General features: G+C 49.2%; 31 protein-coding genes and 1 tRNA gene (1 of these 32 cut by a window edge). 13 read left to right on the top strand and 19 right to left on the bottom strand.

The window, feature by feature from the left end:
• Positions 1–22 precede the first annotated feature (22 nt).
• Positions 23–178, top strand: a complete 156-nt coding sequence (locus tag ACOJUO_RS01060; protein WP_422134857.1) for a hypothetical protein — start codon at positions 23–25, stop codon at positions 176–178.
• A 20-nt stretch (positions 179–198) separates the two neighbouring features.
• Here ACOJUO_RS01060 and ACOJUO_RS01055 read toward each other — a convergent pair whose 3' ends face one another.
• From ACOJUO_RS01055 to ACOJUO_RS01045, 3 genes are read right to left on the bottom strand one after another with little or no spacing between them, the layout of a single operon-like run.
• Complete coding sequence (locus ACOJUO_RS01055; protein WP_422138694.1) at positions 199–837, bottom strand: sugar transferase; 639 nt, start codon at positions 835–837, stop codon at positions 199–201.
• Positions 838–869: 32 nt separating this feature from the next.
• Entirely contained in the window at positions 870–1,769 is a 900-nt protein-coding gene (locus ACOJUO_RS01050) for a hypothetical protein (protein ID WP_422138693.1), read from the bottom strand.
• A complete protein-coding gene (locus tag ACOJUO_RS01045; RefSeq protein WP_422138692.1) occupies positions 1,744–3,846 on the bottom strand; it encodes a putative bifunctional diguanylate cyclase/phosphodiesterase in 2,103 nt (700 codons plus the stop codon). The genes ACOJUO_RS01050 and ACOJUO_RS01045 overlap by 26 nt, the downstream gene beginning before the upstream one ends.
• 455 nt (positions 3,847–4,301) lie before the next feature.
• On the opposite strand from ACOJUO_RS01045, the gene ACOJUO_RS01040 reads away from it, so the two are divergent.
• A complete protein-coding gene (locus ACOJUO_RS01040) occupies positions 4,302–4,634 on the top strand; it encodes an STAS domain-containing protein (protein ID WP_422134853.1) in 333 nt (110 codons plus the stop codon).
• Positions 4,635–4,658: 24 nt separating this feature from the next.
• On the opposite strand, the gene ACOJUO_RS01035 is transcribed toward ACOJUO_RS01040, so the two are convergent.
• From ACOJUO_RS01035 to ACOJUO_RS01010, 6 genes are all read right to left on the bottom strand, one after another.
• Entirely contained in the window at positions 4,659–5,429 is a 771-nt protein-coding gene (locus ACOJUO_RS01035; protein WP_422138691.1) for a substrate-binding periplasmic protein, read from the bottom strand.
• A gap of 13 nt (positions 5,430–5,442) precedes the next feature.
• On the bottom strand, positions 5,443–6,111 hold the full coding sequence (locus ACOJUO_RS01030) for a SanA/YdcF family protein (protein WP_422134851.1): 669 nt from the start codon (positions 6,109–6,111) through the stop codon (positions 5,443–5,445).
• Between the two features lie 58 nt (positions 6,112–6,169).
• Positions 6,170–7,345 carry a hypothetical protein gene (locus ACOJUO_RS01025; protein ID WP_422138690.1) on the bottom strand — a complete coding sequence of 392 codons (1,176 nt, stop codon included), beginning with the start codon at positions 7,343–7,345 and terminating at the stop codon, positions 6,170–6,172.
• Positions 7,346–7,470: 125 nt separating this feature from the next.
• Positions 7,471–8,556, bottom strand: a complete 1,086-nt coding sequence (trmA, locus tag ACOJUO_RS01020; protein ID WP_422134849.1) for a tRNA (uridine(54)-C5)-methyltransferase TrmA — start codon at positions 8,554–8,556, stop codon at positions 7,471–7,473.
• Between the two features lie 74 nt (positions 8,557–8,630).
• Positions 8,631–9,923 carry an NCS2 family permease gene (locus ACOJUO_RS01015; RefSeq protein ID WP_422138689.1) on the bottom strand — a complete coding sequence of 431 codons (1,293 nt, stop codon included), beginning with the start codon at positions 9,921–9,923 and terminating at the stop codon, positions 8,631–8,633.
• 483 nt (positions 9,924–10,406) lie between these two features.
• Complete coding sequence (locus ACOJUO_RS01010) at positions 10,407–11,417, bottom strand: hypothetical protein (RefSeq protein WP_422138688.1); 1,011 nt, start codon at positions 11,415–11,417, stop codon at positions 10,407–10,409.
• Between the two features lie 290 nt (positions 11,418–11,707).
• On the opposite strand from ACOJUO_RS01010, the gene ACOJUO_RS01005 reads away from it, so the two are divergent.
• Positions 11,708–13,069, top strand: a complete 1,362-nt coding sequence (locus tag ACOJUO_RS01005; protein WP_422138687.1) for an RICIN domain-containing protein — start codon at positions 11,708–11,710, stop codon at positions 13,067–13,069.
• On the opposite strand, the gene rimI is transcribed toward ACOJUO_RS01005, so the two are convergent.
• The 3 genes from rimI to ACOJUO_RS00990 form a co-directional block, all read right to left on the bottom strand.
• Positions 13,059–13,514, bottom strand: coding sequence for a ribosomal protein S18-alanine N-acetyltransferase (gene rimI, locus ACOJUO_RS01000; RefSeq protein WP_422134845.1), 456 nt, complete (start codon positions 13,512–13,514; stop codon positions 13,059–13,061). The two genes, ACOJUO_RS01005 and rimI, sit on opposite strands and share 11 nt — an antisense overlap.
• 93 nt (positions 13,515–13,607) lie before the next feature.
• Complete coding sequence (locus tag ACOJUO_RS00995) at positions 13,608–14,429, bottom strand: hypothetical protein (protein ID WP_422138686.1); 822 nt, start codon at positions 14,427–14,429, stop codon at positions 13,608–13,610.
• 5 nt (positions 14,430–14,434) lie between these two features.
• Complete coding sequence (locus tag ACOJUO_RS00990; RefSeq protein WP_422138685.1) at positions 14,435–15,982, bottom strand: 2-isopropylmalate synthase; 1,548 nt, start codon at positions 15,980–15,982, stop codon at positions 14,435–14,437.
• A gap of 569 nt (positions 15,983–16,551) precedes the next feature.
• Here ACOJUO_RS00990 and ACOJUO_RS00985 point away from each other — a divergent pair.
• From ACOJUO_RS00985 to ACOJUO_RS00975, 3 genes are all read left to right on the top strand, one after another.
• A complete protein-coding gene (locus ACOJUO_RS00985) occupies positions 16,552–17,121 on the top strand; it encodes a YajG family lipoprotein (RefSeq protein ID WP_422138684.1) in 570 nt (189 codons plus the stop codon).
• Between the two features lie 244 nt (positions 17,122–17,365).
• Complete coding sequence (locus tag ACOJUO_RS00980) at positions 17,366–18,064, top strand: hypothetical protein (protein ID WP_422138683.1); 699 nt, start codon at positions 17,366–17,368, stop codon at positions 18,062–18,064.
• Positions 18,065–18,423: 359 nt separating this feature from the next.
• Complete coding sequence (locus ACOJUO_RS00975) at positions 18,424–19,434, top strand: hypothetical protein (protein ID WP_422134839.1); 1,011 nt, start codon at positions 18,424–18,426, stop codon at positions 19,432–19,434.
• Positions 19,435–19,681: 247 nt separating this feature from the next.
• Here the strand turns inward: ACOJUO_RS00975 and hemH are convergent, their stop codons facing one another.
• The 4 genes from hemH to hemA all read right to left on the bottom strand — a co-directional run bounded on the left by hemH (position 19,682) and on the right by hemA (position 24,198).
• Positions 19,682–20,704, bottom strand: a complete 1,023-nt coding sequence (gene hemH / locus ACOJUO_RS00970; protein ID WP_422134838.1) for a ferrochelatase — start codon at positions 20,702–20,704, stop codon at positions 19,682–19,684.
• 155 nt (positions 20,705–20,859) lie between these two features.
• A complete protein-coding gene (prmC, locus tag ACOJUO_RS00965) occupies positions 20,860–21,729 on the bottom strand; it encodes a peptide chain release factor N(5)-glutamine methyltransferase (protein WP_422138682.1) in 870 nt (289 codons plus the stop codon).
• Complete coding sequence (gene prfA, locus ACOJUO_RS00960; RefSeq protein ID WP_422134836.1) at positions 21,722–22,813, bottom strand: peptide chain release factor 1; 1,092 nt, start codon at positions 22,811–22,813, stop codon at positions 21,722–21,724. The genes prmC and prfA overlap by 8 nt, the downstream gene beginning before the upstream one ends.
• 98 nt (positions 22,814–22,911) lie before the next feature.
• Positions 22,912–24,198 carry a glutamyl-tRNA reductase gene (gene hemA, locus ACOJUO_RS00955; RefSeq protein WP_422134835.1) on the bottom strand — a complete coding sequence of 429 codons (1,287 nt, stop codon included), beginning with the start codon at positions 24,196–24,198 and terminating at the stop codon, positions 22,912–22,914.
• Positions 24,199–24,947: 749 nt separating this feature from the next.
• On the opposite strand from hemA, the gene ACOJUO_RS00950 reads away from it, so the two are divergent.
• The 5 genes from ACOJUO_RS00950 to ACOJUO_RS00930 all read left to right on the top strand — a co-directional run bounded on the left by ACOJUO_RS00950 (position 24,948) and on the right by ACOJUO_RS00930 (position 29,678).
• Complete coding sequence (locus tag ACOJUO_RS00950; protein WP_422134834.1) at positions 24,948–26,720, top strand: tetratricopeptide repeat protein; 1,773 nt, start codon at positions 24,948–24,950, stop codon at positions 26,718–26,720.
• Between the two features lie 68 nt (positions 26,721–26,788).
• On the top strand, positions 26,789–27,436 hold the full coding sequence (gene lolB, locus ACOJUO_RS00945) for a lipoprotein insertase outer membrane protein LolB (protein WP_422138681.1): 648 nt from the start codon (positions 26,789–26,791) through the stop codon (positions 27,434–27,436).
• Between the two features lie 81 nt (positions 27,437–27,517).
• A complete protein-coding gene (gene ispE / locus ACOJUO_RS00940; RefSeq protein WP_422138680.1) occupies positions 27,518–28,402 on the top strand; it encodes a 4-(cytidine 5'-diphospho)-2-C-methyl-D-erythritol kinase in 885 nt (294 codons plus the stop codon).
• Positions 28,403–28,442: 40 nt separating this feature from the next.
• A tRNA-Gln gene (locus ACOJUO_RS00935) sits at positions 28,443–28,517 on the top strand.
• A 219-nt stretch (positions 28,518–28,736) separates the two neighbouring features.
• Positions 28,737–29,678 (top strand): ribose-phosphate pyrophosphokinase, encoded by a 942-nt coding sequence (locus tag ACOJUO_RS00930; protein ID WP_317145524.1) that lies wholly within the window; start codon positions 28,737–28,739, stop codon positions 29,676–29,678.
• Between the two features lie 75 nt (positions 29,679–29,753).
• Here the strand turns inward: ACOJUO_RS00930 and ACOJUO_RS00925 are convergent, their stop codons facing one another.
• Together ACOJUO_RS00925 and ACOJUO_RS00920 are read right to left on the bottom strand one after the other, a co-directional pair.
• Complete coding sequence (locus tag ACOJUO_RS00925) at positions 29,754–31,178, bottom strand: HlyD family type I secretion periplasmic adaptor subunit (protein ID WP_422138679.1); 1,425 nt, start codon at positions 31,176–31,178, stop codon at positions 29,754–29,756.
• Between the two features lie 4 nt (positions 31,179–31,182).
• A complete protein-coding gene (locus tag ACOJUO_RS00920) occupies positions 31,183–33,330 on the bottom strand; it encodes a type I secretion system permease/ATPase (protein ID WP_422134830.1) in 2,148 nt (715 codons plus the stop codon).
• Between the two features lie 250 nt (positions 33,331–33,580).
• Here ACOJUO_RS00920 and ACOJUO_RS00915 point away from each other — a divergent pair, with 250 nt between their 5' ends.
• Entirely contained in the window at positions 33,581–34,969 is a 1,389-nt protein-coding gene (locus ACOJUO_RS00915) for a hypothetical protein (protein WP_422138678.1), read from the top strand.
• A gap of 213 nt (positions 34,970–35,182) precedes the next feature.
• Here ACOJUO_RS00915 and ACOJUO_RS00910 read toward each other — a convergent pair whose 3' ends face one another.
• Positions 35,183–37,240, bottom strand: coding sequence for a hypothetical protein (locus tag ACOJUO_RS00910; protein WP_422138677.1), 2,058 nt, complete (start codon positions 37,238–37,240; stop codon positions 35,183–35,185).
• A 282-nt stretch (positions 37,241–37,522) separates the two neighbouring features.
• Here ACOJUO_RS00910 and ACOJUO_RS00905 point away from each other — a divergent pair, with 282 nt between their 5' ends.
• Positions 37,523–57,671, top strand: the 5' portion of a protein-coding gene (locus ACOJUO_RS00905; protein ID WP_422138676.1) for an anthrax toxin-like adenylyl cyclase domain-containing protein. The gene runs 9,752 nt beyond the window's last position; the window shows 20,149 of its 29,901 coding nt (coding positions 1–20,149); the start codon lies at positions 37,523–37,525; its stop codon lies off the right edge, out of view.

Raw genomic sequence — 57,671 nt, 5'->3', positions numbered from 1 at the left:
CACAAAAGGGGTCTATCCTCATGTGCTCTTGTGGCCAAAGGAGCGTGAAGCACTGGAAGGGATAGGGTGTTCACTGCTTCAGAAGCCTCTGGCCGACCCTTTCCAAACTGAGGTGCATGGCCGGGAAGGAATGCGCAGAGCACTGGACATACTGGTAGCGAACCATCTGAATTATTGAGGTCATTAGTTTGATGGTGGTTACCGCTTGCCCGTTGCCATAACCCAAAGAGTTTTGAGCAGGATGCTAACGTCCATCTTTAGCCAGTCAGCAGGGTTGCTCAAAGACAGCGCATAGGCATGGTCATAAGCGACTCTGTTTCTCAGATCATAGAGGGTTTCGTCGCAACTCAGGTTTACCTGAGCCAGTCCGGTCATTCCGGGGATAACATCATAGGTTCTTTCGGTATAAAAGGGGATGTTGTCTTCCAGCTTATGGCAGATTCCAAGGCGCTCAGGTTTGGGACCGACGATGGACATATCGCCCATGAGAACATTCCAGAGTTGAGGTAATTTATCCAGACGGGTCCTGCGAAGAAAAAGACCTGCCTTGGTGACTCGGAGTTCATTCTTCGTCGTCCGGACAGGATCACTTTGGGCTTCTTTATCGACGCTCATGGTTCTGAACCGGTTCATCAGAAAGAGACAGACATAGTTTTTGCTCTGATAGCCAATACGCATCTGACGATAAAAAACCGGACCAGGACTGTCCAGTTTGATCATTAAAGCAATGAAGGGGTAAAGAGGCAGTGTAAAAATAATGCCGATCACTGCTAAGGCCAAATCCATTGCTCTTTTACCGAGAGTGGTAAGCGGGTGAACATAGGTGACTCCTTTCACGGTTCGACTCCCTTTTAGCTTCGGCTTTCATTTCATACATCGTAAATCGAGGGGGCCGGATAAACGTGCACAATCACAGAAAAGGTCTTTTCTCTTCGGGCATTAAATAGTGCATCGAGATTGACTGCTTTGACGGGCTTGTCACAGTAAGTCACGGTCAGGCCACCAATTTTAAGTCCCAGGTCCTGCGCGACTCTTACAGTGCTCTTGCCATTATGGGTGGTTTCCAGAAAGTCTTTGCGAAAGCTTTCGGTGCTGTAATCCTGATGATGATGGCGCAAAACATCGAGAGTCACATTATTGACAATTTTGCAGCGTTCAATGGCTGTTGGCAGTTCCAGAAGCCAGCGTTTGTCCAGAAAAGTCCATTCAAGCTGGTACGTAATCACGTTACTCATGAAAAAATCTCTGGCGACATTAGTTCCACGTTTGAAATTGCTCATGAATTTCCAATGCGTCCGGGTAAACTCATTACTGAAGTGATAATCCCAATCTGCTATACCATAGATTGACCCGCAACCACCGGTTTCGGTCTCTCCCTTTCGGCCCACTTTCGTTTCGGTCCGTTCGTGCATGATGGCAAATTGAGCGGCATAATCAGCCTTCAAAGTCTCTAACCTATTTCGGATTTGCCGGTCCCGACGAATCTTCTTCTTATATTCACCCAGGGTCTGAACGCCAGTTTTTAGTGCGTTCTCAATCATCCGCTCCCTTATCGACTGATCTAACTCCGGGGGCATTAGCGTTCCGAGCTGTTGTTCAAGCATCTGATGCAGTTCCAGCCGTTGGCATTCATCATGCTCGGCCAACCGGACAATCCGCCCATCTGCCGTCATGCCAAGTGCATTCAGTGACTCATCGCCAGGGTTGTCGGTCAGGTAGCGCTCAATGGCACGAGTGGTTTCTTCAGTGCTTGTCGACGTCGGGTTCATTGGGGAATGTCCTTTTCCTGGAGCTAGCAGATTTGTTTTTCCAGTTTCTTAAAAATTCAGCAAATTCCTGATCCGCAAGGGGTTTGCTGTAAAAGTACCCCTGGCCTTCTGTGCAACCTGACTTGATAAGGTGTGTTTCCTGCTCTTTGTTTTCAACACCTTCGGCGATGACTTTAATGCCAAAGCTGCGACCCAGTTGAATAATGGCTTCAACGATAACGGTGTTTTCCTTATTTCCTGGTAGCCCTTCGACAAAGGATTTATCTATTTTCAATTTATCGAATGGAAACTGTTTCAGGTAACTTAATGAGGAGTAGCCTGTGCCGAAATCATCCATTGCAAGGGTAATGCCCGTTGCCTTGATGTTATTGAGCTGTTCAGAGGAAAGCTCAATATCTTCCATTATGGAGGTCTCAGTCACTTCAATTTCCAGCAACTGGGGGGGAATCTGATATTTTTTTAACAGGTATTTGATGCGATCAACGATATTTTTGTCTCTTAGCTGAATGGCAGAAAGGTTCACGGCGATTCTCAGATCATGGAACTCTGTTTTATGCCATTCATGGAGCTGTTGGCATGCCGATTCAAGCACCCAGTCACCTATAGGAATAATTTCCAGATTATCTTCTGCCATAGGGATAAACATTTCCGGTGAAATAAGTCCCTTCTCAGGATGTTTCCAACGAAGTAAAGCCTCTGCACCCACCATCCGGGAAGTTTTGAAATCAATCTGTGGTTGATACACCAGACTGAGTTCATGATGCTTCAGAGCTTCATGAAGATCCCTTTCAAGTTTCTTGCGCTGCCGGATCTCGGTATCAACGGAGGCAATATAAAATTGGTAGCGGTTCTGATTTCTGGACTTGGCCATAATCATGGCGAATTCAGCCTGCTGCAAGAGATTATCCACTTGCTGACCATCGTCAGGAAATAACGTGATACCAACAGTTCCGTTAATGGTTATCTTTTCATCATTCACTGTAATGGGGGTTGCCAGCTGTTTCAGAAGTGCCTGAGCCGTTTCAGCCGCTGTATACGGTTGGGCGATTTTAGAAAGAATGATTGCAAACTGATCCTCTCCAAGCTTACCGATGAAGCCTCTATTACCAATATGGTTTCTCAGACGATCTGCAATTTTGACCAGTGCATGCTCTGCCGCATTGAAATTGAAATGGGCATTTAGTGATTTGAAATCATCAAGGCCGAGACAGAGAATGGCAATATTGTTATCAGAGCTCCCGGGTTTATTGATCATGCTCTGCAAGTGCTTCTGCAAGGTTCTTCTGTTTGGCAGGCGGGTTAAATAGTCATACTGAGACAGTCTCATGATCTGAGCCTCAGCTTTCTGTCTCAGGTTCAGGTTTCGTTCTATTGATTCCAGTAGCTGATTGGCTGTTCTAACCCAAAGACCGAGCTCATTGTTCTGATGGCCATTTGGGATGCGCAGTTTATGAGAGCCGGGAGCGTCCGGGTTAATCTGAGACAGGTTTCTGATCAAACGGTTCAGAGGTTTAGTAAGAATCAATGAATAGATCAGGTAGAGCAAGAATGCCATTGCAATAGCTCTGAAAATACCGCTGACCATTACTATCACTGAGCGCTGAATGAACTCCTGGCCATGGTGAGCCGTATCAATGGCCAAAAAGAGCTCGCCGTAATGTTCATGAACGGGTTCTTTTTTGTACAGAGGAATACGATAAATTCGAACAGGTTCAAATAGATAGTCTGAAAAATAGCGATACCCTGATTTGGATAGGTCACGCTTTATAACAGCAAGTTCAGGTTCATTGGGTATTTTGATCGCCGCGATGTGAACTGCCTGATGCTCCATTAACCCGAAAAGAATCTCTTCGCCCATTGTGGGTTCCATTCTGTGGGCGGCCTGAATGGAGGGTTCCCTGATCATAGACAGCATTTGCCAGGCTTCCGAGTCAATGCTTTTGCTGGACTGGCGGGCATCAAAGAAAATCTGAACACAGCTGATCGAAATACCCAGCACACAGGCTGCCATTAGAACAGCTTTTAGCAATTTGGCAGATAAGCGTTGCTTAGCATCAATGCTTGTGCTGGTTTCCATATTCTTTGACTTTTTTGACGCCATCCATAGAACGTTTTCAACGACAGACTTCAACGAGGTTGGCTATGTATTAAAAAAAGAGGAAAGCAACTAGTGAGCAAACAAATGTTGGCTTAAGAGTTTTTTATTTCCTTGTGAAATTAACTATAGGAAGTTGAGAGCAGTTTACTAATACAAAATTGTAATCCTTAAACACAATTTTAATTAGCTTTTTATCAGGTAAAATAATTGTCGGAAGGTTTTTTATTTGTTTTTTCTTTAAAAAAACGATGGCAAGTTGGCAAAAGAGTATTTTGATTGGGAAGTGTTATTTTGAGCTTGTTTTGTTATTGCCAAAGGATATAGATGTGTTCATCTTTTAGGCTACGGCTTGTCTATTATGAGAATAGAACTTGTAAAAAATGTCTGGTTCTTCGCTGTTGAAAGTCAGGAGTAAAGTTAAGGAGTAGGAAGTAATGGATTACTCAATCTCGCACGCTCAGTCATATGATGTCATCTCACTGAAAGGTCAATTTAATGCTGAAACCGTTAATGGTTTAAGATCTCAACTCGATCACCTGATCAAAGATTGCTCAGGTGATTTGATTATAGACATGAGTTCTGTTGAAAAGTTTGATTCTTCTGGTATTGGTGTATTGGTCTTTCTTTATAAGCGTTTAAAAATTGAAAAAAGAAAGCTTACCTTGGTAGGTGTAAATGCTAAGACGGACGAGCTTCTGAGCATGTTACAAATTAATAAAACGATCAGGCAATTTAGTGATTTAGACGATTACTTGTCCAATCTCTAAGGAATTTTAGGACGTCGTTATCCTTTATCGATACATTTTTATTATCTGATCTATGACACCTTCTGACTTTAACTTTTGAAGAATCCTGTTGATCTTTATTCCGTGCTTTTCAGCAGACTTACTGAACATGAATGTCACAGGAACACAGTCGAATGTTTTCCCTGTCACAAACAAACCCGCGAACCGGGTTTTAATGAGGTGGCGTGCTACCATTTCGTCCATCAGTGCTGCATCATTTCGGCCTTTCTCCAGAAGCTTCAGAGCGTGCACTTCATCCCTGGAGTTGTGGCGAATCACTTCTCCGGATTGGAAGTAAGGTTCAAAAGTCTTAAAGGTATAGTTCTGCACCACCCCAAGTCGCTTTCCCTGAAGGTCGCCAGGTTGGTTTACTTCCAGTTTACTGCCTTGTAACTGCACAATGATTTCACAGTGCTCTGCAAAAGGTTCGGTAAAGTAAACTTTCCCGGAAACGCCTTCTCGCCACTGGGGGGAGCTCCAGGCTTGCAGATCCAGGCTGCCATTGCCTACCTTGTAAATGATACGGTTGAAAGGGTAGTACTCTTCCGTGAAGTCAAAGTCGCTCCGCTCGCTGATGGCTTCAAGGGTTTTCTGCACAATGCCTTTTCTTCCATCTTTCCATGAAAGAGGAGGGTAATCTGTCGGATACATCCCTGTTGAAATAGTGATCCTGTTTTGATCGGCCAGAGCGAGAGTGCTGGGTAGAAGCAGGCAGAAAGCCAAAAAATGTATGCCTGTCTTTTTTTTGTTGTTTTTTTTGTTGATAATCAGTCGCATTTCAGGTCTGGTTCTATGTCGGAGGTGTATTACCAATATCGATCGTTGGGCCCAGGTACTTGGGGCCAGTGTTTAACCAGTGAACTTCCAGGACGGCCAGAACTCTTGCAAGGATCTCTCTGGCCTTATTGCTCAGGTCACTATCGGCCCCGTCACCAGCGTTAAAAGCAATAGCATTAATTTCTTTATTCTGGGCGATATAGAGTGCCCGTTTATTGTGATAGGTCTGGGAAATTATGGTGAACGTATCAAGCCCGAAGACAAACTTTGCCCTGATAATGGAGTCCAGGGTTCGAAAACCTGCATAATCCCTGTAGATCCTTTCGGCAGGAATGCCCATTTTCAAAAGGTCCTTTCGGATGGTGCTCGGCTCATCATAATAAGGTGTTCCATTGTCGCCGCTGATCAAAATATAATCGATCTTGTCCCGGGTGTAGAGAAGATAGGCAGTCTTGAGCCTGAGAGCATAATGGTTGTTAAACCCGCCTTCACGAGAGTACTTACTGGTGCCGAGCAGAACACCGACTTTATTGTATGGAATGCTTTCTACATTGTTATAAAGCCGCGAGCTGGTTTTGGTATTGACCAGCCAGTTGGCGATAGCGATCAGGGAAATGAGTCCTATCACAGCTCCAGCAAACAAGCCAGTAACAACCTTTAGGCGGGTCGGCCTGCCCTGCATTCGGAAGTCTCCGTAAAATAAGGAATTCAGAGACAGTTAACCATAATCATCCTGCTGGTTAAAGTGTATCGGACTCTGATCGTCTCATATCCTCCAAAATAGTCTCGATTTCGATGGCAATAGACAATGAAGGCTGATCGGGTATACCCAGCGACTCCAGTGAGGGAACCTGGTTATCGCTGGCAATGGCAGACTGAAACTTTTTGACCACTTCTTCCGGAGTAGAAGCCAGAAAGGCTGCCTTTTCGCGGATCAGAAAGTTGTCTGTTCCTGGTTCAGCAATGTAAATAACAGGTTTTCCCTTATAGCGTGCCATCGTTCCAATAGAGGATTTATGGACCATAACAGCAACAGACATTTTTGTGAGAGCAGCGGTAGAATGGCGATTATTTTCCACTAATCGAACATTCCCGGTACCTCTTTCCTTAATCCAGCGTCGCTCGACCTCACCACTGGTCTTAGGGTGATGGGTGACCAGAAAGGTCACGGACGGCAGCTTTCGGGTGGCTTCAATAAAGATTCTGAAATACTCTTCATAGGTGTCGTCATAACCACCGGCGAATACTGCAACAGGCTCATTGGGACCAATGTTTAGTTCAAGGCGGACAGATCGGTTATCCGTTTGTCGGTAAATATCATCCCAAGCCTCAAGCGCCGGTTGCCCAATTACTACATAGAGGGGATTGGGGCAAAATACAAGATCTTTGAAGCTTACTGCGGTTGCAGAAGTGGGAATATGGAATTCATCAAGCGTTCGAATTGTTTCCAGAAATGCCTGCACATATTCCTTGTTGGTAATGGGATCAAAATTATCATAGAAAGCCAGAGTGAAGCTGCCACCTTGCTTCATATGATTGAGAATCTGGGCCTGTACAGCACTGGCCATTCCGGAATAAACGATCTTAGGCCTAATACGTTTCGATAACTCAATGAGAGCGCTTTTGGGCCAGACTGTTTCCCGATTGTTCCTGAGCTGCTCTGGATCAGGTACAGAAATGGTAAGGTTGAGCGGGTGATTCCGGAAGATTTCTGCGGCCCTGCCAATCGATAAAATGCGGTAGTTAATACCTCGCTTCTTCAGGGCTTTTTCAAGCTGTTTAAAAGCATTACTTTCCCCTTGATCATAAGCGACCAAAAGAAGATCAATGTTTTCTGTTGCCAGTGCATTGGAGCTGAAAATGTTTATAAAGAAACAAACAAACAGCGCACAAAGAGAGTCTGCATAGTTTTTCATTCTGTCTCCGTTAGAATCCCCGTTACTGGTTTTATCTGCTTTTGAAACAGGGAGGCTAACAGTCTGGTACAGAATTCCGTTTAAGGAAAGGTCAGCAGCTGGTTGCTTTTTGGCCTTTCAGGGAATTATTTTCGCATCAGGAATACACCCATTTCGCGATGATGGGTATAAGGGAACTGATCAAAAAGGGCTATACGTTGCACACTATGAGTTAGGGTGATCTTTTCCAGATTCTTCTTCAGTGTGTCAGGGTTACAAGAAATGTAGACAATATTGTCGAACTTTTGAACCAGGGCTTCAGTGCCTTCATCAAGGCCAGCCCTGGGAGGATCTACCAGGATGGTGGATACGTCATAGCTGTCCAGATCAATGTCTTGCAAGCGTCTGAACAATCTCTCACGATTCATTGCCTGAGTGAACTCTTCGCTGGATAAACGGGCTATCTGAACATTCTCGATGGCATTAAGCTCAAAGTTGTCATGAGCAGAGTTCACTGATGTTTTGGATATCTCTGTTGCCAAAACTTTGTCAAAGTGATTGGCCAGGACACAAGTGAAATTGCCGTTTCCGCAATAAAGCTCGAGCAGATCCCCTTTCAGACCACTACAGACATCACTGGCCCAGCCAAGCATATGCTCATTAACTCCGGCGTTGGGTTGAGTGAAACTATTCTCGACCTGAGTGTATTGGTAGTTTTTACCCAACACATTAAGGGTTTCGACAACGTAATCCCGATCCAGGACTATTTTCTGCTTTCTGGCACGACCGATGATGCGAATATTGTGAGAAAACTGTAATTTCTCCGCCGAAGCCCTCCACTCATCATTCAGCGGTTTGTGGTAAAGCATACTGATCAGAGCCTCACCGGTCTGGGTTGTCAGAAATTCCAGCTGGAAAAGCCTTTTTCGCAGGACCTCCTGCTGCTCGATGTCTCTCATCAGCGGCATCATTAATTCATTGATACGCTTTGTGCCTGCAGGAAACTGGTCGACGTTGAAAGGCTGTCTGGTCTCAGGGTCAAACATTCGGTAGTAGCTGCGTTCTTGCTCATGCCAGATGCGAAACTCTGCCCGCATTCTGTAATGCTGAGGCCGGGATCTGAAAACTTCCAGTTCAGGAACATCAAAAGTCTTAAATTCTTCTCGGGTAAGGCTTACCTTCTCGCTCAGCTGGGCTTCGTACTTTTCAGGCTCTACTACGGCTAATGACATGATGCTCTTCGATAAATAAAAACGGCCCATATTATGGGCCGCTTTCGAAGAGATGAAAACTGGTTTTCAGTTCATTAATTGAATATCACCAGCTTAGCGGTGAACAGCAGAGATAGAACAATCAGTGCACTATTAAGGTCTTTTGCACGACCACTCAGGAGTTTGATGGCGGTATAGGAGATAAAACCAAAGGCAATACCGGTTGTGATCGAGTAACTCAGAGGCATGGAAACAGCTGCAATAACCACTGGAGCAGCTTCTGTCAGATCGTCCCAGTCAATCTGGAACATACTGTGAGTCATCAAAACGGCTATGAAGATCAGAGCAGGGGCGGTTGCGTAGGCAGGCACTACGGCTGCCAGAGGGGAAAGGAACAGGCATCCCAGGAACAGTATGCCAACAACAACAGCGGTCAGGCCTGTCCGGCCACCCACTGAAATCCCGGCAGTACTTTCAACATAGCTGGTAGTGGTTGAAGTACCCAGTCCGGCCCCTGCCATACTGGCCATGGAATCTGCCATCAGAGCTCTGCCCAGACGAGGGAATTTACCGTCTTTGTCCAGCAGGTCGCCTTTTTGCGCTACGGCAACCAATGTGCCTGAGGTATCAAAGAGGTCAACAAACAGGAAAGAGAAAATAATGCTGATCATGCCGACTTCCAATGCTCCGGCAATATCCAGTTGCAGAAATGTCGGGGCGACGCTGGGAGGCATGGAAAACACACCATTCATCTCTACTTTGCCGACTACAAGGCTGATGACGGTAATGGCCAGAATGCCAATCATGACTGAGCCGGTGACATTGCGGTAGTAAAGAGCCACAATCAGGGCGAAGCCAATGGATGCCATAATGGCGCTCCAGGAATTCATATCTCCCAGTGTTACCAGTGTGGCCGGGTCGCCAACGATAATGCCGGCATTCTGCAGAGCAATAAAGCCCAGGAAGAGCCCAATACCCGCAGCAATACCACCTCGCAAAGAGAGAGGAATGCTGTTGATAATCCACTCACGAATCTTGAAGACACTCAATGCGAAAAAGCAGACACCTGAAAGAAAAACCGCCCCCAGTGCTACCTGCCAGCTATAACCCATTTGACCTACAACGGTGAAGGCGAAGAAGGCATTGAGACCCATACCAGGAGCAAGAGCAATAGGGTAATTAGCATAAAAGCCCATGATCATACAGCCGATAGCAGCAGCCAGACAGGTAGCAACAAAAACGGCCCCCTGATCCATACCGGTGGTGGCCAGCATGCTTGGGTTTACAAAAATAATGTAAGCCATGGTCAGGAATGTAGTAATGCCTGCCAGCACTTCTGTCTTAACATCGGTGTGATGTTCTTTCAGTTTGAATAGCCGTTCTAACATGCTGAGGTTTCACTCGGGAGTAAAAACCCCCGATGATAACGATTTTTACGGTCGGTTAGAATATGGGAGTGGTATCGTTATTTTTTCGATAAATCACGGTTTATGGTGGAGATTTCTTAGGTTGATCTTTGTGGGTAAAGTGCTGTCTTGTGCTCGTTTTCTTTTATACCCCCATATCTGGTAGTCTGGATTTTTTGTGAGCAAATAATGCCCACTTTGCTGGAAGGCCCGTGACTGACGGGGTTAGTTCAGGATGATGTGAGCAATTAACAGGGTTATCCACAGAAGTTGTGGTTAAATTGATAGTGCCTGCCCTGAATATCGGATATTCGATATGGCGCAAATTTGACCAGTCTTGTCACTATATTTTGAAGTGTTTCAGGTATTTTTACGGGCGAGTTTGCAGAAACCGTATTGAATTCTCTGCTGCCGTTTCAAAAATGACAACCGAGTCGACCCCAATAGAGTCGACTCTGGTAGCGATCAGGCTACTGCTGCCAGCTTCCCTGTTTGCATTTCCTGAATTCTGGCATTGAGTTTTGCCAGGGTTTCGGCCATTTTTCTTCTTTCGTTCTCCTGACTTTCAGCACTGCGTTGTGCGCGTTGTTTTCTGTGGCGTTCAATAGCCTCACGTATGCGAAGCTCTTTCGGGCAGATGGGGTCAGCAGCAACGACCTCTGTTTCAATAATGGCTGCTGGCTCTGGCTCAGTGGTTTCTGGCGGTTGAGAGCTTTCTTTAACTGCAGGTTCAGACTGAACATCCAGTTGACTCAGGGCGTCGCTGTCACCGGCCAGGCAGGCGTCGGCAGCGGCAGTAATCGCAGCCAGCTGGGCTGTGATGTCATCGCTCATTTCAATGCTGCTCAACTGAACCATCGCATTGGCCCTGGAGCCCGCAGACTGGGTTGGTTCAGGCTTTGGCTTTTCTTTTTCGGACTGGACAACCTTGATCCCGGTTGAGTCTGGAGTCGGGCTGGGTACAGCTGGCGCAGACACAGGCTCAGCAGCTGAGTGTTGAGCGGCCTGAGCAGGCGCAGTCGAACCGGCTTCTGACTGTTGAGCAGAGTCATCATTCGCTTTATTGCCAGCATTGCCGGATTTCATGGCAAGGCTTGGAGGTGTATTGGAATCACCTTCATTGATTTCTGCAAAAATGGAGGCCAGCTCTTTTTCAATGTTGGACTTGCGCTGGCGCCGCTTCTTTTTGGGCAGGATTTTTACCGTGCTGGTCTTATAGCCTCTGAGGCTATGGGCACCAAAGAAATCGATCGCGTCCTGCTCGAGCTCAGCCAGTTCCTCACGGGACTCGGCCCTATCCCACTCCTCCACGGTAAATGCGTCTTCGCCGTGGATACGGATTTCTCTGTAAAGCGGGTAGTCCATATCCTGGTGTGCAGCTGCCACCATTTTTTCCCACTGGCTTTCAAGGTCATTGCGAGTGGAGCCTACAAAAATTTGTTTTGTTACTTTATTAGTGACGGTGAAGATAATCAACGCTGGATGACCTTTCTACTGACGGTGACAGGCGCGCAATTATACCTGCCGATTTCCTTCTGTGTAGTGGGGATTGTGCGCTATTCAAAAACTGTTTTAAGGGATACCGGGCTGAGGTGGCATTGTAATGGTAAGAAAAGTAGGAAAATCCCGAAGCTCAGAGGGTTACTACACTTTTTTATCGGGCTGTAAAAGCGGCTGTTTTGTGGCTCTGACCGGCAGTTAGCATTTTGACAAAGAAGGGTAATCAGCTAATGTCAAAATAATTAATAAATAGAGTGGCGACAGAGATGGCAGGTAAGTGGAACTACAAAAATGGACTGGTAGTTGTTCCTGTTTCATTATGGGGATTTTTGCTCTTCGGAGCTTTTAATCTTTTATCTGTTTTCTTCGTTTTTTTTCCGCTCCTGTCCGGGGCAGATGTCTCAGACGATCATCGGCCGGTTGCACATTTTGCCAATCAATTCTTCCTCCAGAAAGAGGGCGCTTCCTATTGCCTGGGGCTGGATGTTGAAGGGGATGAGTCTACTACCTGTGTGCATCAGAACCCTGAGCAGAAAAGGCTCTGTTATCCCGGAAACCGGGCAGTGATCAAACCCTGCGACGACAATAGCCCATTCCAGAAATGGTATTATGATTTCCAGAGAAAAACGATCCATTATCAGGGCTTTGCTGCCAGTATCTGTCTATCCAGAATGATAGACACTCTGGCAATGTTGCCCTGTATAGAATCGACCAGCGCCCAGATCTGGCTATTTGATGAGCAAGGCAGATTGTCGAACGCAACTGATCGACAACAGGAGAACGGATATATCGCGCTGCTTGATAAGAGTGAGGATCCTGCACCTTTGCTTTATCGGTATCTTGAGGCGGATATGGGAGAGCGGCGCTGCTATAAGAATCTGCATACGGGACAAACCGTCTGTGAGTTTGAGCGGGAACCTGTAAATGACCAGGGGCCCGAACCTGGTGAAGAGAAAGAGGCGTCTGAGCAAGAAATCAAACCTGAAAAGCCCCTTCCTCCTGAAGAGACAGTGCCACCGGAAGAAGCGCAACCTGAGGAAGAAAAAGTCCCACCGGTTTTGAGCTGGGAAGAGCGGCCTGAGAGAGCTTTCTGGGTCTCTGAGCGTTTGACAGAAGATATCCTGCTGGTGAATCAGAACCTGAGGCTTTGCCTTGGTGTTAGCGCCGCAGAAAGCTGTTTGTCCGAATCTCCTGACATGAGTAGCTGCTATTCATCGACATCCATTGAACTGGGTACTTGCGATAGCCAGAACAGCCAGGTTTGGCGCCATGACTTGTTAACCAAGCGAATCTTTAATCGTGCTGCAGGTTACCGATATTGCCTGACCTGGCTGCCGGGAAGCTTTTCACTATTACCCTGCTTTCCCGGAGGAAGTCCGTCTCAAAAGTGGTATTTTGCCCGTGGCAAGACTCCTGCATCCCCGGAAAGAGGGCGTCTGAGAACTATGTTGAACGGGGGCCTTGATCCTTATTCATACACTGAGGCATTGACGTTGCCCATCACAGTGAACGAACAGAAGAAAAAGAAACCAAAAGAGCTAAAAGTCTACTTCGAGTGGCTACTTGGCAGATGTGGCAGACATCCTGTCACTGGCGTTTGGCTGGATGACTGTCCGGTCACTCCCTGACGCTGAGATCCAGAGCCATAACAATAGCATCCTCGGCCTTATGGTCTTTGTTTGCCGGGTAGTAGTTTTTACGGCGGCCAATTTCACTGAAACCAGATTTAAGATAGAGGTTGAAGGCTTTTTTGTTGGATTCGCGCACTTCAAGAAACAGGGTTTCTGCCAATTTGGCTGAAGCATCGATGAGTTGATTCAGCATGGCAGTGCCATAGCCTCTGCCCTGCTCACTGCGAGAGACGGTCAGAATCAGCAGGCTGGCTTCTCTTGCAGCCAGCATGACGACTCCCTGGGCAACAATTCTACCCTGGTGTTCGGCTACCATGCAGAGATAACCCGAGTCGATACTGTTCATGTAGTGCTTTTGATTCCATGGATGAGGTCCGGCTTCCTGCTCGATAGCCGCCAGTTCCGGAAGATCCTGGTGAGTCATTGTTCTGAATGACAGCATATAAGTTTTCTTTATCGTGATAACTGAGGAATATCGGGCGTCTGGCATCAGCACAGGCTGCTAAGCGTAATCGATTTTCTGCTCATGAGGCGGTTATGAAGGGGTCAGCTCCCTGATTATCGGTGAAATATCCTGCCAGACTTCTGACTTCAGGGCTGGAAGTTTCATCAACTCATTAAGACCGTGAGTGACAATGAAGTATTGATTGGAGTGAAGGCCCGTCTGCAAACCTCTCAGGTCGTTGAACTGTCGGCTTGGATCTATCACAAAACGGGCTGCTGCCTGACCGAAGAGCAGAACTACTTTTCGTCTGGCCAGGCCAAACTGGTTACTGAGGTAGGCGCAAACTGCGTCGGCAGCAGCGGAGTCGTCCTGGCTCAGGTGCTCCATCAGGCCAGCATTGCCCAGTGGCCAGACGAACTCACTGAAAGGCAGAGTTTCAGACCCTGCAAGCAGTTGAATAGCACGAAGAATATCGCTGAGTAATCGAAGGTGAAAGCGTGAAAATTGATTCAGTCCGGAGTGAGGCATTTCGGCGACTACCAGACAGTGTTCGTTGGCGGCCAGAGTGACCAGCCTGAACTTGCTGATTTCTATTGGCCGGGGTTCAGAAATAATGTTCTGTTCTACAGAGGTTGCTGGCTCCGGATCCTGTTTCGTTTCAACACGACTGGAGATGCCCAGCAAATCTTTTGCTGAAGAAGCACCTGTGGCACCTTCAGAAAGTGGAGCTGAAGATGGGTGGGAAGAAACAGTTAATTGTCCGGGCTTATACGCTTCAACCGGCTCTTCCTCTGGAAAGTCAAACGCCCTGGGGGGCAATGCATTAGGCAGGATTTGGCTGGGAAACCAGGTCTGGATACCCATGGCATCGAGGTAGTGCTGCCGAGTTTGCTCGCTGATCCTGCCTTGCATGACTGTTAGAGGTTCCCTGTCTGTGGGTTGGTTTTTGGATGGTCAGCATTCAGCAGGTTCAAAGCATTGATGTAGGCTTTGGCAGAAGCGACCACAATATCGGTGTCTGCTCCGGAGCCATTGACAATGCGACCCTGCTTTTCCAGACGTACGCTGACATCGCCCTGAGAATCAGTACCGCTGGTAATTGCGCTAACGTTATACAATGCCAGACGGGCACCGGAATTAGCAATACTTTCTATGGCCTTGAAGACCGCATCAACAGGACCGTCTCCTGCACTGCGTACTTCAATCTCATCAGAGTCTACTGCAATAACCAGACGTGCTTCTGGTGTTTTACCGGTACTGGAGCCCGCTTCCAGCTCAAGCAGACGGTATTTCTCTTCTTCATTAGCGGAGCGAACATCACTGACCAGTGCCTGCAAGTCGTCATCGAAAATTTCAGATTTCTTGTCAGCCAGCACCTTGAAGCGGTTAAAGGCTTCGGTCAGTTCGTTACGATCAGCAAAAGTAATACCCAGCTCTTCCATCCGGGACTGAAAGGCGCTGCGGCCGGATAATTTACCGAGGGTCAGACGGTTAGTGTTCCAGCCAACGTCTTCAGCCTTCATGATTTCGTAGGTTTCGCGGTTTTTCAGAATGCCATCCTGGTGAATACCGGATTCGTGAGCAAAAGCATTAGCACCGACAATGGCCTTGTTGGGCTGAACCGGGAAGCCGGTGATACCGGAGACCAGACGGGACGTAGGAACGATATGCTGAGTGTTGATGCCCGTTTCGACCTTGAGTTCGTCCTGGCGGGTACGTATAGCCATAACGATTTCTTCAAGAGAGGCATTACCCGCCCTCTCTCCAAGGCCGTTGATGGTGCATTCAATCTGACGAGCACCGTTAACCACGGCTGACAGGGAGTTGGCTACTGCGAGCCCAAGGTCGTTGTGGCAATGAACCGAGAAGATGGCTTTGTCTGAATTGGGAACACGCTCAATCAGCTGGGCAATCACGTTGCCGAATTGGTGAGGCAGGGCGTAGCCAACCGTGTCCGGAATGTTAATGGTGCGGGCACCGGCATCGATAACGGCTTCAATGATACGGCACATAAAGTCGATGTCAGATCGTCCAGCGTCTTCCAGAGAGAACTCAACATCGTCAATGAGGTTGCGGGCCAGCTTAACCGAAGCCACTGCCTGTTCCAGCACCTGCTCAGGCGTCATACAAAGTTTGTGTTTCATGTGCAGCGCAGAGGTTGCAATAAAGGTATGAATACGACCTTGAGCAGCTGGTTGCACAGCTTGTGCTGCTGCTTCAATATCTTTGGGCAATGCCCTGGAAAGACTGCAGACAGTGCTGTCTTTAATGGTTTCAGCGATGCTTTTGACCGCTTCAAAATCGCCTGGGCTGGCAATGGCGAAGCCTGCCTCAATGACGTCCACCTTGAGTATTTCCAGAGATTTGGCAATCCGGACCTTCTCATCCCCGGTCATAGCAGCGCCGGGACTCTGTTCACCGTCTCTCAGGGTGGTGTCGAAAATAATAACCTGATCGTTGCTCATGGTTGCTGCTCCCGCTGTTCTTTTATCAGTTCAATGTTTTTTGACGCGCTTTTTGTGCAAAAGGTTCTATTTGTGCAAAAGGATTTTTGAAAGTGCCGACATAGAAGATGCTGCTTGCAACAGGCGGCATTTTCTGCACTTGTCAGTCGGAATTCGTACAAATGTAATCATTTTTCTGACTTTGGGGTCAGAGGGCCAGACGGCCGGGGTCGAAGGTGAAATTAAATAGTCTGCTCAAGGCAGTAGGAGTAGCAGGCGGGAAGGACGAAAGATGGACTTGGGAGTGAACACCACAGACTCACGGGCAGCTGTTACCTGCGCATTGGTGTCGTTATCAGAGTCCCGGAAGATTTCGGGCTGTTGCTTATCGTTCGCTATAGGCATTGTAATCACGCTCAGCGTTCTGAAATCAGCGTAAGATTGTTTAATGGATTATGTGGAATGCACTATATCCTCTATAAGTCGCTTTGCCAAGCCGGTTGATCCGGTTTTCGAGACTGGATAGGATTTGTGTCGACCCTATTTTCTTTCGCCAAGGGCGCCCCGCCCATCACAGGATAGCCGGACTCATGAAAAAAATGTCACTTATTTTATTGGCCGCTCTCGCCCTGGTCGGCTGTGCCCTGAGCCCTCAGGAAGTGGATGTAACCCCCAGAATTGCTGTGGAAAAGCCAATTAAACCATTGCAGGGAACGGTCAGTGTGACCGTCTATGATGAGCGCTTGTCCCGCTCTCTTGGTCATCGTGGAGGGGTTTATTCAAATACCAACGCCATTACGACCAATGACCGCCTGACTCTGGCTATTCGCTCGGCAGTGGAGCTGGGTCTGAGAGAGATGGGGCTGACAGTTACTGAATCTGAAGATGTATCCCAGTTCCAGGTTTATCTTGATGATCTGGAGTACAAGGTACCAGAGGGCAGTTACATCACCCAGGTGGACCTGAAGGCAAAAGTCCGGGTCAGGGTTGTAAAAGGCGATCAGCGTTTCGAGGGGGTCTACTCCAGCGAAATCAGTGAGCGTGTACCCAAGGCACCCTCTGATGAAAAGAACGAAGAGCTGATCGATAAAGTGCTCAGTGATGTGCTGAGCAGAGCCTTGGCAGACCCAAGGTTGAGAGGTTTTCTGAAACAGGCCTGAGTCTTTATCATTTAATCCTGTCGATCGAACACCAGGTAGCCTGAAATCTGATGTTCTCACAGGCAGAAAAAACGCCTTGAGGAGCAGTCCCTTAGGGAATTTTTCCCTGTAATCATTGTCCAACCATGAAGAGGTTTTTCAATCGGGCGCTATTGCAGCCTGAATGGCAACATTTTTGCGAATAACAATGATCTTCGTAGAGTCCATGGGCTTTACGATAATCTGTTTAAATGGAGAACAGATTATGTATACATTTGGTTCTGATAACGGCGCTGGCCAAACAGCGCCCCCGCTCCGTCAAGAAACTGCTGCCACTGACCAGCCGCCCAGCTATGAGAGCACGGTGCAAGCCATTAATGCAGAACAGGCACAGTTTCATTCTCGCATGGTAGCCCTTCAAGAGCAGACTGTCAGGCTGATCACAACTCAGTCGGAGGAGCACCAGTGTCGGCCAGAGCTATTTGCCAGACAACTGGCTAACTTTTTGATAGAGCGTTTTGGTTTGACAGATACGCGACTTTCACCAGCTGCCAGTGTTACCAGTAGCGCTGATAGCACCCTTCAAAACCCTACCGAACCGGATCTATGGGACTGGGATGCCTGGCAAGCAGAGCTGTATAGCCTCCCTTACTACAATCGCAATGACGAGGAAATATATTTAGTTGAAAAGGAAGAAATTCTGGGGGATGTTGAAATCAAACTCGATGTTTATTTACGTAAACCGGAGCTGTTAAATCACTTTAAACTTCTACCTTCAGTCAAAAAGAGTGTTGGCGCCTGGAATCTTTCAGTTATGAATAGTTTTTTGCAAATGAAAAATGTGATCCGTGATAAATGCTTACCACTGACACCCATCATTAAGGACTGCATCAGTAGTGGCCTGTTTCCGAGAGCATTCATTGATAAATTGCACAAAATGGCAATCCCGGGCAGCGCCAGTTAGCAAAATCGTCGTAAACCCTCGCCCAATCGGGCCGGGCCGCGCAGGCGGGGATATAAGACGGGAACGCAGAGCGTTCCGCTTGCGTGTTTGTACGTAGCTGGCTATATTCTCTATCGGTCTGTCCCTATGCAGGGACTCACGGTGACGAAAACCAAGCACTGTTAAAAAAAAATCCGTAGCAGAGTTAACTGCTTGTTGGGCTAGAAGACTTTCGAAAGTCGTTATTGCAACGCATCGACTGGAACCGTATAGATACTCAACAAATCAAACAAAAGACCAACAAAATAACCGAGGGGCACCCGGTTACTGCTGATGGAGGCTTCTGTGTAAGTCCAGTCGCTATAGGCTGGCTGTAGCCCGTGAAGTCAGAAGCCTCGCCTGACAAGGCGGGGAGTGTCACCAAAGCAGAAAAACTCTCATGCATCTGTCGGCAAACGCCAAAGTCATTGGCTACCCAAGGCTGTTTTCTGGATTTTTTGGGTACACAGGCTACTCTGATCAGTCCAAATGAAATGATCACTTGTTGTGGGGCTGACTTAGTGCACAATTTATTTTTTGTCATAGCGATGTTTTTTTTATCAACTGAAGTAAAAACGAAAGAAATAAACAAAGCAGAGGGTTGCTACAGTGTTTTTGCTGTTCAATTGATAAGTGCATTGGCTGAAGCTCCACTGTCTTTAGCTTTTTATACCAGTCCGTCAGAATACGTGCACAAAATAAAGCTTACCGCATCTAAGGGTGTTGTTTATGAACAAGATATTGGAATTAATGATTTAGAATCCATCAGGAGATATATTACCCGAGATAGACATGGTGCGATTGTATATGCGGCCAATGCACCTGAAAAATTTATGGGTTGTTTACGGCCAGAGCCTGTTGAATTAAAGAGCATAATTGACGAATTCGATATGAGTGAAGGCCTTTATCTTTTTCGAGGTGGTCTCCTTAGTTGTATTTCGCTGGCTGCATCATTAAGTGAACGTGTGTCGGTCTATAACGAGTTTGGAGCTGATCATCTAAAATCAAATGAAAATGAGTTTATTATCATCTCTCTGGCTGCAATGTTACTTTATCAGGGAACAAAAAACAGACTGTTTTATATTTTTTCAGACAGTAATGCTCTGGCATCTTTCCTATCCGTTACTGTTAGATATTATGGGAATCAGAGTAAACAATTAGACATAAGCGATATCTCAAAAATGGTGATATTAGCTATGCCTGTTATTGTTGGAAGCTCATATGCAGGAATCAAGCATAATAACTATGTTCTAAAAACAATAATTCTTCTAACGCCGGTAATCATTGATCGCATTCTCAGTTGGCCAGTTCTATTGTATAACATATGGCAAAAACCAGATGCCGCGCAATAAGTACTCAGCCATACGGAATCGAATATTTCTGGCTTATTGGGCAGGTGCTCTGTAAGGCGCAACGACGGGAACATAGCAAGCTATGTGACCAGAGTTGCAACGCATCACGACTGCATGGATGCAGGAGCTAGAGCAACGCAGGAGCAGTTGCCGCGAGTGCCTGAACAATAAGTCAGAAAATATGATTTCGTATGGTTGAGTACTTAGGCGCAGGCACCTGAGAAAGCGTGTCGGGCTCATCCCGTGATCAATTATGGAGCGGTTTCTCTAGCCATTGACTGACCAGCTTCGTCCAGGCAGGGTGGCTGTTCAGGCAGGGAATGAGTTCCAGGGATACACCGCCAGCTGCAATAAAGTCCTCTTTCGCTTCCATGCCAATCTCTTCAAGGGTTTCCAGACAGTCAGCCACGAATGCCGGGCAGATGACCAGAACCTTTTTGATGCCCTGTTCTGCCAGTGATTTAATGGTACTGCTGGTGGCCGGTTCCAACCATTTGTCCCGCCCCAGTTTTGATTGGAAGGCGACGGAGTATTTGTCCACCGGGATGTCGGCTTTCTCGACAAAGCAGGCGGTGGTTCTGTAAACCTGATGTCGATAGCAGGTAAGGTGAGCAGGTGATGCTTTCTGACAACAGTCCTCGGATTTCAGGCAGTGGGAACCTGTGCAGTCATCCTTACGGATGTGTCTTTCCGGAACACCGTGATAACTGAACACAATGTGATCATAATCTTTTTCCAGATACTCTTTTGCACTTTCTACCAGTGCCTCAATGTAGGCATCGTGATTATAAAACACGGGGTGAACTTTCAATGTCACCGGCAGTTTGTAGTCTTTGATGATTTCTTCCGCTTTCTCTACCACTGTCTTGACGGTTGACATGGCGTAGTGAGGGTAGAGAGGGAACAGCAGAACTTCCTTGATCTCCGGCTTGCTTGCCAGTCTGACCAGAGCGCTCTCCATGTCTGGCCTGCCATAACGCATGGCTAACTCTACTGGCATGGAAGTGAGCTTCTGGACTTCTTCATGAAGGTCTTTACTGTTGCTGATTAGAGGTGAGCCCTTCTCAGTCCAGACAGAGGCGTAGGCTCTGGCGGATTGAGCCGGTCTTTTGGGCAGGACAAACAGACTGACAATCATGCGTCTTACGAGCCAGGGCATATCGATGACATTAGCATCCATCAGAAATTCATTCAGATAGTGTCGTACATCTTGTTCATGCGGACTATCGGGCGAACCCAGATTAACCAGCAATGCTCCGGTATTTTCCATCCCTACTTCCTGCCTACCTTGTGAAATCTTTGATTGTCAGATGCGAAAAATATCCTCTATCGCACACGACTGTTTAAGGGTTTACTGCTTCAGCTAAGAGCAGAGGAGTATAACCAAACGTAAGCATAGGGGAAATGCAGCTATCAGGCTCCGGTTCAGGCGGTTTTTTGCGCCAGGGTGACACGGTCCTGACCAGACAGGTCTTGTTGTGTGCTAATGGCGGTAAAGCCATTGGACTCCAGAATGATCCGGATATCTCTGCCCTGATCATAGCCGTGCTCAAACAACAACCAGCCACCCGGTTTCAGCTTCCCGAAGGCTTGTCGGCTGATGGTGCGTATATCATCAAGACCGTCTTTGCCTGCAGTCAATGCTGATCGGGGTTCAAACTGTACATCCCCCTGAGCAAGGTGCTCATCGTCTTCACGAATGTACGGCGGGTTGCTGACAATCATGTCCAATGGGTCGGATAAGGGTGAGCACCAGTCACCTTCTACAAAGGTTACATTGCCTATCTGGTTCAGGGCGGCATTTTCTTTGGCGATGGCGACTGGCCCGGACAGTCTGTCAACGCCAATCACTTGCCAGTGTGGCCTCTCGATAGCCATTGCCAGAGCAATGGCACCGCTGCCTGTGCCAAGGTCGGCAACGGTTGCCTGGTCCGAAACGGGCATAGACAAGGCGAGCTCAACCAGCCTTTCAGTGTCGGGTCTGGGAATCAGTACGGAGGGTGAAACGTTAAGCTTCAGACTCCAGAACTCTTTCTCACCCGTTATATAAGCGACAGGGGTTCCCAGTATCCGTTGTGCCAGCATGGACTCAAACTGTTCAGCCTGTTCGGGCGTCAGCTCTCTTTCGGGCCAGGTGAAAAGGTAGCTGTATGGTTTGCCCAATACATGGCAGAGCAGAACTTCGGCATCAAGACGGGCCGTGTCGCTTTGTTCTTTTCTGGCTGTATGACTATCAGTGAGGCGTTGAGTGGCCTCACTGAGGGTCTGATCAATCCTGCTCACTAGTCTACTCATCGGACAATCCTGTCAACAGGTCCGCCTGATGTTGCTGAAGGAGGGGGTTAATCACAGGGTCGAGGTCGCCTTCGATAATCTCTGGCAATTTATAAAGCGTCAGGTTGATGCGATGATCAGTGACCCGCCCCTGAGGGTAGTTATAGGTTCTGATACGCTCGGAGCGATCGCCACTGCCCACCAGACTTTTACGGGTTTCGCTGATCTCTTTGGCGGCAGCCATCTCTTGAGCATCCTGCAGTTTTGCAGAAAGCAGAGCCATGGCCTTGGCCCGGTTCTTGTGTTGTGAACGTTCGTCCTGACATTCAACCACAATACCGGTAGGCAGGTGGGTCAGTCGAATGGCCGAGTCGGTGGTGTTTACATGCTGACCACCGGCACCCGATGAACGGTAGGTGTCGACTCTAAGATCTTCCTTTTTGATCTCGATGGCTTCCTGCTCATCAGGTTCTGCCATGATGGCGACAGTACAGGCTGATGTGTGTATACGCCCCTGGGATTCTGTTTCAGGCACACGCTGGACCCGATGGGCACCGGATTCAAACTTCAGATGACCAAAAACATTATTGCCGACCACGCGGGAAATAATCTCCTTATAGCCACCGTGTTCACCGTCATTGGCACTGATGACTTCGATTTTCCAGCCACGTTTTTCAGCGAAGCGGGAATACATCCGGAACAGGTCTCCCGCGAAAATAGCAGCCTCGTCACCACCAGTACCGGCACGAATTTCCAGGAAAGTATTGTTGTTGTCCCTGGGGTCTTTGGGTAAGAGCAGTAGTTGCAGCTCCTGAGCCAGGGCTGGCAGCTTTTCTTCGCAGCTCTGAATCTCTTCCTCAGCCAGATCAGCCATTTCCGGGTCGTCTTTCATGGCCCGGGCGTCTTCCAGATCTCTCTGAATCTGGTCGTAATCCCGGTAGGCATTGACGACGGGTTCAAGTTCAGCGTATTCCTTGGAGAGTCTGCGGAACTGGTCCTGGTTACCGATGACTTGCGGGTCACTCAGTAAAGCACCGAGTTCCTCAAAGCGTTCCAGCAGGTTTTCAAGCTTGGCGCTCAGACTGTCCAGATTGGGATCTTTCATTTGGATTTAATCAATGCTTGTTTCAGGTGTGAACCTGATGGGTTATACAGGTATCCGGTGGCTTCTGGCTGAATTTCAGCCGGTAATGGCTGGCACAGCTAGGAGTGGCTCGGCTCTTTAGCGCGGTCTTCATAACGGCGATGAATGCCCAGCAGTTCTTCAGCCCATTCCAGTCGGTTGTTCTGACCTTCTGCAGCGGCTTTTTTCAATTGCACGCTGGGGGTATGCATGAGCTTGTTGGTCAGTGAACGTGCAAATTGAGTCAGAACCTGTTCCGCCGGAACACCATTGGCCAGAGAAAGCATGGCTTTTTCAAGCTCAAAATCTCTGAGTTCCTCGGTATTTTTTCGATAGCTCCTCAGCACATTCACTGCATCCAGTGAGCGCAGTTGGCTCATGAACTCAAAAGCACCGGTTTCGATCAGCAGCTCAGCTTCTTTTGCAGCATCCTGTCGCTGTTGCATATTGTCCTGAATAACGTCATGCAGGTCGTCGACGGTATACAGGAAGATGTCTGGTAGCTCAGTGACCTCGGGTTCGATATCCCGGGGAACAGCGATATCCACCATAAATATGGGGCGGTGTTTGCGTTTTTTAATCGCTCTTTCAACACTGCCTTTACCCAGAACGGGAACCGGGCTGGCCGTTGAGGAGACGACAATATCAGCGGCTGGCAACAAGTGAGGAATATCTGAAAGCAGGGCCGGCTTGCCGTCAAATTTGTCGGCCAGCAGTTTCGCCCGGCTCATGGTCCGGTTAGCGACAAAGATGTCTTTAAGGCCTTGTTGATGAAGGTGTCTGGCCACCAGTTCAATGGTTTCACCGGCACCAATCAGTAAAGCGGTGTTTTCAGAAAGGTCGGCAAAGATCTGCCTGGCCAGTGTCGTGGCTGCATAAGCGATGGAAACAGGCTGTCTACCAATAGCGGTATTGGTTCGAACTTGTTTGGCGGTAGTAAAGCAGTACTGGAACAGTCTGGAAAGCAGTGAGCCAATAGTACCGGCTTCCTGGGCCTGGGCGTAGGCTGACTTCAGCTGACCGAGAATCTGGGGTTCACCGAGAACCATGGAGTCAAGGCCGCATGCCACTCTCATTATATGGCGAACAGCGGCTTTATCGTGATGAATATAACTGTGCTCGCTAAGCAGCTTCTGATCCAGGTTGTGATACCCTGTCAACCATTCAAGCGCTCTGTGATAATCGGCGTTGCTGGCACAGTAAAGTTCTGTCCGGTTACAGGTGGACAGAATGGCCACTTCATTGGTGTGCATGAAATGACGGGCATCCTGTAGCGCCTCGGGCAGTTGCTCAGGTGAAAAAGCAACCTGCTCCCTGAGTGCGATGGGTGCAGTTCTGTGATTGATACCGGCGGTAAGATACCCCATAAAGTCCTGTTGCCTTTTCTTACGCTCTAGCCAGCCACAAGTAACCCACTGGCGAGGTACTCAGGGCTGTCTTTTTACTCTGGAGGTTCATTTATCTAATCCAGTCTCCGTGCCTTTTGACGAAAGATTGGGCTGTCTATTTGAGAGCCACTGCTATTATTGACCGTACAGTATTCTACAACACTGGACAGCAGACTGATGCCTGTGCCCTTAATTATGTTGCCCGAAGCAGATCGAAACTTCTGTTCCAGACATTCGGGTAACTGGTTTGACTTTTTGTCTGTCCATGGTTGTCTCAATACAAGTTGTTTCAATGGAAGCTGAGGGAATCCCTGTCATGCCAGGCAGATTTTTAACACCTGATAATTCGCAGTTTGTTGTCAGATCTTCGTTCAGTGCGAGGCCCCGGTGCTGTTTAAGTACTACAGTCAGCAAACAGTGATACGCTCAGGTCAGCGAAGAATCTTGATCTTCACTCTGTTTTAACAGCACCTTCTTTCGTTATGGACATTCTGGCCGATCAATTCTCCTATGGAACGGCAACAACTGCAAACCCGGATGTATCCAGTCATACCCATAGAAAAAGAGAAATATTTTGTCCGGCCTTTCTTTGCAGGCTCTGTAGTAAAATGTTTTTCACAATAATTTGCGTATGTCATGATAAAGAAGGCCACAGTTCAAAGCTGATCCATCCGGGACTGCAGAGTTCAGTGCAGAAATTATTTCCAACGGGTAAAGGCATACCATTCATGAAGAAACTTAATAGTTTCTCTATAGTGCTGACAGCCATGCTGGTATCAGGTTGTTCTTCAGTTCAATATTCATGGCAGCCCGGGGCGGCTGAATCGGTTCCTGCCCAGGTCAGTCACGAGCCGCAAGAGCCGGTAGCTTCTTTTGAACCTGATACCCTTTACGATCTGCTCGTGGCCGAATTGGGCGGGCAGCGTAAGCGTTATGATCTGGCGCTGGGGTATTATCTCAAACAGGCTCATAAGACGCAGGACAAGGGGGTTGCCAAACGGGCCTATCAAATCAGTCAGGTCGTCGGGGCTCGCCAGGCATCTCTGGATGCGGCGTTACTCTGGGCCAAGCTGGATGATAAAAATGCTGCCGCATTGCAAGCTGGTGCTATTGAACTGATCAGGGCGGGTCAACTGGATCGAGCCGTTGAGCAGATGAGAGACGTTCTGGCTTTGGAAGGTGAGGCTAATTTTGATTTCCTCGCAGCCAGTGCCCTGGAGCTTCCTGAAGATGAAAGGGTGCAATTGCTGAGCACCTTTGACAGCATTCTTAAGGATTATCCCGGTCATCGGTCGCTGAAGCTGGGTAAGGCCATTTTGTTGCTTCAGGATAATCAGTTGCAAGCAGCGATCAAGATCTGTGATCAGCTTCTTGCTAAGGAGCCGGACTACGTCAAGGCTATCATACTCAAGGGTCGCATCCTCAATAAGATGGACAAAGGTGATGAGGCTGAGAAAATGCTGGCTGATGCCGTCAAAAAGTATCCGGATATTCCTCGTCTGCGTCTGATTTATGCCAGTGTACTGGTGCATCTGGATAAGCTTGGCGAGGCTCGCGAACAGTTTCAGGTGCTCCTGAATCAGTCACCCTTCGATGTTGAGATGCTGTTGTCTCTGGCTCTGATTTCACTTGAGAGCGGGATGGTGGCAGAGTCTGAAAGCTATTTTAAACAGCTATTGGCTCTGGGACAGAGAAAAAGTACCGCTCATTATTATCTGGGATGGATATCAGAACAGAAAGGGCATTATGAACAGGCCCGGAAGTCTTTTCTGAACGTGATGCCAGGTAAGGAGTTCATGATGTCACGGGTCGCGCTTATCCAGATGCTGCTCAAGCAGGGTAAAATGGCAGAGGCCCGACAGCAATTGGAAGAAGACCGCAACCGATTCCCGGTACATGCTGTTCAGCTTTATTTGCTCGAGACAGAAATTCTGGTGAATGCCGGAGAACTTGACGATGCTCTGAAGCTGTTTTCAGGCGCCGTATTGCGCTACCCCGAGAATGTTAACCTGCTCTATGGTCGGGCCATGGTGTTTGAGAAAATGGGAAGAATCAAGGATCTTGAGTCAGATCTGCGTGCCATTATCAAGTTTCAGCCCGAAAATGCGGCCGCTCTGAATGCGCTTGGCTACACCCTGGCGGATCGTACTGATCGCTTTGAAGAGGCAAGAGAGTTGATCGAGAAGGCCTATGTCCTGGATGAAGATGATCCTGCCATTATGGACAGCATGGGTTGGGTACAATATCGTCTGGGTAACTATCAGGCTGCTCTTGTTTATCTCAAAAACGCCTATGATAAGTATCCCGATCATGAGGTAGCGGCTCATCTGGGCGAGGTGCTATGGGCCCTTGGGCGGAAAGAAGATGCACGAGCTTTGTGGGACGAGGCTTTGCAGATGACTCCAGACAGTGACGTTCTGAAAGAGACCCGAGAGCGATTGGAAAAGCAGCATAAAGAGGCCGATGCTTTAGCGGACCCCAAGGTTTCCATCGTCAAGTAAGCCTGCTGGATTATCTATCATAACGGGCCTGGCGGCCCGTTCACTCAACGCAAAAACTGGCAAGTTGTATGCAGATACCGTTTTCAACTTCATACCTGACTGACTCTTCATTAACAACAAAACTGTCTATTCTTGTGATTTTTGCCCTGCTTCTCTCTGGTTGCGCCACGGCTCCCAAACCGGAAAAAGGGCTTTCAGAAGCTCAGCGTCAGTCATTGTGGAAAGCTCATCAACAGCAGCTCTCAGAACTGGATTATTGGCACTTGACAGGGCGACTGGGGTTAAGAGTCCCCGGAGATTCTGGAACCCTGTCTCTGGAATGGCAACAGAATAAAGAGAACTATCTTATCTATCTGGATGGTCCCCTGGGACAGACAGTGGCAAAAATTAATGGTCAACCGGGCTCAGTAGAACTGGAAGCCTCAGGTAAGCGTTATCCAGGCCAGAGTCCTGAGAAATTGCTGTTTGAGCTGACCGGTTGGGATTTACCTGTCAGTCTGCTGCGATATTGGGTCATGGGGCTGCCCAGTCCTGATACCAGAGCCACTATCCGGTTAAATAATCTGGGTTATCCCGAGCTGATCACACAGCAGGGGTGGCAGGTTGAATATCTGCAATACGGGGACTTCTCCGGAATGACCTTGCCTGCCAGGATAAAAGTCCGACAGGGTGAGGTGCAGGCAACTCTGTTTGCCAGAAGATGGCAGCTAAAATAGGCTTTCATCTTTAATTTCTCTTCTGCTATCGGGCAGAAGTTGCTTGATAGTTCATGATCGCAATTTCAGGATGGTTCGTTGATGTCGTCTTCAACTCTGGTTTTGCCTGCTCCGGCCAAGCTAAATCTTTTCTTGCACATAATCGGACGTCGAGAAGATGGTTATCATCAGCTCCAGACCGTTTTCCAGTTTTTGGATTTTGCCGATGAGCTGACCTTCGAAAATCATGACGAGTTATTACTGGATTGTAACCTTCCAGAGCTGGTCGCTGATGACAATCTCGTTCTCAAGGCTGCCCGTCTTTTACAAACTCATACAGGCTGTGAAAAAGGCGTCAGAATTACGCTCCTTAAACGTCTGCCCATGGGCGGTGGAATTGGGGGCGGCAGCTCCGATGCGGCTACAACACTCCATGGTCTGAATCTATTGTGGGGGTTGGGACTGGACGAAGACACACTGGCAGAGCTGGGACTGAAATTGGGAGCTGATGTTCCGGTATTTGTTCGGGGTCATGCTGCTTTTGCTGAGGGGGTTGGCGAGAAGCTTACTCCTGTCAGTCCTGAGGAGAATTGGTACCTGGTTCTCAAACCTGACTGCCATGTCAACACTACCGAAATGTTCCGTCATCAGGAATTGACAAGAGATACTCGTCCCATTAAAGTTTCCGCCGCATTGAACCGGCTGCATGGAAATGAGCTGACCAATGACTTTCAGCCATTGGTTCGAAGGCTTTATCCGGAAGTTGATAAATGTTTAGTGCTGTTGGATAATTCCGGAAATTCGAGCGTGGGGCAGGCCATGATGAGCGGTTCGGGTGCCTGTGTGTTTATGCCGTTTGCCAGTCGTAAAGAGGCGGAAGCGACTCTGGCAGAAATCGACTCTGACGTTGATGGTTTCGTTGCCAGTGGTGTCAATACATCTCCGCTTCACAACTCGATCAGTCAACTGCGATCATGTGTGAATTAAACTCCATTATCCCGCTTACAGTGACTGTAAATTATGTTACTGGGGTGTCGCCAAGCGGTAAGGCAGCAGGTTTTGATCCTGCCATGCGGGGGTTCGAATCCCTCCACCCCAGCCACTGTTTAGAATCCTATCTTACAGATAGCTCTCTCCACTGTTTTATGAGACGTAACGCTCAGGACAAAACATTCACCTTCGAAACATTCGATGGTAATGGTTCCAATCCAGGCAGACAAAAACAGGATGTGACGCTCATTGCTGTCGGCGATGGGCGGTCAGCTCCTTTGGTGAAGAGCTACATCCACCCACGACTACGACCAGAGCAAGGTATTTATCCGTGTCCAAAATGATGGTGTTTGCCGGCAACTCAAATCCGGAGCTGGTGCACAAGGTTGTCAATCACCTGCATATTCCCCTGGGCAAGGCCTATGTTGGCCGTTTCAGTGACGGCGAAATTGCAGTAGAAATTCAGGAAAACGTCCGTGGTCGTGATGTTTTTATCATCCAGTCCACCTGCGCCCCTACCAACGACAACCTGATGGAGTTGTTGGTTATGGCAGACGCCATGCGTCGCTCCTCTGCGGTTCGCATCACAGCGGTGCTGCCTTACTTTGGTTACGCTCGTCAGGATCGTCGTCCGCGCTCTTCCCGTGTACCAATCAGTGCCAAAGTCGTCGCTGACATGATTGCCGGAGTGGGTGTGGATCGTGTCCTGACAGTCGACCTGCACGCTGACCAGATTCAGGGCTTCTTCGACATTCCTGTGGACAACGTTTACGGTTCTCCTATTCTGCTGGATGATATGGAGCGTCAGGGTTACGAGAACCTGATGGTGGTATCACCCGATCACGGTGGTGTAGTTCGTGCCCGTGCTGTGGCCAAGCGCCTGAATACCGATCTGGCGATCATCGACAAGCGTCGCCCTGAAGCCAATAAATCTGAAGTAATGAACATTATCGGTGATGTTAGCGGCCGTACCTCTGTGCTGGTCGATGATATGGTCGACACGGCCGGTACCCTGTGCGCTGCTGCAGCTGCGCTGAAGTCCAAAGGCGCTACCAAGGTGATTGCCTACTGTACTCATCCAGTTCTGTCTGGCCGTGCTCTGGAAAATGTGGCTAACTCCGAGCTGGACGAACTGGTAGTGACCAACACGATTCCTCTGAGCCCCGCTGCCCAGGCTTTGGGTCGGATTCGCCAGCTGGATATGTCGCCTCTGCTGGCTGAGTCTGTTCGCAGAATCAGTAACGCTGAATCCATCAGTGCGATGTTCCAGTAATTTCAGGGAATTGGCAAAAGCGCTTAAGCCCTCGCCCAGGCGAGGGTGTCGCAAGGCTCCGGCGTAGGAACCCGTTCAACGGACATTCAGTGCTTCATCACGGTAGCGCAAGAATGGTTCCAGAAAAAATGCCAGCAGTCGGCGTCTACCGGTTTTCACCTCGGCAGAGACCATCATATCTACATGCAAAGGTTCATTCTGACCGTTAACATTGACAAATTGCTGGTTCAATCGGATGTATACCGGATACATCAATCCCTGCTCGCCCTGGTTCCGGGCATCTTTGGAAACCAGCTCAACTACGCCGTGTAAATAGCCAAAAAATGTATAGGGAAACGTTTCTATTTTGATATCGGCCGCCATCTGCGCCTTCACAAAACCGATGTCCTTGTTTTCCACCATAACTTCGGCCTGCAGCTCCGCTTTGTCCGGAACCAACGACATCAAAGTCACAGCCGGCTGGATCACCGAGCCGTGACCCAGCGCCGAAAACTGTTGTATCGTACCGTCTTCCGGTGCCCGGATATAACAATTCTGGTTGTGTTCCCTGGCTTTGATAATGCTGTTTTGTAGTTCAGTGATCTTATCACTGAACTCATTAAGTTTTTCCATGCGTTCATGACGAAATGCTTTTTGTCTACTTTCTTTTTCACTGACAAGCGCTGCCAGCTCTGCCTTTGCTTCATTCTGGCGACTCTGTTGGACCTGCAGCTGCTGGCTGGTATCCAGCTGTTTTTCCCTGGTGGCCAGCCACTCCAGTCGTGACACAAGACCTTTGTCTAATAATTGCCGGGTCGCTTTTTCATTTTCCAGATGCAGGGGGTTAAGTATCTGCAGTCGGTCAATTTCGGCCTGAATCGCCATAACCTTTGCCCGACGCTGATCGATTTGCTGCACTACGGATTGATTGCTGCTCTGATAATGCTGGTAGTCATAATCCAGTAACTGTTGCTGGCGAAACCACTGGTCAGGGCTTGGCTTTCCCGAGAGCGGCAGCTTAGCCTGGCTAATCCATTGCTGCAGGTTGGGAGGTGGCGCCAGAGGCGTTTCCGTTGCCGATTCAAGCAACAATTGCAATCGCCTGACATTGAGTTGGTTTTGCAGCAACATGGCTTCAATCTGGCGAATATCAGCTTCTGGCTCGGTGGGGTTCAGCTTGATCAGTAATTGGTTTTTATAAACATGCTCACCTTCTGTGACATAGATGGTATCCACTCGGCCAGCAATCAGTGATTGTACTTCCTTGACCTTGCCCACTGGTATTATTCTGCCGTTGGCGGTGACTTCGGTGTCAATAAAGCTGAACCAGCTCCAGAGCAAAACAAAGGTCAGCAGGGCACAAATCAGCAACATCAGGACATGAGCGAACGGTGACGGTGGTGATTCGAGAATTTCAACAGCGGCCGGCAGAAACTCCAGCTCATCTTTTTTGCGCCTGACCCGAGGATGTTTTTTCTCATGGTGCAGGCTGTCTCTGATCAGCGTGAGAATGCGTCCCAATTGTTTAAACTCTTTGTGTTACATCAATTTGTGAAGACCACAGCTGGGCATAGCGTCCCTGCTGTTGAACCAGCTCATCATGGCTGCCATCTTCTTCAATAACCCCTTTTTCGATCACTATAATCCGATCACAACGACGGATAGTTGAGAGTCGATGGGCGATGATGATGACGGTGCGGCCTTTGCTGATAGCCCGCATGTTGTCCTGAATAATTTTTTCTGACTCATAATCCAGAGCCGATGTCGCTTCATCAAAAATCAGGATATTGGGCTGGGTGGCCAGTGCTCTTGCTATGGCCAGGCGTTGAAGCTGACCGCCGGACAGCCCTGCGCCGCGCTCACCCAGCTCAGAATTGTAGCCATGGGGCATTTCGATAATGAAATCATGAGCTCCGGCCAGTTGGGCTGAAGCGATGACCGACTCCATATCCAGGGTTGGATTCCCAAGAGCAATATTGTCTCGAATGGTGCCATTAAAGAGCACGCTGTCCTGAAGGACGACACCAATCTGGCGTCGGATCCAGGCTGGGTTTAATAGTGAAAGGTTGGCACCATCAATATAAACTTTGCCACTTTCTGGTATGAAGAGCCGCTGGATCAGCTTGGTCAGCGTTGACTTACCAGAGCCTGAACGGCCAGCAATGCCGATCACCTGTCCTGCAGGAATGTCCAGGTCAATGCGGTTCAGTACTGCGGGGTTTGCAGGGCTGTAGCGAAAAACAACATTCTCAAGCCTGATGGCTCCTTTCATTACCGGAGGTGAGGATTGACTTAAATGACTCTGGGGTTCGGTAGGAGCATTGATGATGTCACCGAGGCGGTCGATGGCAATGCGAAATTGCTGAAAGTCCTGCCAGAGCTGGGCTAGCCTCAGGATGGGGGCAGAAATCTGTCCTGAAATCATATTGAAGGCGATCAGTTCGCCTACCGTCATATGCCCGTGAATGACCTCCAGAGATCCTTGCCACATCAACAGAGCGGTGACCAGCTTGCTCACCAGCTGCACCGACTGACTGCCGTACATGCCGGTCACCACCGAGCGAAAAGAAGCCTGAGCAAAACCGGCCAGCTGATGTTCCCAGCGCTGGCGCATCTGGGGTTCGATGGCCATGGATTTAAGGGTCTCTACCCCGGTCAGGGTTTCGGTCAAAAATGCCTGGTTGATGGCACTGCGGTGAAACAATTCCTCGGTTCTCTGGCGCAGGCGGGGAGTAATCAAAATAGAAATGATAATATAGATCGGAATTGAGCCAATCACGATCCAGGCCAGCCGACTGGAATAGAAGAACATGACAACAATAAACAACAGGCTGAAAAACAGGTCTATGACCAGGGTGAGAGCGCTGCTGGTGAGGAAATTACGCACGTTTTCCAGCTCACGCACACGAGCCACAACCTGACCCACTGGTCGACTCTGAAAGAAAGCAACAGGAAGTTTCAGCAGGTGCCGGAATAACCGGGTACCCAGTTCAACATCAACCCGGTTGGTGGTATGTGAAAAAACATAGGTTCTCAAGCCATCCAGCATAACCTCAAACAGGGAAATAGCCAGCAGCGCTACAACCAGTACATTCAGAGTCATTTCTGCCCGGTGAACCAGCACTTTGTCCATCACCACCTGAAAAATAAGCGGTGTCAGCAGGGCGAATAGCTGCATGAAAAAAGAAGCAACCAATATGTCCCTGAACAGTTTTCGAAACTTGACGATAGCCGGTATAAACCAGCTGATATCGAAGTGTTGATTTTTGCCTGGCAGAATACTTCGATCAGTAATTAAAATGGCCTGGCCATGCCAATGACTCCAGAGTTTATCCAAAGAAACTGACTCAGGTCTCATTCCCTCCCGTTGAATCAATGCTTTGCCATCGCTGATGGCGGCAATAATGAAAAACTGCTCGTTTTTGTCTATGGCAATAAACGGGCAGTGTATTTTAGTTAATCGCTGCCGCCTGATTCTGACTTGTCTGGCTCTTAGTTTCAGTTGTTTGAAGGCCCTGAGCATCGTCAGTGGGGTCAGGTCATCTCCCTCGGGGCAGAACTCATGTTTAATGACATTAATGTCAATGGTTTTCTTCAGGTATTGCATCATCAACAAAAAGCAAAACAAGCCACTCCCGGCAGATGGCTCGGTATCGGCATCTATAGAGTCCATTGGCAATATCCTTGATCCTGATTGTGTTGCTAAACGACAGTTCAACCTGAAGATGCAATCCTCTAACACGACAGCTGCTCAGTTGAGTCTCACAGTGTAGACTTCTCCGTTGGTTCCGTTACAAATTTTTTGCAAATCACAAAAAACTGTCTTCAGAGCACAGACTGGCGTTCTTTTGCAGGCAGATTCTCATTTAAGCGTGCTACTTTATCGAATGAGCGTAAATTCCGTCGTTTGAAAGGGTGTCAACTTGAATACTGATATTGTACGTAAAGTTTCTGCCTGCTTTGCGGCTCTCGTGGGCCGCACCTGCTGTACTGTTATTTTTCTTGTTCTTGGGATGCCTTCACTCGGGCTTGGGCTGACATTGATTGACAATGTGTTGTTGCGTGAAACCTACCAGTTTGCAAATGAGACCCAATGGTTTGGTGCGCCTGCGGGCATTGCATTATTTGCCAAAAAAAACAATGTGATAGTGGTTGTTATTAATGACAGGGGGCTTTGTCTTGCGTTCCAATGTTCAGAGGATTCTGACCAGTGTGTTGTGCAAACGACGACCCAGATATCACCCAACTCAAGACAACATCGAAGTCTGGTTAAAAATAAAAACTGTTTCTATGTATCCAGCGATTCGGGTCAAGAGGGAGGAAGTATTGGCAGCTTCAGTTGGGAACAGGGGCAGCTGACCACGGGCCCTTTAGTGGCGTTTGCTGGTGTTTCATCTCTAGGGGTGAGCCCGGATGGCAAATGGCTCGCCGCTTGCTCTCTGCTCATGGGTGAGTTGCGGGTTTATCAGCAGGAAAAAAACTGTCAAACGGGATCATTCCAACGCTTTGGTGGACAAAGTCACTATCTTTTTCGCCAGGGCTGCTCCTCTGCCAGTTTCAATAAGGACAGCACGCAATTGTGTGTCAGTTGGGCGTTTGACAACCAGATAGCCTGCTTTGAGCAATTGGCTGAAGACTGGCGGCCTGTCACCATACTGACACCGGCTATTGGTGAGGTTGTTATTGACCAACCTGTAGGGGCTATCTTCGCAGATGCATACTTGTTGCTTATCCATAGGGGTGGAGAGATAGTTTTATGCCCTCCTGAGGTTGTTAATCAATTCATTGGCACTGGTCCTGCTCACTATTCCTATCAGGCCCTTGGTTGTCGACTGTATTCCCATCAATGCCAAACCGCTACCGGCAAGCAGGCAACGACCCAACAGGTTTGCTCGTTAAGTGCGTGTGAGAATGCCATTTTTTCATCGGACGGGGAAGGCGTCGAGAATACCATCGAGTCAAGCTGGCCAGACTTGGGAAAACTGGATGAAATCCGGCAATACGACAATAATACTTTTTTGATTGCTGGCGAGCGGGGCTTGCACGTTGTTCGGTTTGACAATGGTAGCCTCTGTTATCAAACAACTCTGACCAGTCGCCAAGGAAGTGACGGTTGGCCAGGAAACCGAATTACCTTTGACTTCAGCAGTGGCCTGCTGGTGTTCGGCAATCGCTTTGATCGTTCCGTCCATCTCCTGAGGATTCATCAAGCGGGTCTGCCCCTTGAATCGTCTTCACCATTACTTGTCGCTTCGATGGTGCCGCTTCTTACCACGTTGTTTAACGCTGTTGCTATTTTGCGATGTTGGTGACTCACTTTCTGTTGCAAAACGATGATGGCTCGTTATCCGTTTTTGTAGGGCGGGGAATACCTCGTATGCCGAACCTGGGATTCCCACATTGCTTATTGACTTAGTCCATAGGTGAGCCAGGATCATCAGTATCACGGCCCCTTTCGATAGAACTGCTTGCAGGGAAATCGCTAAGGGGTTTTTTATTGCCTTAAAATCAGGCACCACATGAGATCAGTGCTCTTTTGTTTTGTTATTTTTGATATCAACACCAAAGTATTTAAAATAAATTTGCAGTCCTCGTTGGTTAGGATATGTGTTTCCAGGACCCTTCGGTATTCTGAGAGCATGATGTGGAATAGTTGGCTCCCCATATCCATATGCGCGATCTACAGAGGCATCTGCAGTGGTCGTATTTGTAGCTTCAGGGTCATCTGCAGTGGTCGTATTTGTAGCTTCAGAGGCATCTGCAGTGGTTGTATTCATAACTTCAAGAGGATCTGCAGAAGTCGTATTCATAACATCAGGGGCATCTGCAGTAGTCGTATCTATAACTTCAGGAGCATCTGCAGTGGTCATATCTATAACTTCAGGGGCAGGCCAAGACAGGGATAAGCTTAAACTGGAGCCTGTATCACCTGGTGCCGGGTGCACCAGCGTTTGGGTTAATCCATTTGATTCAGGATCAAAGTGAACCATTAAACCGGCTGGCGGAGCTGGTTGATCATTGCTTTCAGGGCGATCAGAGATATTTTCTGTTTTATCGTCGGATGGATCTTCTTGATTGAGTTCATAGTTTCTCATCCTTGATCTGTAACATTTAATCAGGCCGTAACCACCCAGGCCTGCTACGCCCAATGCTGGCAACACACCAGCGAACACCCGTTTCAGTAATCGGGAGGTGTAATCAGCTGGTTTTACGCTGACCACTGTTCGTATTTGACTGAACTGCTTGTGTGGGTTAGTTGCTGTTACCGTCAGGGGCCATCTTTCTGAGAGTGCCCAACCACCGCTCTTTTTACTCAAAGGGGTATCACTCTCTGGGTTGACCACTAAACTTTTGTTTTGCCAAATGAATGGGCAATTGCCTTCATGGCCTTCACAGTCAACCCTGACGATTAATTGAGAATAATCCTCGTTGTCTGACTGATTAGGGTCCGTCACATTCATAAGCCCTACTACGAACTGGTTATTTTCCATATTGGATTCATCGTAGTCATATTCGGGAGGATCCTGCCATTCTGCGAATAAAGGGGGAGAGATGAGTTTCAGGGTATGGAGGCTACCTCGTCTGCCAATCACGGCTATTTTTCTGCCATCCGGGCTGGTGGCTATGCTGGTGAGTGCCTGAGGCACGTTTCGAAGGCCAATAAGTTGAGCCTCCTGAGTTTCCCACTGATCTTCCTTGTTTAAAACCACCAGATGAACGAACCGGTCGGTAGAGGCAATAAAGGCGGTGATGGAGTCACGGGGTAGTCTGGCAATGGTTACATCGTGCACTCCAAACCAGCTGTCAACTTTCTCAAGATCTTCCGGGTTGGAGACTGATTGCATCAGATGCAATTGTCCCTGGTCGTATCGAAAAATCAGCAGGGTTTGGGTTTCGGCAGCGACTACTGCAAGGAACTGTCCATCCGGTGACAGTGTCATACTAACAATGTCTTTCAGAGCCGGAATGTCTGAAGATGAAGCGAGAGTGCGATTCCGCCATTGATTCTCCTGCCAGTCTTTGTCCACTTTAATCAGCGAGCTCATTATGGCTATACCATTGTTGCCTTCCTGTATGTCATTCAGAGCTGCAATGTATGTCAGGTTTGACTGTGGCACAGGAACCACAGAGCCTGCTTTTTGAGCCAGGTATTCGGCTGACGGCTCGCTGAAGAGAGAGTCTTGCTCGGGAGGTGAAGTGGCAAGAACATCTGACCATTTTTGAACAACGTTAAGGTTATTGAAATCAACTAAAAAGCGAGATCTGGAATCAGTAGCATTATTAACAGTCAGCAGAATATGGGAAGTGTTATAGAACGAAACAGAACCCTCATAGATATTCAAGGTTTCCTCCCTGGCAGCCAGCCCGCTGGAATTCATTAATAGCAGGCGATGTTGCCGGGTTTCTTCCGCTGCAGCGGAGCTGGCAATCCATGCAACAGCAATGAACATAAGAGCAAAGATGGGGAAAGACGCCTTTGTTCTTATATTTTCAGATCTCATAATTAAAAACACTAGAGGGTCAGCGCAGACTTGATTCGTATCGCGGTCTTTTCGATAGATACGACGAGTTCGGTAGTTCATAGGCAATGCCCCCCTTAATCATGTCATCAGCCAGAAAATAAAACACATCGGCTGGCAAATTAAACCCTGTTGTACTGTAATCAATCACCAATAAGGTTGCCGTAATATCCGGATTACATAGCATCAGGCAAAGGTTCCTGGCCCTCGGGAATGATAGCAGAGATTCATATCAACCTGAGTAACTCATAAAAATAAGCCTATTGCCGTATATATTTTGTCTTATTCAGCATGGCAATCCCTATCACGAAAACGTAAAAGGGCTATCGCAAAGGGTTTTCAAAAATGTCTGGTAAGAATGCTAAACGTCCTCAAGTATCAGAGCCTGATTTCAGCCAGTTTCTGGAAATGGCCGACAACGGGCTTTCCCTGGAAGATCGCAAAACGTTTCATTACCGCAAGTTAATGGAGAGTTATAGTGTTTTCGATGCCATCCAGGAGAAAAATTCCGCTAAAGGCTGGCTGGCTGCCAGCCAGATAGAAACCTGGGCGAAGGAGTACCTGCAGCAGGAACCCTTTAAGAAAGACTGGGTAGCCTCAGTGTTATCTCCCGTTCAGGCTTTTCTCAACCGCACCCTTGAAGAACCCCCCAAAACCATTCACCTGTTATTGCTCCAGCCACTGGACAGGGTTGGCCTGGATTATTTGAAAGCCTGGATCAGGGCTAACCCCGATTATCAAATCCATCTCTGGCAGGACTACAGGGTTTCTCTGGCTTCTCTGATGCGAAAATACATCATAGAGTGGGCGCACGCCGATGTTGCCAATGCCCGGGACCTTGAGCCATTTGCCGGACAACTGATCCGTCGAATAATCGATACCCAGCGCCGTGCCGTCAGTCATGTTCTCAATAGTTTCAATAAGGGGGCTTCCATTGACCGGGCAGTGCAGAATTTTCTGGTTTCCTATACCAATGCTTCTGCCAAAGAACTGGCCGCTGAGAAGGCGCGTTTTAATCAGCAGATTCTCTATGCCAGGGAAGAGTTGAGCCGGTTAAGTGACCATGGGAATCAGGCGCACCGGGTTAACGTTCGGGATATTGCGTCACTGTGGCCAGAAGGGAACATTCTGACCAGTGATTACTTCAATGAGCTGCTGCGAGGAAATATTAACGGAGCGGAAAATCTGGCCCGTTTTCAGATCCTGTTCAGTGCGGGTGGCTTTATTGTCAGGCCAGATAGCCTGCCCGGCATCAATCGGGATTGGTTAACGGGGATTGAACTGGATGGCCTGCCAGAGGAAATGCTGGAAGCCGGTATTGTCCAGGCGATTCTGGAGAGCCATCCGGACGACTTCCCTCACCGCCTGGACAAACTCCGGCAACCGCTTCGCAGTGGCTACATTGACAGCCTCAAGCTGCTGGATGATCTCAGGCCGGGGGTTCGTCAGCAACTGCTGGCGGCAGCCAGAGAGACCCGGCAACCCTTTCGGTCAATTAACCAGACGGGTTTGATTCCCGGTACTGTTCAGGCCGGACAATCCCGTGGGCGTCTGTCCGCCAGCATGATGGCCGCCGGTAAGGAGTCGCCTGTCGCACAACGGGTGTTGGCTTTGATGGTAAAAAGGTACCGGTTTTTAGACAATGCCCTGGGGGGAGCTGAACCCTACAACTGGCAGGAGACCCGACGGTTTTATTTCAGCCAGCTGGATGCGGCGAAGGATCAGGGTTTTCCCCTGCATCTGGCCCGCATTGGTACTTACCGGTTGGGACTGCTGCGCGGGGATGAAAGCCTTAACCTGTTTCTCAATGGCGATGAGTTGCTCAGGGAGGCGATGACCGACTACATTCAATCGCTGGGCGAACAGCCCGTGCCCCCGGAGCAGCACCCGATAGGGAAACAGCTGGCCAGCTGGGGGACTTTGTCCACCGAAGAACACCTGGCTCTGGCGGTAGATCCACAGCAAAACAGCCTGTCATTTCATCTTGAAAAGAACAACAGCAAGCTGAAGCAATATGTTCTTCCCCTGGGTCAGGATGACGACATTCAGGCCATCGCCGGATTCCTCCATCGCAGTTACCCTCAGGCGACACAGCGGCTGTCAGCGCTTTCCCCGGATGCTGATCATGCCCTGGATTTTTTTACTGAGCCGCCATCATCTGGGCTGTTGGTTTTGGTTGGCCGATTGACAGCAGATGGTCGTTTATCAGGCTTTTCCGGGTCAGACCTGGCGGCCGGTCTTGCCAGCCAATGGCTGCGTCAGTCAAGCCACCGAATAAAGATCTACTGTCTTGCCGATCCCGCATTGGGTAATGAGCGCATTGTCGGATTTTTCCGGGAGGTGCTGGCCGCCCTGCCAGAAGGGCAGGCGAGATTGAATACTCTGGAAGTGGCCCGGGAGCTGACCCAGATTGATGATCTTGGCCAGCCCTGGGTCGCTGCTGTTGATGATCGTGGAAAGTTGCTATGGCAGCAGGGGAATGGACAGCACTGGGCCTGTTACAGAACCCCCGGGGGGCACTGGAAAATCCAGTCCTCAGATTTTGCCCCGGGAGAAACGGAAGTTCTTCCACGCAATGATATTTCCCGAGCCATTGACCTCACCAGAGAGCATTATCATAGGGTTTTGCGTGAGCTTGGATATGATAATGAAAGCGGTTATGTATTCAGTAAGTTGATAAACAAAGGCAAACTGACTATTCAGTTGCTGCTGGATACCGTGACGGCAGATCGCAGCAGCCAGTCTGAGTACTTTTTATCATCCAGGGACATTCGCCAGATCGAAAGGGACGTCAATCTGGCATTTACCCAATTGCTCGGTTTTTCAGGTTTACCTGATGACATGACTGACCGTTTTACGGTGCTGGTGTCTCTGAGTCCCTGGGTAAAAAATGGACTCTATTTTACCAACGAGGGGGTCAAGCTGGTTCTGGGTGGCAGCTTCCTGGACTCTGATCTTTCCCCGTTTCAGTCCACCGCTCTGGCAGAACTGGCTCCAGCCAGCGACCGGGGTAGCTTGATTCTCCTTCATTATTTGTCCATGGTCATTTATGAGCGACTGCAACCGGAGGCGTTCTGGAAGGATTTCAGCATCTTTCACCGCGATGCAACAGGTTGTCAGCCGCTTGGGGAGTTGACGCCTGCTCCCGACACTATTATGGATGACACTCAGGCTGTGTCGCCGCTGGCACGTCAATCCAGACTCCATTTTGTTACTAAGGATGACACTAAGGCTGTGTCGCCGCTGGCACGCCAATCCAGACTCCATTTTGTTGCGGAGTCACTGGCGGCTCTTATACAAAACCAGATTTTACCTCGGGCTTCATTCTCAGCTCTGAATACGCTGCTTTACCGACAACTCCCCGGCAATGACTTAGCAGGCGATCGTCGTCTTTTTCTGTACCAGGGTTGGAGCCATCGCTTTCAAGTGATTGCCACGGCCATCAAACAGCAACAGGAAATCGCCGATTTACAAATCAGTCAGGCGAAGGCTGAAGGTTGGAATCACAGCGGCGAGCGCGAAGTTCTGGTGAATGCTTCAGGCCAATGGTTTCAGTTGACCCGCACCCGATATTTCACCCTGCTCCAGGATTACCCGACGGGTGCCATCCTTGAATTCTCACGCCATGACCCGATAGCCGAGAGTCTCCGGCAAAGTGACAGACAGCGTCGCGCGCCCCAGGAGCCGGAACCGTCGGAAGTACGTCCGGTCTCCCTGGAGCAGTGGGCGGGAAAGCTGATCCAGGGTGACCAGGCTTTTGCAGCTTCTGGTGTACCGCAAGCCCTTTGGGAAGGATTCAGGGAAATTGCCCGGAAAAACCAGGCACTGATTGCCATCAGGCCCATTAATCCAGATGCCTCCGACCTGCTCAATCATGGTCTGGGTGACGGTATCAAAATTGCCACAAAAGGTTTAAGTGTCAAGGGCAAAAGTGCGGACTGGGGAATACAGGCGGGATTGATTCCCTTCGATTCCGCTTTGTCCAAGGTCTTTGGCAAAGGCGGTCTGGAACATCGGTCGCAGATCGAAAAGGGGGACTACCAGAATGTCCATTCAACCCACTTGCCGGGCATGGCCGCCGTTCAGCTGCAACTGGACTGGAGCGCCATTGAGCGTCGGCTGGAACAGGGCAAGCTGGGTTCGCTGACGCCACTGGAGGATGGCAGTTATCTGGCAACGGTAACTCGTTCCATTGAATCCAGTGATGGCAGAGCCGGTGAGCGCCCGGTGGTGTTTCAGTATCGTTTGACCCGGCAGTCCAATGACCTCTGGAAAGTCGAGTATAAAAGTGAAGACTATGGCATTGGGCATCCGGAATATAATGCTTTCCGTCCCCTGATGGTCATGGCTGAAGTCAATGACGATGGCTCCCGTCGATTGTTTACGGCAGACATTGACCTGTTTGCCCTGTTCAAGCGGTTGGACACATCTTCAAGCGACCTTATGACTGGCGTGAGGGAAGAGGCGGATCGAATTGGGCGGTTATCATCAGCGAACAAGGGCGCGGGTCAGTTTTCCAGCGAACTGGCCAGGGCTCGCTGGCTGTCTGCCTATCGTCGTGTTACCGAAGCATTGGGTACGCGTGAGCGACGCAGGTTTGATCCCGATAAGGGAACCTTGACTCATTTTCAGGAAAACATCATTGACCAGATCAATGAAGCGGCGGCGAAAAAGGGGTTGCCTAAAGTCTGTCACCATGGCACAGAACAGGACAACATCAAATACCCCGAGCGGGATGACAAAATTTTATTTATTGATCCTGAAGGTCGGGTTTATCAAACGGATACCTTTGAACAGGTGTCAAGTATCGAGAAGTACTACGATGTTGTGGATGGCTTCCTGACCTATCGAAATCGTTCATACAAGCGTATTGATGAAACACCAACGGAGATCAGTAACAGGCTGGGAGCCGGCAGCCGGATTAGTTTTCGTGAACGGTTTAGTCTGGCCCCGCTGTTGCAAATCCTTGAGTCGGGACAGCTCAATGAACCTGAGCGCCCAGCTATTCCAGACAAGGCTCCGGTGTTAATCATAGGAGAGGAAGAACTTTCCTATCAGAAGTTTGGTGCAGGTTATCTGACAGAAAAAATTCCGGGAGGACTGGGTATCCTTTTGTATCTGGAAGAGAGATTTGACCTTCCTGCCCGATATATCGCCGTGGAGTTTGATATTGCCGAGTATGACAGGGGGGTTCGAAATAACGATTTTCCCGCTTCACGGCTTCAGGATGATATCAGCAAAGTAACCGACTTGTTTTTGAAAGGGCGGTTAAATGACCAGCTCAGGGAATTGGGCAAAACCGCAAAAAGTATCCGCTATACCAGTGAGGAACAGGTTCGTGTCCTGGTTCATCCGGATAAACCTCTGTTTGAGAGTCATGTCGTTATCCCCGAAGGCGGCAAACCGGTTATTGAAATAGGTACAAAGGGTATTGAGAGCATACCCGATTCAACGCTTCGGGAAGCCGTTTCCGGTTTGTTTGGTTCGGCGCTGTTAAGGTCTATCCAGTTAGCAGGCAAAGATGATCTGGGGCCGGCAGGGAATATCTGGAAATACAGCAATAGCCAGTTAATGAGCCTGGGTCTCTACTATGGGTTGGATGAGAGCTTCAGGCTGGCCCCTCTGTATAATCTTCCCGACGCATCGCTTTATAGTGATTTAGTCGCCAAGGGACCAGACTATATCAGAATCCGGTCCGAACCTCATTCCGATATGTTTCGGGCGGTAAGAGCCGTTTATCAGTCTGGAAGGCTGCATGCAAGGATTGAACACATTCATAAAAATCAGGCTCGGTATTCACCGCTTGAGTTGTCTGATTTTGCCGGAGCGATTTCTGATTACTATGACACCATCAAATCACCGGATGACCAAAAGACATTCAGGCTGGCTCTGGGTGTCTATCGTGTCAGATGGCTGGAATCCCTGGATAAAACCAGAGCTAAATTCAAACGCCTTGACGTTGATGCTAAGCAGGATATTGCCCTCATCAAAAATCGGGCGGTCAGTAAACTGGAAGACGTGGCCGGGAAGTTGCAGCATGATGTGCGTCACTCTCTGATCATTGACCCGGCCCTTCTTGCTGGTCTTCCGGTGTCGTCAATGGAAAAGTACCAGGACGTCATTTTGCGGCAGGCAAAGAAAGAGGTTGATTTAGGCAAAGTCATCCACAAAAAATCCAACAGGGTAGAGCAGGCCCTGCAGAAGATCTATCAAACGCTTGAGAAAGAGGATGCCATTCATATAGCTCGGGAAAGAATGACCCGGCTGTTATCTGAATACATATTAAAGGACGATAATATTGTACCCAGCCTGATGAAAATAGGGCTTCAGAAAAATACCGTTGGTCTCAAAAAACTCTTCGACACCCTGGTGCTTAAATACGGAAATATCTTCAAAGAAACGCTCGGCTTTACCATGCCATCATTAACCCTTGAAATAGATCTTTCAGGTAATGAGGGCAAAGCAAAACCCGTTTACCATGACGGAAAGATAACCTGGTTTAGCCGCAACAAGGCCAGTAATCAAAAAGAACAGCTGGAGGCTAACAAGGCATTTTTGAATGCCATTGCTGACGGTCTGTCGCAACATGCACAACACACCCTGTCAACTCAATGGCGTGACCAGATCCCGGAAAAATTAAATATTCAGGGCGGGGTAAGAGTATTCAAGGCCGGAAATCAACTTTATGCGGTGGCTTCGACGGATAAGAGTCCTCAGCAACCGTCGGGTGACGAGTCGGTTGACTTGACCGGCAAAGGCAGTCAACCACCGCTGGCATTGTCTATCAGAAACCCTGAGTCCGGGCACTCTTTTTTAATACGACAGTTGCCGGAAGGTTTTTTGAAAGCTGTTCGCCCGCAAGCGGTACGGGATATCACCGCTTCACGCCCCTTAGCCATGGGGATCACTGATGTCCAGACTGAGCGAATCAGTGCGGACCTGAAGGATATTTTTCAGTCTCTGGATCATCGTTCTGACCAGAGTGGGTTGCTGGTTCGGGATTACAGGAATCTCCATGAGCTTCCCGGAACTGCTCGAATACCCGGCCAGCCGGATGAGAACGACTATACCGGCCTTTATCCTTTCAGAAGGTTGAGCCAGGATGTGGATGGTCTGGGTAATCTGGTTGTCGTCTGGGTTTCACCGGAATACCAGAAAGCTGTCGTTGATTCCGGCGGCAATGTCAGGGACGAACTGAAAAAGCTGAATACCCTGGCCAGCCGTTTTGCGGATTGTCCGGAGCCTTTTCGGCAATACTCCCGGCTGCTGTCTGCTGCTACTGATCCTAGCAAACCAGTCACTCTGGCTGAGCTGGTCCAGTCGGGATTGATGGCAGGCGACTCGCACCGTGAAGCGAAGATAGCAATCCCTCAGGAAGCAAGGCAGCTGATTGTCCTGCAGCACTCAAGCCAGAGTAGTGAAAACCAGAGTAGTGGAAAACCACTCAATCAGGCGGTGCCCTTTGACCGGCAAGCTGCCGATGATCGTCAGGGGTCACTCAGTATTATTCACGTTGACCCCGGTTATGCCAGTGAGAGGGGCATGACCGACAACTGGTTGTCACAACATACCCGGCTGTTCTCTGAATGGACGGCTTCAGCTTTCCAGGTCGCAGGCAAGTCATCGGCTTTTCCAGAGCAACGGCGAGCAGAACAGCAGGCGCTGATCAGAAAAACGCTGGGTTTCCAGGCATTGAACCGCAAACCTTTGTCATCAGACCTGTTGCCTGTGCCCAAAACAAGTGCCCGGGGTGTCCAGTGGTTTGAGGATGTTATTCAGGGAATTTCCCTGACCAGCGAACCGGGGGAGGGTTACCAGCGGCTGCTCACGGCTGCGGTCGATACTGGCGAAACCACGAACATCCGCTTCGGATTAAAAGCTGAACCGGGTGATAACGGAGGGAAAATTATTCTGGTCGTTCCGGCCAGCCAAGTGGCTGATAAGGGCTACCAGCAGGCCAGACAGCTGCTACTCAGCAGTTTTCGCACTATAAGACTGAAGCCGTATAAATCCCTAAGCAGGGTGATTTCCGATTACAACCAGAAGCTGAAAGAGGCAACAGGGAATGATCAGTCTCCCTACCGGCTGGGAAATATCATTGGCACCGACATCGCTATACAACCTTATGAATGGCATCCGCTCAGTTATGTTCCGACCAGCTATGTAGAAACCCGTTATGAAAACCTGGCCGATTTATTTTCGGTTCTTGGCCGATTGAACACGTCATTAATACAACAGGATCTGTTGTTAAGAGCAAAAACCATTGCGACAGGATTGGCTCGTGACATCAGTGGCAAGACGCCGGGCCGTTCCCTCACTGCCTTTTTAATGCACTTTTTACTGACTGAGTACTATTTCACTCTGGAAAAAGTAAGCCCCAGAACGGATGGCCTTGGGCTTATGGTGTCGCCTACCGATGCCTTGGTGTCAGTTTTGCCAGAGAGCGATATCGAGACGATTAAAAGCTATTTGGACAAGGGAAAGCTGACGGATCTTACCGGGCAACTGTCAAAGGCGTTGGATGAACTCTCTCTGGGTCGCTTTGATCAACTGCCTGCCGGGCATTCAGTAAGGCGGAATTTTGATACGGCGGTTGCTGAGGTGTTTGACCATGCCCTCAGTCTCAGGTACCGGGATGGAAAGGTGCTCCCTGCCTTTCAGCTGGCCGTTACCCATACCGGTAGCCCCTGGCAGCCGGTGACGCCGGGAAGCGCGGAACTGGTGCTTCACAGAATGATGCCCCAGACATCGCGGCAGCCAGTCATTGGGGCTACCGCTTCGTCCGCCAATATATTGATGCAGTTTTGGGGTGAGGGCAGTCCGTTAAATCAACGCTCTGGCACCGGGATTTTGCCTGACGACTTACTGCCACAACTTTCTGCCCTGAAGGAGGGTATCAAACCGGGAAGTGGGCCGGATCAGAACCGGCTGTTTCTTGAGCAGGTTGACCGAACCTATAAGCAGCTTGCGGAATCAAAAGAAAGTTTTAGTGTTGAGCTGAGCAATGTGATTTCAGGGCTTGACCAGGAGAGCCTGGAAAGCCTGGGCAGAGAACTGCTGAGAGTGGTCAGCGCTGACCAGGACGGGGTGAATAATCGTCCGGGGATGAAAAAGCTGGCTCACAGAATGGTAAAACCCCTTGCCAAGTTTGTTGTCGGGCAACGGGCTGGCAACAGGGTGACCAGGGAATCGCTGGAACCCTTAGCCCGCCTGATGGAGCTGTCTGGTTCGCGGAGCCTGACGGTTAAGTCACAGGATAACTTAACCGTCAACAGGGTTGTTCTGCGCACAGACCTGCCACTGGGTACCATTGACTTTGCGCGGGGGGCACCAGGCCAGCCTGACACGCTGGGAATCGGGGCCCTTGACCGGTTTGGCATCAAGCCCGGAGGTGGCTACCTCATTGAGCCATCACAGGGCACCCCCTCCAGCGTCCTTGTTACGGGCAGTGCTGACGATGCCATGGTATTCCCGAAAACGCGGATTACCTGGGATTCGGGTATTTATAAAGAAAAGGCTATTTCCCCGGGGTGGTCCGGTTCGTTACAGGACGATATCAGCGCCCTGATTAAATTGAATGGTCCCGGGGAGCTGGGTGGAAAACGTCGCCTGGCCCAGTATCTGGCCCATGAGCACAGGATTGACTTAACCACTGGTCGGAACATTGAGATCGTTCTGCGCCCGGATCTGAAGCTGGAGCAAAGCCAGATTATTGCCCCGGCTGCTGACCGCCCAGGGGAGCCTCCGGTGATCGTGCGACTGGGGATGGCAGACAGAAAGCAGTTAACTGAAAAAAAGGTATTTGGCAGCACCGTCAGCCGCTTGTTCGGGTTGGCCGCCACTCATAGTTCAAAACTCGCGACGCTACCTTTCCAGAGTCAGGGCGACCCCATGAAGGCCATTCATTCTGTGGGGGAAAAATCTAAACTGTCGTCTGATTATCAGTCGGTGGTGTTGACCAATGATCAAATTCCTCCGGTAGATCAACCACCGGCCAGCCCGATTGGCAGAGTCCTGAACGATCAGATTTATGGTTCAACGGATGACCGTCGTGACATTGATCTGTCCACGAAATTACTTCTTGAAGAAGCCGTTAGAAAAGGCAACTCGGAAAAGATCACACTGGACGGGACCGGTGGCAGGCTTAAGGGGTATTTTCATCATGGCAATGGTGGCCCGGCAGCGGATAAAAAGGTCGTGCTGTTTCTCCATGGAACTCATTTATCCTGTGAAACCCAGGTCAAAACCACCTGGATGCATTACCGTAATCAGGGTATGGATCTTCTGGCGGTCAACGGACGGGGGTTTGGCAAGAGTGATGGCTCCCCCAGTATGAAAGGGCTGACGGACGATGCCTGGACCATGCTGTCGTACCTGATTAAGGATCGAAATATAGACCCCAGTCGTATTGTGATTCACGGCTATTCCATGGGAGCGGCTGTCGGAGCGCATCTGGCCAGGACGGCTGCGGTCCGGCAACAGTTGCCAGCGGGGTTTATTCTTGATCGTCCCATGGCCAGTCTTGGGGCGGCTGTCGTGGCTCATGGCCTGGGTGTTGTTCCCGGTTCTGGCCGTATGATCAACAGGCTGGCAAAACGGTTTAATATCAGAGAAAACCTGCGCAAGGTGTCCACCAAGCTGCCATTGATGTTGTTTTCAGATAACGAAAATCTGGGTACACACGCTGAAAAACTCAGAAAACAATTGCAACAGGATGGTTTTCGAGTGGTTGGTGAGGCTGCCAATGTGGAGCATGAAGACATCAACCGATTGATGGCTCGTTACAAGGACCAAATTGGTTTATTCGTTCGCTCCTCTACTGAAAACCCCAGACCTGAGAATAGAACCCCGCCTGAGCGGAAGCCTTCCTATGAGGGACCTCAGAGCCTGATTCAGGAGGTTTGGGGTGAGGAACCGCGCGATTTTGATGAGCTGGGGTCACGGATTGGCTTATTCAGTGATTTGAAGCCAACGGCCTTGCCCGATGAACAGGATAACCGCTTATACCAAACCCTGGTGGCTGAAGCACCCCATGACCTGAAAATGCTCAATGGTGACAATACCGGCTTTAAGGCTGCCCTGAACTGGCTTTTGCGAGAATATCCCTCTACCAGTGCCAGTAAAGCAGTCGGTCAGATTCTTGAATACATCAGACAACATCCCGGGGACAGCGCCATCACTGAGTGGGCCAGGTTTTTGCTGGTTCACTACGATGGGACGGCCGCCTGGGATAAGCAGAATTTCAGTGTCGCTCTCGGTAAGGAACTCTGGCAGGAACTGTCCAAGACTCAGCTGGATCAGCCTGCCCGGCAACGTATGGCTAAAATGGCTGAGTTGGCAGCGAAGGGCGAGCGCAAAGGGGACCTGGTAAAAGCGGACGGTCTGGGAGACCTTGTCGCTGACAAGTCAGGAAATCCCCATACCATCCTTGACCCCTCGGAAACAGACTTTGAGCCTGTGGTCAGAACACGATCCCGGGCGATTGTTCGCAGTGATTCGAGGAAGGATTTTTTTCTAGTCAACGGTGAGGACTACCAGCGTTCCGGCACGAAAATCATCCGTGCAGACGATGGTAAAGATTCTGTTGGCATCATCCTTTCCAAAACCTGCAAAAGAGTGGTGGGAGCTTCCTGTTCAATGCGGGTTCTGCTCTCTGACCAACCGATAGAACGGCGGGTTATTGATGTATCGCCGGACATGGTTGGAAAGGATGAATCTGCCCGGTTCCAGCTTTACCGCTATGGGGCTTTCAACGGTGAAATTTACCAGATCATCAATGAGAGTGACTCACTCATCAAGGGACGCCGGGTAGTCGGTGCGGACTCGGTGGTTGCTACTCATCGCCAGATAGAACAGAAAAAGCGCGATGGCGGCTTAGGGCGTCCCATCTCGATACCGGTCGGCTCTGTTGAGATTAAGGATATTCTGGTAGAGAAAGAAACAGGCCTGATATTTCAATGGGAAAAGGAATACGCAAAAGCCATCCAGCTGGCGGATGCTGACCCGATACTGAAACTGGAGACCGTTTCCGGCCAGAGTGTTGACCTGGTTCGAAGTGAAAGGCCTGACCGCCTCCTTCCTGATACCCCGGAATCCGCAGATATTTCTCCTTGGGTCATGGAAAAACTGAAATTCATTGAAGACGTTCAGCGACGTGTGCAGGCAGATAATGGCGAGTCTCTTCCAGCCGTTTTGCCGGGGTACGATCAACAGGCGATTAAAAAAGCGATTACGGCCAATATAAGGGAAACGCTGATCGGCTCGATTTCTGCAAAAATTCTGGATAATTTTATGCTCCCTCCCGCTTTAGCAAACGAGGCTGAGGCTAACAGGTTGGCATCACTGTTTGTGGACTCCTTGCTGGAAGGCAGTTTGCCAAAAAGAGGGGTATTGATTTCCGATATGGAACGTTTGGGATTACGTTTCGATGCAGGCGACCAAAGCAACGCAGCATTTTGGTATGGAAAACGCCGCGATCATTTGCCTGATTATAAAAAAATGGTCGAAAGGCACACAAATCAGAAAGTCGTTATTGATTTGGATTTGAATGGTTTGGCCTGGCTACATTCAATGGGTTCCGAATTTTGGAAATTAAGCAGGGGGGCGTACCCAGAAAAAACTAAAGATATGCTTTATAAGTTATTTAACAGAAATACTGCCATTACGAGCTCTTTTTATGCTGCGGGTGTTCAAGGTAGAGTTTATGTTTTTGCAGAGGGTGGGCTGAGGTACGACAATTATTTCTGGAATGGTGTGCTGCCGGTTTTGAGGGACTTGCAAAAGGAGGAAAGGGTTACCGATATTCGGGTAATGACTGACCTAACGCCGCCATCAACCGGCCAGCCGCTGGGACAGGGTTTGATCGACGGTATCACCATGAAGGCTCGTTATGGCAGCCTGAATGCTGAGTTAAAAAGCAGACTGCCCTCTGGACGGGTTTATAAAGACAATGAATTTGTCGATGTGCCGGTTAAGACCGATCTGGTTGAACGGGTATTGCGGAAAAAAATACCCTTCTATCTGCTGCGCTCAGAGCTGAATATCATTGTCGTAAAAGAGGCTGACGGGTTCAGGGTCAGCTCCTGGGCAGATGATGGGGGAGCGAGAAAAATAATTAAGGTGGATGATCCGAATGATCCGAAAAAAATATCAGCGATCCAGAATTTTATCCTGGCAAATTATGAACGATTTGATCGGCTTCCTGATCAAATCGAGCTAACCGGTAATAAGATTTTTACTATTGATGGCAATGACAGGACATCCGTTGCGCTAAAACAGGATGACCGATGGGTTTACTTAAAACAGCCCGACGGGCTCCATTCATTTGGTGTCAGGATTAATACTGGAGACGCCAGCGATGTTGTCCTGTTCGATTCCGGGCAAACCCCCGATGCTCTTTTAAAAGCAGCTGAAGCCGCCAGTGATTTTGATTCAAGAAGTGATTCAGAAAAAATATCTTACCTGGCTGTCATTGAGGAAAGTGGCGGCACGATTGGCATACTGGCCAATTCACCTGAATTTACAGACAGTGATAAGTATGATGATTTTGTTGACCGGTTCACAGACAAGCTGATTTATTATTTAAGCAATAATGAGATCGGCAAACGTTTCAATCAATACCTTCAAAACTTGACAGGGAGGCTGGCTCATCCTGAAAAGTTAAGTGACCTGGATCCCGGTCTGCCTGAGATACGTTTTCCAGAAGAACTCAAGTTAATACTGGTTCTTGAGACTCCGGAAAGCCTTGCCAAGTTGCAGTCCGGGGAAAGGAAAAGACGAGTATTACCCTTCGACCCTAAGGCTGGACAAGGCAACAAGCCGGGCGTATCTGGTTCAATTACCCGCTTGCTGGTCGACCCAACGCTGGGTAAAGCATTTGGTCAATTGAACTATAGCTACAACTTCCCCAAAGTCGCTATGGAAATAATGGCCGCGACTGCCCCTGTCGCCGGTAAAGGTATAGGCAGCAGAGGCCTGGAAGAAGTTGCCAAAGAGGTACTCAATAGCCGTGAAAACCTGAGCCCCATTGATATCAGAAACGAAATACTCCGGAATTATTACCTTTATTTTGACGATATTCCTAAATCTTTCGCGCAGGTGTATGGAGAACTAAAAGCCAAGGCCGTTATTGCTCCTGTTGCCAGGGATAACCAACCCAACCGGATTGGCTTTGAGCGAGAGTATCTCAATATACACGTCCTTAATGAACAAGATGGTTCCCTCCTGGACGCAGACAAACGAAGGAGCCTCGCCTATTCGAAATTAGGTTCTTGGGGCTACCCTCTTCTCAATATTTCAACGGATACCCATCTTGGTGGAGCGATCATTGAGGTCGTCACCGCGCCTCTGACCCTTGATCAGTATAATGAGAAAACCTACTACCGGGTTATGGCAAAGCTGAAAAAAAGCTTCAAGGCGATTCCCCAGGACGGAGCGGAGTCGGTGCAGGGATTTGTTGACCGGTTTAATAAAAGCCTGGAGTCATTAGGTGATGAGGCCGCAGATTACAAGCTTCGTCCTAATCCTTATTTTTCTGGCGATACCCCACTTGAAAACATAAGGTTCACTCGTAACGAACAACGGGAACAGTGGACTGTCAGAGACCAGGGAACATTAAATGCCAATTATCGAGCCATTGGTGACCCGTTTACCATGATGGCCGATCTTATTTATCCAGACGGCCTAAAATCAGTGCTCCCCGATTTCCTGAATGCCCAGGTCCTGGCTCATGAATACGCAAAACGCATTGATACGGGTCAGGTCACCGAGAATATAAGGTCTTTCCTTGTCCATTTGTTCTTCGAAGGACGTATCGTCCATGGAGCGCCTGATCCTAAGGAAACAAAAAAAACGAGAGTGAATTTGCTGTTCAGGTTTGGGGAAGTCGAGGCAATTACCTCCATTCTAAGTAAAAAGGAAGTCGACACACTGGATCGTTATTTTTCCCGGGAGACTATTGAAAACCTGACGGATAAGATACATCAGGATATTGTGTCGGGATTTTCCGAGGAAATAACCTTTCCAGATCTGAAAAAAACCATGCTACAGGAGCGGCTCGAAAGCGTTTTGGAAGCCATTGTGATAAGAAAGAAATATGGCGCTTTTCGGGTTCCGATTCCCTCTTCGGATATTTTAAGTAGCCGCCGTGTTTTTCCTATCGGGAAAGGCACAAGTGAGCTGATCAATATCGGAACGCTTAACCCAGGCTCCAGACTACCGATTGTGAAGACGGCTGATGGTCAACATCACGTTAAAATAGAAATCAGGCATACTCAATCGCAGATACTCTCACTGATCCGGCAATCACCGGAAAGTTCCGGCATGGCCGGCTGGCTGGCACTGATGATGAATCCCGATGCCCTGGGTACTAAGCCCGAGGCAACCCGGGACTTTATTTTAGGCCTGGCGGACACAGCGGTGAATTACAACGGGATTAATCAGGCCGATTTTTTTCATGAAATTCTGCGGGACAAAGTTGTCGGCCTGACGGATGAGCGCATCCAGCAAGTGGAAGACATTTTCATTGACCTGAGCCGGAAACAAGACCCTGGCTTTATCGGTGATGCCAGCAGGCAAGATTTGCTGGCTGAGCTGATCAAGCGCCGGGCCCGTGAGTTACACTCCGATCTGCTTTATGGTCAGCAAGATACCGGTGAACAGGTTATCAGGCTGGCGCAACTCCACGCGCTTTCTAAAACGCCTCCTGCCGGGTTTGATACTGCTGACGGGAAGACCATCGGGCTGGAATTTGATGCCCAGAGGTCCATGAGGGATTTTGAGCGGAAAGATCAGAACGGTCTGAAAACCCTGACGGTGGGTGTAAGGGACGACCTTGCCTATGACAGGGACAAGAGCAACTACCGGGTAACCTATGATGGCCCTGACCTTAATGAGATCAAAATAACAAGGGAAGCTCTCCTGCCCAAAACGATTCTGGTGATTGATAAAAACCGTTACAGGCAGGCACTGTTATCTGGAAGCCTGATCAAGCATCAGTTGCAGTTGGATATTGACGAGATTGTCCGCCAGTTTTCAGAAAGGGGGATAGCGGAAAAACTGGAGGCATTGGGCATAAAAGCCGGGGAAAACCTTGGTTTGAATGTTGGCAGGGGTATCCGCATTGAATTGATGCCAGAGTGGTCGCCGGTTGAGAGCAGGGTACTTATGTATGACCGGGATGACCCGGCCCGGCCAGTGCGAGTGCAGTTGGGAACCCTCCGAGCCCAGGGAGAGAACCTTCCTGGCCTCGTTAAAACCCTTTACCCGCTAGCCCTGGCCGCCAGTTACACTGACGGGCAACCGTCAGAACAAGCCACCACTGACCCCAGAAGAGTTCTGGTTAATACTATCTGGAATCAAAATAACCGATTTCTGGATAAGCTCGGCGATACCGTTGGCTTAACCGCTCTTTATGACCCGTTGCCGGTATTGAGGTCAACGGCAGACAGCCTTTATCACAAGATGCTGGTCGGTCAGGAACACGACTGGCAAATTCGCCCCGGCACGGTTGCTGATTTCAGGGATGTCTTTAACCGTTTACCGTCAGCAGAGCTCAGGCAGGTGTTTGCCCAGGCCTTTCAATACTTTGGTGAGATGCCGGAACAGGAGCGTGCCCGCTTTATTTTTGCGGTTACCAGTACTTATGAAGCCCTGAATCACCCGGTTAATGGCGACCGGGAAAAAGTAGACGCCTTGTTAAAAGCCATAGGTCCTGAGCATCTGACCCGAATGAAAGACTACGGGGTTTCAGGCCAGGAAAAAACGCTTATAGCCATGACAGGCGCATTGAACTCAGTGCTAAGGCAGGTCAGAGGAAATGATGGCCTGGCGCGGGTTGAATTTCCATCGTCCGGCCAGTCAGTGCTGGTTCTCGATCCTTCCGAGTTTGAATACAGCGGCAGGCAACCTCTTGAATTCGCCATCAGTCATTATGACGGTAAACAGATACAGCCTGTTTTCAGGAGTGAACCCGCCGCTTACGAGCGGCTAGGGTTTAAGCTGCTGATTGACAATGCCAATGCTGAGTTCAGGCTGGTCAGGACGGATGCTGATTCAGGCACTGACCGCCTGGTTTTGAACCTTGATAAAGCCGCCTTGGTACGGTCTCAGCTCAGCCCCTTATTGCAAAACCTCCAAAATATAAAGACAACGGAAGTCGTCAATTCGGGAGAGAACCAGCGTTTCTGGCTGGTCAGGATGAAAGACAGTGGTCAGTACGGGGTTCTTCTACAAAATGCTAAAAGTGATGGCGAGCAACCGGATGTAAGTAGTGTGCCAAAGAATGTGCGGATCGTGCCTTTCGGTGAGACAACCACCGTCAGTCACATTCAGGACGCTGTAGCAATAGACAGCAAACTGAATCCCTCAACAGGGGAGCCGGAGGCAGGCCGGTTATTCACTGCTTCTGATCCGGAACTGAGGTTCATTCTCTTTCACCTTCCCCCAGGATCGGCTGACCAGGAAGCTGATGGCCTTCGGGTATTAAAAAAAATGCGTCATTCGCTGGCGCTTTTTTTCAAAAGTACCGATGAAGGAAAGGCATTAAAAAAACGCTTAACCCCACTGGTCACTGATCTGGCCCGGCCTGTTTCTTTGAGTGACCTCCCGCAGATTTCCCAGGCAGCCGGAGGTAAAGTTTCCCGCGTTATTCCCGATCAGGCCAGGGTTCTGATGACGCTGGACAGCACCAGCGACCAGAATCTACGCCTTGAGCGTTACCAGGGACAAAACGGGTTTGTGACAATAAAAATAGACCCGTCAACCATCAGGCCCGGAGCTGAAATCAGTGATAGCACCCAGCTGTTTCCCAGACTGGCCAGTATTTTTCCGGAGGTGTTGCCTGCCGGTGGGGAGCTTGAGTATGAAAACCGCATCAGGGAGAGTCTGGGATTGCCCGTCGTTGAGCAAAAAATCTCGGACGCCATCGCTAAGGGAGATGAGCAACTCGTCGTTCGATCCATTGAGGTAGCCCAGGGACTGCGCCTGACCATTAATGAACAGGGGGCTTATGACCAATTCAAACGACAGGTTGTTGTTGCTGAAATGCCTCCGGGAAAGAGTGGCAAGCCTTATGCGCGGCTGGTGATGGATGCTGTGGACTCCCTGCGGTTGGAAATCAGTGATCCTGAGTCGTTTAAGGCCGTTTCTGGTCTGGATGAGGAAACAATCAGCCGGGTGTTAACCGAAGCGCTGCGTGATGACCAGGCGAACGGTCGCTACCTGGTTCAAAACCTTGAGCGTGTTAATCAAGTACTGGCGGAACGGGCTTCAGGCGAACTGCCGCCTTTCAAAGTGGTGAACAATGAGCTGATTGAAAAAATTAAGACTTCCGTATCTGATTTTGTCAATGTTGAACCAACGTCCCCTGATGGCTCACCGGGCAAGCAGCGGGAGTTCGTCAACTTACAGACCTGGGGAAGCCCGCTGTCCGGCCTGGATCGCCTGATGTCCAGTGAAAGTGAGCAACGGTTTCTTGCCAAGTGTCGTTCAGAAGCAGAGAAGCTGGTGCTGAAATACACGACTGTTGATAGCCAATACCGGTCTCATATTAAGTCCCTGTTTACCAACTTCCTTTTTCAAAGCATTACGAAAATTGCCAGACAGATGACGCCTGATGTTTCTGCAGGGTTCTTGCCCCTGACGGGTGTCAGTGACGCAGTAGCCGGTGAGTTACCGCAAAATGCGGCAAAAGAACTGAACGAGGCAGTGAATAAAAACCGGCTTGACTCTTTCACCGCCACTATTAAGGCGGCTGCGCGTCGCATTACTGATTTTGCCAATATTGATAAAAATGTTCTAAAGGGTCATCTGTTTGATAAAACCGTGTACAGCGTTTTTGCGGAAACTCTGTCCCTCAGGGTGTCAAAAGGAGAGGCGTTCCAGTTACCTGTTGAGCCCATGTCGCTGAGCCCGCGAACCAGCGACCCTGTCATTGACCCGGTAGCCATTAACGAGGAGCAACGCCAGCCACTGGTAAAAAGTGGTGACCAGGTGTTTGGCATGGTGAGTGTCGATATTGAGCGAGTGGCCGCCTGGCAAAACCTTGAGTCAGGGGAAGTGGATGGGATATTGCAATTAACCCGGCAGTCGGGCATTGGTGGCTCAGTTTCAGAAACTCTGGCCTTTATTAAGAATCTGGAAACGGTTTTCAGCGATGTTACCGAACCCCCGCAGTCCCTGTCTGAAGACATTGCCAGAAGAGTCGGTGAGCTTGGTCCCATTGATCGGAACCGACTTGGGCAGGCATTGATTGATCGGGTCAGTGATGAGCAAAAAACAGACATTGTTGCTGATCGCAGCCAATGGCAGGCTCGTTCCGAACTTGCTGGTGAGCTGCTGAAACTTGAGCTCAGTGATATTGCCGGACAGTTGGCAGCAGATGAACGCCTTGAAGACGTTCAGTGTCGGCGGGTGGACGCTTTAAGCAGGTTGACTGATGTAGTGACTTTGTCACTGGATTTGCGGGGCACCCGGGTTGCAGTGGAGTTAAATCCGACGCTGACTCTGGATGCCTCCTGGGTGGATACCCGGCAAAACCGGATGGTTATTGGCACCACAAAGACGCAGGGGCTGGTGGCAGTAGGAGCCTTAACGCTGTTTAAGGTGCTGGACAGGGCGATTGGCGGAGAACACACCGGCAGCGACCTGGTAGCTCTCGGGGTTCGAAATAATCCTGAAGGTCTCGCGATCAACGATCCGGGCAGGGTCAGGGTAATGCCAGCCCGCCTGGACGTGGCGGCCAAACTGGATCGTCTGGAAACAGCCGCCGGGTTAGTAAGAGAATTGGACGCATTTGGCAGTGGTGACAGTGCAGACAGTGCGCGGTTACTGAAACAGAAAATTTCGAACAGCGTTGAATTACTGAAACAGAGAATTTCAAACAGCGTTAAATTACTGCAAACCATGTCCGGCGATGAGAGCCACTGGAATATCGGCCAGGAGCCTTTTCGCAAACGGCTTAATGCTTTTAGCAGAACACTGAACCTGCCCAAGCCGGAGCCGGATATACCCAAGGTTATTTGTCGCAGGGCTACGGGTGAGAGCTGTGGTCGCTCTGCCATCCAAACCCTCGATCAGGTGGATGATGAGCTGGATAAAGCCCTGACCAGCAGGGAGTTGGAGGCGCTAAAACAGCAACTGATGGCATCGGGTACTGAGGGTAAGGCGGCAGAGCTGCTGAAAACCATTAATCTCTTTGCCAACCAGAGATTTGCTGCCGTTTCGGGAGTTAGCCCCGCGGATGATAGCAAACTCCAGCAGAAGGTGATGACGAAGCTGGTGGAGTTGTTGTCGACGGGTAAAGCCAGTTCTGTGGACGCGGCTATAGACAGTGTTCTGGAGATATACAGCAAGGAAGGTTTTGCCAGCAAGGAAGTTTTTGCGGAAGACATCAGCGACTTGAGGGAGGCCATCAGGGGCAGCGACGAATTCAAGGCCATTGTTGAGTCCATGGTGGATCAAAAAGGCAGCCATGAAAGCAGTGATGCCCTGAAAC

This window comes from Endozoicomonas sp. ALC020 (assembly GCF_049275935.1).
In the GTDB taxonomy this organism is placed as follows: domain Bacteria; phylum Pseudomonadota; class Gammaproteobacteria; order Pseudomonadales; family Endozoicomonadaceae; genus Endozoicomonas_A.
This window is presented reverse-complemented; position numbering and strand designations above follow the sequence as displayed.

Coding starts and splice junctions, on each gene's coding strand:
- ACOJUO_RS01050 (WP_422138693.1), bottom strand. CDS start 1,769: ATGAACCCGACGTCGACAAGCACTGAAGAAACCACTCGTGCCATTGAG.
- ACOJUO_RS01045 (WP_422138692.1), bottom strand. CDS start 3,846: ATGGAAACCAGCACAAGCATTGATGCTAAGCAACGCTTATCTGCCAAA.
- ACOJUO_RS01040 (WP_422134853.1), top strand. CDS start 4,302: ATGGATTACTCAATCTCGCACGCTCAGTCATATGATGTCATCTCACTG.
- ACOJUO_RS01035 (WP_422138691.1), bottom strand. CDS start 5,429: ATGCGACTGATTATCAACAAAAAAAACAACAAAAAAAAGACAGGCATA.
- ACOJUO_RS01030 (WP_422134851.1), bottom strand. CDS start 6,111: ATGCAGGGCAGGCCGACCCGCCTAAAGGTTGTTACTGGCTTGTTTGCT.
- ACOJUO_RS01025 (WP_422138690.1), bottom strand. CDS start 7,345: ATGAAAAACTATGCAGACTCTCTTTGTGCGCTGTTTGTTTGTTTCTTT.
- trmA (WP_422134849.1), bottom strand. CDS start 8,556: ATGTCATTAGCCGTAGTAGAGCCTGAAAAGTACGAAGCCCAGCTGAGC.
- ACOJUO_RS01015 (WP_422138689.1), bottom strand. CDS start 9,923: ATGTTAGAACGGCTATTCAAACTGAAAGAACATCACACCGATGTTAAG.
- ACOJUO_RS01005 (WP_422138687.1), top strand. CDS start 11,708: ATGGCAGGTAAGTGGAACTACAAAAATGGACTGGTAGTTGTTCCTGTT.
- rimI (WP_422134845.1), bottom strand. CDS start 13,514: ATGCTGTCATTCAGAACAATGACTCACCAGGATCTTCCGGAACTGGCG.
- ACOJUO_RS00995 (WP_422138686.1), bottom strand. CDS start 14,429: ATGCAAGGCAGGATCAGCGAGCAAACTCGGCAGCACTACCTCGATGCC.
- ACOJUO_RS00990 (WP_422138685.1), bottom strand. CDS start 15,982: ATGAGCAACGATCAGGTTATTATTTTCGACACCACCCTGAGAGACGGT.
- ACOJUO_RS00985 (WP_422138684.1), top strand. CDS start 16,552: ATGAAAAAAATGTCACTTATTTTATTGGCCGCTCTCGCCCTGGTCGGC.
- ACOJUO_RS00980 (WP_422138683.1), top strand. CDS start 17,366: ATGTATACATTTGGTTCTGATAACGGCGCTGGCCAAACAGCGCCCCCG.
- hemH (WP_422134838.1), bottom strand. CDS start 20,704: ATGGAAAATACCGGAGCATTGCTGGTTAATCTGGGTTCGCCCGATAGT.
- prmC (WP_422138682.1), bottom strand. CDS start 21,729: ATGAGTAGACTAGTGAGCAGGATTGATCAGACCCTCAGTGAGGCCACT.
- prfA (WP_422134836.1), bottom strand. CDS start 22,813: ATGAAAGATCCCAATCTGGACAGTCTGAGCGCCAAGCTTGAAAACCTG.
- hemA (WP_422134835.1), bottom strand. CDS start 24,198: ATGGGGTATCTTACCGCCGGTATCAATCACAGAACTGCACCCATCGCA.
- ACOJUO_RS00950 (WP_422134834.1), top strand. CDS start 24,948: ATGAAGAAACTTAATAGTTTCTCTATAGTGCTGACAGCCATGCTGGTA.
- lolB (WP_422138681.1), top strand. CDS start 26,789: ATGCAGATACCGTTTTCAACTTCATACCTGACTGACTCTTCATTAACA.
- ispE (WP_422138680.1), top strand. CDS start 27,518: ATGTCGTCTTCAACTCTGGTTTTGCCTGCTCCGGCCAAGCTAAATCTT.
- ACOJUO_RS00920 (WP_422134830.1), bottom strand. CDS start 33,330: ATGGACTCTATAGATGCCGATACCGAGCCATCTGCCGGGAGTGGCTTG.
- ACOJUO_RS00910 (WP_422138677.1), bottom strand. CDS start 37,240: ATGAACTACCGAACTCGTCGTATCTATCGAAAAGACCGCGATACGAAT.